The sequence below is a fragment of the Pararhizobium antarcticum genome (assembly GCF_001885585.1).
In the GTDB taxonomy this organism is placed as follows: Bacteria; Pseudomonadota; Alphaproteobacteria; order Rhizobiales; family Rhizobiaceae; genus Pararhizobium; species Pararhizobium antarcticum.
In genome coordinates, this window is the sequence record NZ_LSRP01000084.1 from 1 (window position 1) to 57,649 (window position 57,649).

Below are 57,649 nucleotides of genomic sequence, written 5' to 3' on the forward strand. Positions count from 1 at the left end.
GGCACTGCCCTTGTCCCAGCCGTCGCCCAGTTCATCGGGCGTCACCGCAACCGGCGAAAACGCCGTGGCAACCGGAGACCCGTCGTTGAGAACGCTGTGGGCGAGCATGACCAGCACCGCGCCGCCCGTTTCGGAGCCGGCCTCGGCATCATCGAGGATAACGGCGGCTTCAACGCGGGAGGAAAGCTGCGCGCCGGATGCGACCGCGACCGTGTCGCGGGGGCAATCGAAGAAACCGGCACCACCGCTCCAGGAAAAGGCGCGCGGCAACGGTGAGGCTGCATCATGCTCGTGAAAGCGCAGCGTCGGCTGCGAACCGGTTTCCAGCCCGAGCGCCACCCGCGCGAGGCGCGGTGCCACATGCGCCCAATCGTCGAGCGCCGCCTGCAGCGTGCGGGCGATATGGCCGACTTCGGAGCAACGGGTGAGATCCTTGGAGACGACGACGAGTTTTCCGTCGCGGGTGCTGTCTTTGAGAGTAGCCAGTTTCATCGCTTGCGTGTTCCTCGGGTTCTGATTGACCGGCGGCTCTTCGGCCGCCTGTCGCCATATTGGCACTATTTCGGGCCGGATGTCGCGCCGAATTTGTGCCCCGAAAAGCGACAACAAGCCCACCACCGACGCAGCGTCAGGCGCATGAATGATGCCCTGACCTTGAGTCAGCCAGCATTCTCACGGAGGTCCAGGGCTGCGGCAACGAAAAGAGGAACGTCCCCTCCCGGCGAACCGAAGCTTACCCACCGATCAGAACGAGCCATTCGTCCTCGTCCATCGTCTGCACCCCAAGTTCACGCGCCTTGTCGAGCTTGGAGCCGGCGCCCGGGCCGGCGACAACGATGTCCGTCTTCTTGGAGACCGAGCCTGACACCTTCGCGCCAAGGCTTTCCGCCCTGGCCTTGGCTTCGTCGCGGGTCATCTTTTCGAGCGAGCCGGTGAACACGACGGTCTTGCCGACGACCGGGCTGGAGGAGACCACCGGGCTCTCGGCATCCTGCGGCTGAACCTCGAGCAGAAGTCGGCCGACGACCGCGATATTGCGCGGTTCCTTGTAGAATTCGACGATGGCGCGCGCGACGACCTCGCCGATCCCGTCAATGCCGTTGAGATCGCTCCACGCCTCGCTGCCCAAGTCCCCGGCCGCCTGCATGGCATCCGAAAAAGCGGCATAGCTGCCATAATGACGCGCGAGCAGCTTGGCGGTTGTCTCGCCGCAATGGCGGATGCCGAGCGCATAGATGAAGCGCTGCAGCGACACCTGCCGGCGGCCGTTGATCGCATCATAGAGCTTTTTGACACTGACCTTGCCGAAGCCGTCAATGTTTTCCAGTTTGGTCAGCGCGGAACCTCCCTGCCGCTGCTCGAGCGTAAAAATGTCGGGCGCGGTCTTGATCCAGAGCGTCTCATCCTCCGCTTCGAAGAAGAAATCCACCTGCTTGGCTCCCAAGCCCTCGATGTCGAAGGCGTTGCGCGAGACAAAGTGCTTGAGATGTTCGACGGCCTGTGCCCGGCAGACGAAACCGCCGGTGCAGCGGGTGACGGAATCGAGCTTGCCGGTCTTCTCATTGCGCTCGCGCACCGCATGACTGCCGCAGACCGGGCAAGTCTTCGGGAACGCATAACGCACCGAGCCCAGCGCGCGTTTTTCCATGACCACGTCGAGAACCTGCGGGATGACATCCCCTGCCCGCTGGACAATCACGGTGTCGCCGATGCGGATGTCGTGGTCCGGCGCGCGGATGCGCTCGCCGCCATTGCCAATGCCGTCGATATAGTCGGCATTGTGCAGGGTCGCATTGGTGACGACCACGCCGCCGACGGTGATCGGCGTCAGGCGCGCGACCGGGGTCAGAGCGCCGGTGCGGCCAACCTGGATGTCGATCTTCTCGACAATCGTGAATGCCTGCTCGGCCGGGAACTTGTGCGCCGTTGCCCAGCGCGGCGAGCGCGAGCGGAAACCGAGCCGCGACTGCAGGTCGAGCCGGTCGACCTTGTAGACAACGCCGTCAATGTCGTAATCGAGATCCGGTCGCTCAAGGCCGATCTCGCGGTAATGCGCAATGATCGCCTCGATCGAGGAAAAGCGCTGCATCAGCGGATTGACAGGAAAACCCCAGGCCTCGAACGCCTTGACCATGCCGAGCTGCGTATCGCCAGGCATCTCCGACATCTCGCCCCAGGCATACGCAAAAAACTTCAGTTTTCGGCTGGCCGTCACCGTCGGGTCGAGCTGGCGAAGACTGCCAGCCGCCGTGTTGCGCGGATTGACATAGGTCTGCCGGCCCAAGGCCAGCATCTGCGCGTTGAGGGCGAGGAAATCGCTTTTGCCCATATAGACCTCGCCACGCACCTCGACGACATCGGGAACCCCAGGCGGCAGCGTCTGCGGAATGTCCTTGATCGTGCGGATGTTGGCGGTCACGTTTTCCCCGGTCGTACCATCGCCGCGCGTTGCTGCGCTGACCAGCCTGCCCGCCTCGTAGCGCAGCGACATCGACAGGCCGTCGATCTTCGGCTCGGCGGTAAAGGCAATCGAATTGTCGGGGAGAACGCCCAGGAAGCGATAGACGGAATGCACGAAATCGCGCACGTCCTCGTCGGAAAACGTGTTGTCGAGCGACAGCATCGGTCGGGCATGGGGGATCTGCTGGAAGATTTCGGACGGGGCGGCGCCAACCCTGCGCGAGGGGCTGTCCTCGCGCACCAGCATTGGAAACTCTGCCTCGATGGCCGCGTTGCGCAGTTTCAGGACATCATAGTCGGCATCAGAAATCTCGGGCGCATCCTTGGCGTGATAGAGCGCGTCGTGTTTTGCCAGAGCTGCGGCAAGAAGCGCCAGTTCCTCGGCGGCATCGGCTTCGCTCAGCATTTCAGCGGGTGTCTTTTCGATGGTCATGGCTGCGGTCTCCGGCATGTCCGATCGTTTTAGTGAAAACCACGCCGATGAAAAGACTGAGCACCCATCAAGGTGCGATTAATCCATTCCGTTTATGCTGCGCCCCAACGATCGCCGGACAAGATGTCGGTTCCGGCGAGAAGGAGCGAATTTGATTTCGACCACCGCAACCCTTTCGTCTGTCCAGCGCCAGCCCGCGCAGCGCCTGGCGTCTGAGCCGACAATCGTGGCGGCCAGCAGCGGCGCGACGGCCCCGCAGATTGATGAGCCGACAACGGCACGCCAGAAACAGGCGGACGATGCGCTTGCGGCCCTGCGCAGCATGGTCGAGAACGGCCCCAAGGAACGCAAGGCACAGGCGGAAGAGCGGCTGACGCGGCTGAAGGAGGAAGTCTCGGAACTCGTGCGCTGGGGATTCGCTCCAGGCGTGATCGCCGGTCGCTCGGCACAGTTAGCCAAGGAGCTCGGATCGGCTGCCAGACAGTTTTCCGCCGCCTTGTCGGATGACAAGAAAATGTCTGTCTCTTCTTCTGCCTCTGCCGATGCAGCCGACAGTGCCGCATTGGCGAACAAAGCTGCGACAGAACAGGCTGACCTTCCGCAAGCCTACCGCGACACGTTGCAGGATGGTCGGAATGGGCAAAAAGATCTGTCAGACGATGCTCTCACGATCGGCGATTTCCGCACGGCAGCAGCGCAGCTGAAAATGATGCTCGAATGGGCCGAGCAAGCCCTGGATGAAAACGGCAGCGTCCCGCTTTTCATCGACCAGGGGAAGCGGGCGCTTGATGGCATGGACCAGACCTTTGCGGGTACCGTTGGCATTTCGAGTGTTTATGGCCAGTCGATCCCGCTCAGCCTGATTTTCTAGCCGTTGCCCGCCAGCAGGCGGGTCGCCGCCGCCCGCGCCTCGTCGGTCACCGAAGCGCCGGCCAGCATGCGGGCAATCTCTTCTGTGCGGGCCTTGTCGTCCATGCGGGCGACGCGGGTGGAAATCGTCTCGGATGTCTCCGATGTCGGCCCCTTGGAAATCAGCAGATGGGTCGCCGCCAGCGCCGCAACCTGCGGTGCATGGGTCACCGATAGGACCTGAACCGTTGCTGACAACCGTTTCAGCCGCTGGCCAATGGCATCGGCCACCGCCCCGCCGACGCCGGTATCGATCTCGTCGAAGACAAGCGTCGGCGCCGATCCGCGATCGGCCAGCGCCACCTTGAGCGCCAGAAGAAAACGCGACAGTTCACCGCCGGAAGCAACCTTCATGATCGGTCCCGGCCGTGTGCCGGGGTTGGTCTGGACGTGGAACTCGACAATGTCGATACCATCGGCGCTGGCCGTATCCGGACCGCTCGAAACCTCCGCCATGAAGCGGGCCCGCTCCAGCTTCAACGCCGGCAGTTCCGCCATCACGGCTTGCGACAGGGCGCTCGCGGTGTTGTGGCGTTTGGCAGACAGGCTGGATGCGGCAGCGTCGAAGGCAGCCCGGGTCAGGCCCAGCTGCTGCTGCAGCTGCTTCAGCTTCTCCTCGCCGGCATCGAGATCGGCCAGATCGGAGATCATTCGAACGGCAAGGGCCGGAAGCTCGGTCACCGGAACCGAATATTTGCGCGCAGCGGCACGCAGCGCAAACAGCCGTTCCTCGACGCGCTCGAGCTCCTTCGGATCATATTCGGTCTTGCGCAACGCCGCTTCCACCGCCATCTGCGCGTCGGACAGGTGGTTGAGCGCCGTATCCAGCCGCTCGACGGTCTCCTCGAGCAGGCCGGGTGCCTCGTGGCTCTTGCGCTCGAGACGACGGACGAGCGATGCGATCAGCGGCACGGGAGAGGCGTTTCCGTTGAGGAATTCGCTGGCTTCGTTGATGTCGACGGCAATGCGCTCGGCCTTCATCATGCGCGAGCGGCGTTCGGCAAGCTCGTCTTCCTCGCCATCCTGTGGCGACAGGATTTCCAGCTCTTCGACGGACGAACGCAGGTAATCAGCCTCGCGCGCGGCGGCCTCGACCTTGTCGCGGTGCTTCTTCAGCGTGCGCTCGGCGTCCCGCCAGCTCCGGTAGAGCCCGCCAACCGCAACCGCCTCGTCCGAAAGGCCGCCGAAAGCATCGAGCAAGGTGCGGTGCGCATCGGTGTCGACCAGCGCGCGGTCATCATGCTGGCCGTGGATTTCAACCAGCAACTGGCCGGCCTGACGCATGAGCTGGACGGAAACCGGCTGGTCGTTGACATAGGCGCGGGTGCGACCGTCGGCGGATTGCACACGGCGGAAAATCAGCTCGCCATCGTCGTCAATGCCGTTTTCACGCACCAGAAGGCGGGCGCGATGATCCATCGGCACGTCGAAGACCGCCGTCACCTGGCCCTTGTCAGACCCATGGCGCACCAGCGAGCCATCACCCCGGCCGCCCAAAGCCAGCGACAGGCTGTCAAGCAGAATGGACTTGCCGGCACCGGTTTCCCCGGTCAGCACGGAAAGGCCGGCATCGAAAGAGAGATCAAGCCGTTCGATCAGGACGATATCGCGGATCGAGAGCTGTGCCAGCATGCGTTTCTAATCTCTTGAGGTCAGGCGCCCAGCAGTTTCTTGCCGGCGCGCGAAATCCACGAGCCGCCATTTTCACGCGGCTCCAGACCACCGGTCTGCAGAAGCTTGTAGCTGTCGGCATACCACTGGCTGTCCGGATAGTTGTGCCCCAGCACAGCGGCAGCCGTCTGCGCCTCGCTGACAATGCCCATGGCATAATAAGTCTCGACGAGACGCGCCAGCGCTTCCTCGACCTGGTTGGTGTTCGGATAGGTCTCGACCACGGTGCGGAAGCGCGTGAGCGCCGCCAGATATTCCTTGCGCTCGAGATAATAGCGGCCGACCTGCATTTCCTTGCCGGACAACTGGTCACGGGCAAAGCGTATTTTCGCCTGCGCATCCTCGACATATTCCGAATCGGGATACTTATCGACCACGGCCTGCATCGCCTCGATCGTCTTCAGCGAGGGACGCTGGTCCTGCGTCACGCCGGGGATCTGGCGGGAATAGGCCAGGCCGATGATATATTGCGCATAGGCCGCGTCTTCCGACTGCGGATAGAGATTGAGATAGCGGCTGGCGGCGGTAATTGCCTCGGCATTCTGGCCCTGGCGGTAGCTGACAAAGGCGTTCATCACCAGCGCCTTGCGCGCATATTCGGAGAACGGATGCTGCTTGTCGATCGCATCGAACTTGCGGCCTGCCTCCGTCGTCTTGCCGGCGCTGAGATTGGCGAGACCCTGATTGTAGAGGACCTCTGGCGGATCGGTCTCTGCGGTCAACTTGGTGATGTCGATATCCGGATCGTTCTGGCAACCCGTGATGATCACGCTGGATGTGCAGGCAGCGAGCGTAATCAGGAGAACGCGCGCTGTTTTCTTCATATCGACGGAGCCTGCAAATACCATAAGACAATCCCAAATCGTGCGCCAGTAAAGCGACCGCCGCTTATCAACCGCGTTTTAGAGCAAGATGCAACAAGACCGCAACGTCATGCGGACGGATTAACGCAATTTTGTGGCGGGCAAGTCATGAAAAAGCCGGCCCAAGGACCGGCTTTCTTCATAAAACACTGCACAAACAGGCTTATGCCGACCAGGGCGCGAACTCCGGCGCATGAATGGCAACCACCTCGCGGGCACTGGCCCGCTGGCGCGGCGTGGCCGTTTCGACGACTTCATAGGCACTGCGGTCGCTCAACAGCGCCTTCAGGGCATGCGAATTCATCTTGTGACCGCCGCGATAGGAGCGGTAGCAGCCGATGAAGGGGGCGCCGGCCAGCGCCAGGTCGCCAACCGCATCCAAAGTCTTGTGACGCACGAACTCGTCCTTGGCGTAACGCAGGCCTTCGACATTGATGACCGTGTTGTCATCGGAGATCACGACGGAATTTTCAAGCGACGAGCCCAGCGCATGGCCGGAGGCCCAGAGACGTTCGACATCGCGCATGAAACCGAAGGTGCGGGCCCGCGAAAGCTCTGTCTTGAAGACAGACGGGGTCATGTCGCCTTTCCAGGACTGCCGACCGATCAGCGGGCAGTCGAAATCGATCTCCACTTCAAACCGCATGCCATCATAGGGCACGAATTCCGACCAGGAGGCGCCCGATTCGATACGAACCGGCTTGATGATGCGGATATACCGGCGCTTCACGGCCAGGGCCTTGATGCCGGTCTGCTCGATCGCCTCGATGAACGGAGCCGAACTGCCATCCATGATCGGCATTTCGGCGCCATGCACTTCAATCAGCAGGTTATCCAGGCCAAGCGCGTAGACGGCAGCCATGACATGTTCGATCGTTGCAATCGACGTCGCGGCCGAAAAACCGAGAACCGTGCAGAGATCGGTGTTGCCAACCTGCGATGACACGGCCTTGTACTCGCTGATCACCGTCTCATCGATGACGCGCTGGAAAACAACACCGCTATCGGCATCCGCCGGGTGGAAGGTGATCGACACTTCGGAACCGGAGTGAACGCCCGTCCCGCGCAGGGTTACCGCATGTGCAATCGTGGTCTGAAACCCCAGCAATCCAATTCCAAGTCCCATGCTCATTCACTTTCACCATCGTCGGCATACACTGCCACATTCTTCCGGGTCCGTGACGAGCGGCGCAAAGACAACCCATGCCGGAATCGACCGAAGGTCGTCATCCGCCAAACTCGAACGTCAGCGATGTCTCGAATCGCATGCTGCCCCGTCAGTCCCGAGCCTCAAGATAATTGCAGCGCGCCATCATTCCAAATCACTGTTTCTTTCGCTTTGTTACGCTGCACAATAACTTTGGCAAACCACTGATTTTCTTTTGTAAACATAAAAAAATGCCCGGGTTTTATCCCGGGCATTTCGGCAAGGTGGAAGGTGGGTCGAATATCAGCTCGACTGACGGCGCAGGAACGCCGGGATTTCGAGCTGATCGTCATCCTGGGCGCGCGACGGGGTCACGCGACCATGATCGTCAAGCTGCCCACGGCGCGGCGCATAGAGGCTCGCTTCCGGCGACAGCGGCCGGCGCTGCTGCGAAGCGGCGCTCGGTGCAGCCACGGTCATGTCGGCCGTGACGTTGTGGTCTTCCTCGTCGCGACGCCCAAGCGAGTTGGTGATGCGCTTCAGAAGGCCCATCGGGCCGCGCTCTTCCTGGGGCACGGGGGCAGTCTGGGAGCGATGGTCGGCTTCCGCTTTCACCAGCGGCGGAAAGTCTTCCACCTTTGGCATGCGGACCTGTTCGGCCTGCTGCCGGATCACAGGCGCCATCGGCTCCTGGCGCATCGGTGCGACAGGCTGCGGTGCCTGGGCGACCGGTGCTTCGGCAACACGCTGGACCGGCGCGGCAGCCTGTTCGGCCGGAGCGCTGCCACCGAACAGCTTGCTCTGCGGACGGAAATCGTCCTGCGTCTGCTGAACCGGGGCCGGTGCACCACCGCGCGGCATCGAAAGGAACAATTCGCGTTCCAGTTCGGCCTGACGGATGGCTTCGGCGATAGCGTCGGCCTGCGAGGCCGGCTGCGGTGCTGGCTGCTGGGCAACCGGGGCCGGCTGGACAGCGACTGGCGCCGGTGCCGGCTGCTGAACAGCAACAGTCTGCGGCTGCGACGCCGGAATGGCGATGGACGGACGAATGATCGGCTTTGCTACCGGGCGAAAGCTGGCATTCCTGTCGGCCACCTCCGCGGCTGTGCGGTCGATACCCGTGGCGACGACCGACACGCGGATCAGGCCTTCCAGTTCTTCATCGAAGGTCGCACCCAGGATGATGTTCGCATCCGGATCGACTTCCTCGCGGATGCGGGTTGCCGCTTCGTCGACTTCGAACAGCGTCAGGTCGCGACCGCCGGTGATCGAGATCAGCAGGCCCTGTGCCCCCTTCATCGAGGTTTCGTCGAGCAGCGGGTTGGCAATCGCAGCTTCGGCTGCGGCCATTGCACGGCCCTCGCCCGAGGCTTCGCCGGTGCCCATCATGGCGCGACCCATTTCGCGCATCACGGACCGAACGTCCGCGAAGTCGAGGTTGATCAGGCCTTCCTTGACCATCAGGTCGGTGATGCAGGCAACGCCCGAATAGAGAACCTGGTCGGCCATCGCAAAGGCGTCGGCAAAGGTGGTCTTGTCGTTGGCGATCCGGAACAGGTTCTGGTTCGGGATGACGATCAGGGTATCGACCGACTTCTGCAGTTCGGAAATGCCCATGTCGGCAAGGCGCATGCGGCGCTGGCCTTCGAAGTGGAACGGCTTGGTCACGACGCCAACCGTCAGGATGCCCTTGTTGCGGGCGGCCTGGGCGACGACGGGCGCAGCGCCCGTACCGGTGCCACCACCCATGCCAGCGGTGACGAAGCACATGTGGGTGCCGTTCAGGTGATCGATGATTTCATCGATGCACTCTTCGGCTGCGGCGCGGCCGACTTCCGGCTGCGAACCGGCGCCGAGGCCTTCGGTCACGGCAACACCCATCTGGATGATGCGTTCGGCCTTGGTCATGGTCAGCGCCTGGGCATCCGTGTTGGCGACGACGAAGTCGACGCCCTGGAGGCCTGCGGTAATCATGTTGTTGACAGCGTTGCCGCCGCCGCCGCCGACACCGAAGACGGTGATGCGCGGCTTAAGCTCGGTGATGTCCGGCTTTTGCAAGTTGATCGTCATAGTACCCGTTCCTTCCTGGTTTCTAGCCGCCTTGCCGAGCCGGCCAAATCTTAATAACGCTTCCCTGGACCGCGAAAGTTTCCTGTTCCTTCGCAGCTACAAGATCTAAAAACTTTCCTTCAGCCACTGCCCCACACGGGCGATCCGGCTGTTGTTGCCTGCCAGCGACGAGAGCAGACCGCCCTGTGCCGCATGGGTTTCCATCTCCGCAACCTGCGGATAGATCATCAACCCGACAGCTGTCGAAAAGGCCGGGCCCTTGGCGGCAGCGGGAAGACCCGAGACACCGAGTGGACGGCCGATGCGCACATTGCGCGCCAGGATGCGGCGAGCCGCTTCCGGCAGGCCTGTCAACTGGCTTGCACCGCCGGTGAGCACGATGCGCTTGCCGACGATCGGGCTGAAGCCCGAGCGCTGGATGCGGTCGCGAATGAGTTCGAGGGTTTCCTCGATGCGGGCCCGCACGATACGCGAGACAAGCGCCCGCGGCACATGCGTCGGCTGATCACGGTCGTCCTCGCCGATCGGCGGAACGGAGACAATGTCGCGTTCGTCGGTGCTGTTGGGCAGCGCCGAGCCATGCACGACCTTGAGACGCTCCGCATCCTCGATGCGGGTCGAAAGACCGCGCGCCAGATCGGTCGTCACATGATGGCCACCGAGCGAGACGGCATCGGCGTGGACCAGCTTGCCCTCGGCAAAGACGGAGATCGTCGTGGTGCCGCCGCCCATGTCGATGGCGGCACAGCCGAGTTCGACCTCGTCATCGACCAGCGCTGCAAGGCCACTGGCATAGGGGGTGGCAACAATACCTTCCACCGAAAGATGGGCGCGGTTGATGCAGAGTTCGAGGTTCTTCAAGGCGGCCCGCTCGGCGGTCAGCACATGCATGTCGACGCCAAGTGAATCGCCGAACATGGCCAGCGGATCGCGAATGCCGCGTTCGCCGTCCAGCGAAAAGCCCGTCGGCAGCGAATGCAGGATGACGCGATCCTGGCGCAGGGACTGCTGGCCGGCAGCCGACAGAACCTTCTTGAGATCGGCAGCATCGACTTCCTGGCCACCGAGATCAATCGACGCGGTGTAGATGTCGCTCTGCAGGCGGCCGGCAGAGATATTGACGATCAGGCTGTCGATGGTCAGGCCGGCCATGCGTTCGGCAGCATCGACCGCAAGGCGGATGACGCTTTCGCAGGCATCGAGATCGGCAATCACGCCGTTTTTCATGCCACGCGACTTGTGATGGCCGATGCCGATGACTTCGATCGCGTGGGTGCGGCCCGGCAGGATCTGGCTTTCGCCACGCGGCGTCAGCCGACCGATCATGCAGACGACCTTGGTGGAGCCGATGTCGAGAACCGACACGATGTGCGAGCGCTTGGAATTGAGCGGCTTCAGACGCGGCAGACCGAAATGTGAGGAACCGAAAAGGCTCATATCCGGCTCTCCACGTCGATTTTTTCCTGCTTCTTCAGGGCCTTGGTGCGCGCTTCCAGAACCACCTCGCGGCGCGCGGCCGCTTGCGCGGTGAGCTGGATTGTCGTGCGATCCTCGAGCCTCAGATCAACGGCTGCGATATCGCGCTCCAGAAGCTGATGCCCCTCTTCCATAGTCGAGAGAACCTGCATGGCGCGATCGAGATCATGCTCGGGCAGCTTGATGGTGATGCCGTTGTCGAGCATCAGATCCCAGCGGCGACCGGCGACGCGGACATAAGCCTTGACCCGGGCGCGGATCTCCGGCCAGTCGCTGAAACGCTCGTAGAACTTGGCAGCCGCCGTTTCGGCGTCACGACCGACGAACAAAGGCAGGCTTGAAAACTTGTTGTCGCGCAGCGGCGCAATCACGCTGCCGCTGGCTTCGATGAGCGACAGATCCGTGCCGTGCTGCCAGATGCCGAAGGCCTTGCGCTCCGTCAGGTTGACCTCGATCGTGCCGGGATAGATCTTGCGGACGGCGACGGCCTCGACCCACGGCATTTCGCTGATCAGCTTGCGCGCTTCGCCGATATCGAGCGCCACGAGCGATGTCGCGCCGTCGAGACCGAGCTGCTGCAGGATATCGATTTCCGACGTCTGGTCATTGCCGGAGACTTTCACATCCTCGATGGCAAAACCTGCGGCCGACGTCGTCGCCTGGGCGAAATCCTGCGAGTGACCGCCGATCGACATGCCGTAGAAACCGGTGGCAGAAAGGAAGGCCAGAGCCGCAGCCGAGCCGGCATGCGGTGCAAAATGAATGCGCCCGGTGCCCAGGCTGACGAGAAGGCGGACGGCACGGCGCAGCGGACGCGGCAATACGAACTGCCCGTCGAGATCCGCCATCGCGCGCTCCGAGGATGCGCGCAGCCTTCTGGACTTGTTGCCCCTTAACGCAAACACGACGCGTCCTCCACGATCCACTTGAGGAATTCACCAAACGTATGGCCGGCATGGACGGCCATTTCGGGCACCAGGGAGGTTGGAGTCATTCCGGGCTGGGTGTTCACCTCCAGCCAGACAAGCTCTCCGTCTTCCGAAAAACGGTCGTCATAGCGGAAGTCGGAGCGACTCACGCCGCGGCAGCCGATCGCCTGATGCGCCTTGAGCGAGAGTGTTTGTATTTTTTGGTAAATATTTGGTGAAAGACTTGCCGGAATGACGTGTTTCGACCCACCCTTCACATACTTCGAATCATAATCGTAGAAGGAGTGCCCCTGGGGGATGATCTCGGTCACACCGAGCGGCACATCGCCCATGACGCCACAGGTCAACTCGCGCCCATGGATATAGCGCTCGACCATCACGCGCTGGCCAAAACCCCATTCGCCTGACGTGACGATCTGCGGCGGATGCGACTGGTCTTCCTGGACAATGACGACACCGAAGCTGGAGCCCTCATTCACCGGCTTGATCACGTAAGGCGGTTTCAGGGGGTGCTCGGAGGTGAAATCGAAGCGGCTCATGATGCGCGCCTCAGCCACGGGAATGCCGGCAGCCGCAGCGACGCATTTTGCCTGCGCCTTGTCCATGGCAAGGGCCGAGGCCAGCACGCCGGAATGGGTGTAGGGAATTTCGAGATATTCGAGGACACCCTGGATCGTGCCGTCTTCGCCAAAGGGACCATGCAGCGCATTGAAGGCAACGTCCGGACGCAGGTCGGCGAGCACGGACGCAACATTGCGATCCACGTCGACGCGCGTCACCCGATATCCTTCCGCCTCCAGCGCATCCGCGCAGGCAGCCCCGGAAGACAGGCTGACGGGCCGCTCCGAGGAAAATCCGCCCATCAGGACAGCCACATGCTTGCTCGACATCAAAACCCCCGACAATAGGCCACCCTTACAAATTTCGCTTGCGTCTGGCTGGCCGTCCCGCACCTCGAGTCAGCCGCACCGTCTACAGTCTCCATAGAGCCGTACTATGGTTAATGAACCGTTTACTTTGGTTAACCGCGACAGCAGCTGGCCAAAAAAATCCAGCACGAATCATCGGGCATGGCGAATTACTGCCTTAGAATCAGAGAGTTATTTCCGGTGCAACAGAATACGACGGACGCTGCCGACAAAAACGAAGGTCCCGCGCGGCGTCTGCCGCACGGGACCTCAATGTCTGTCTATGCCTGACGGAACGAATGCCGGGACATCAATCCTTTTCGCCGACCGCCTTCCAGGCGATGGCGCCAAGAGCGGCTCCCGCGATCGGCGCCAGCCAGAACAACCAGAGCTGCTGCAGCGCCCAACCGCCGACGAACAGCGCCTGGCCTGTCGAACGCGCCGGGTTGACCGAGGTGTTGGTGACCGGAATGGAAATCAGGTGGATCAGCGTCAGCGCAAGGCCAATGGCGATCGGCGCGAAACCCGTGGGAACCCGGCCATGCGTCGCTCCAAGGATGATGAACAGGAAAAATGCGGTCAGCAGCACCTCGATCACGAGGGCGGATAGCAATCCGTAGCCACCCGGGGAATGCTCGCCATAACCATTGGCCGCAAAACCGCCGAGCTGGAAATCGGCCTTGCCGCTCGCCACGACATAGAGTGCGGCCGCGGCGGCGATGGCGCCGGCGACCTGGGCAAGCACATAGGGGATGAGGGACGCTAGCGGAAACTTGCCTGCGACGACGAGCCCAACCGAGACAGCCGGATTAAAATGGCCTCCGGACACGCCACCCACAGCATAGGCCATGGTCAGCACCGTCAGCCCGAAGGCAAGCGACACGCCCAGCAGGCCGATGCCGACCTCGGGAAACGCAGCGGCGAGCACAGCACTGCCACACCCGCCAAAAACCAGCCAGAACGTCCCCAGAAATTCAGCTGAAAGTTTATTGCCCATAAAAACCTCCCCAGACTAGCGGAGCCCCCTCCGCACAACCTGCCCAGAATTCGCCACATTCGCGATCGGGTCAAGGTCCGGAGCCATCGATTTTCCGGTGCGGAGGATCACCTTGGGCAGGCTCGGACGGGGGCCTTCGCCGCGCTGCGACCCGCAAAATCTGGCCATCGTCCATGGGTATCGGGTTACGCCCGAGGCGCAATTGCTCTATCAGGCGGGCTTCCGCCTCCCAAGACGGCAAGAACAACTGAAAACACGGATAAAAAAATGACTGACACAATCTCCACGGTGTCGTCGCTTACAGGCCCATCGAAGACGCCCGCGCTGAACTCCCCCGCCCGCGTCCTGTTCGCAAGCCTGGTCGGCACGACCATCGAATTCTTCGATTTCTATGTCTATGCAACGGCCGCCGTTCTGGTGTTCCCGCATATCTTCTTCCCGAACAGCGACCCGACAACAGCCCTGCTCGCGTCCTTCGCCACCTTCTCGATCGCCTTCTTTGCGCGCCCGCTCGGTGCCGTGGTCTTCGGCCATTTCGGCGACCGGGTCGGACGCAAGGCGACACTCGTTGCGGCGCTGCTGACCATGGGCATCTCGACCGTGATCATCGGCCTCCTTCCGTCCTACGAGACGATCGGCGTGCTGGCACCGCTGCTTCTGGCGCTTTGCCGCTTCGGACAGGGCTTCGGGCTTGGCGGCGAATGGGGTGGCGCCGTGCTGCTGGCCACCGAAAATGCACCGGAGGGAAAACGCAGCTGGTACGGCATGTTCCCGCAACTCGGCGCACCCGTTGGCTTGTTTCTGTCCTCCGGTGTCTTCTGGCTTCTGCTGCATTTCATGTCGCAGGAAGCGCTGCTCAGCTGGGGCTGGCGCATTCCCTTTGTCGCGTCCATCCTTTTGATCGCCATTGGTCTTTGGGTTCGCCTGTCGATCACCGAAACCCCGGCCTTCCAGAAGGCGATCGACAGCCATGAGCGCGTCGAGGTGCCGGTTGTCGAACTGTTCCGCAACCACAAGCGCAGCCTGGTGCTGGGCACATTCGTAGCCCTTGCCACCTTCGTTCTGTTCTACATCGGTTCGGCCTATCTTCTGTCCTACAACATCAAGGTGCTGAACATCCCGTTCATCGATGCGCTCGAAATCCAGATCCTCGGATCGGTGCTGTTCGGGATCTTCATCCCGATCGCCGCCAAGCTGGCCGAACGGTTCGGGCGCCGCGAGATCCTGATCGCCGTGACCGTCCTGATCGGCATCTTCTCGTTTTTCCTGCCGGGCCTGATGACATCGGGCGAAAGCGGCATCATCGTCTTTGCCACAATCGCAATGGCGCTGATGGGCATCACCTACGGCCTGATCGGAACGGCGCTCGCCGCCCCTTTCCCGACCCAGGTGCGCTATACGGGATCGTCGATCACCTTCAACTTCGCCGGCATCTTTGGTGCCTCGCTGGCGCCCTATATCGCCACCTGGCTGCAGGTCAATTACGGCATGACTTATGTCGGCTATTATCTCCTGATCGCCACCGTGATCACCCTTGTCTGCATCCTGCTTTCGGGCCGGGAAGACGTCTGAGTTCAAGCGGAATCAGAACAAACGAAAAAGCCGCGAAGTCACTGACTTCGCGGCTTTTTTAATGCTCTTATAAAACGATCAGGCCGTCATCCGGCCAAGAAAGTCCTTGACCTCGTAGCCCGGCATGAAGGTGCCGATGCGCTTGATTTCCCATTCGAGCAGGACGCCGGAATTTTCCATCACACGCTGGCGCACGGTCTCACCGAGATATTCCAGCTCGTAACCGCTCGCCTGGCCTGTATTGATCATGAAGTTGCAATGCATCGGTGACATCTGCGCGCCGCCGATCATCATGCCGCGGCAACCGGCCTCGTCGATCAGCTTCCAGGCGGAGTGTCCCTCCGGGTTCTTGAAGGTCGATCCGCCGGTCTTTTCGCGGATCGGCTGCACGGTCTCGCGATGCTGGCGCACGGCATCCATGTCGGCGCGGATCTTCGCCTTGTCCTCGGGGAAGCCTTCGAAAATGCCATACGTGAAGATCAGGTCCTTCGGCGCGCCGGAGTGGCGATAGCCATAGCCCATGTCTGCATTGGAGAGGACGTGCGCATTGCCCTGCCGGTCGACGGCATGCACCTCGACGACACGATCCTTCGTTTCGCCACCATTGGCCCCGGCATTCATGCGCAGGGCGCCGCCGATTGCGCCGGGAATACCGTAGTAGAAATGGAAACCGCCAATGCCGTGATCGAGCGCCATGGCCGCGATGTTCTTGTCGGGGCAGATGGCGCCTGCCTTGATGCGGTTTTCGCCAACGAGTTCCAGATCGCCAAACCCCTTGGCGGAAAGCCGGATGACAACCCCTGGAATACCGCCATCGCGCACCAGGAGATTGGAGCCCACCCCGGCGACCATCACCGGAACACTTTCCGGCACCAGCTTGAGAAAGGCGCTCAGATCATCGGTGTCATGCGGCTGAAACATCAGTTCGGCAAGCCCGCCCGCACGAAACCAGGTGACGCGATCCATCGGCGCATCCGGTGTCAGGCGGCCGCGAATGTCTTTCACGCCCTCCCCGAGAGAAGCCAGAAGTTTATCGCCGTTTACCTGCTTCATGCTGAATGCCCCGAAATGCCCGCGAGTTCCCTTGGAAGTGCTGCAGCCCAGTGGGTGATGCTGCCAGCCCCCAAGAGAACCACGAAATCGCCAGGCTGCGCAATGGTCGAGATGACAGGGGCGAGAGCCTCCGGTCCTTCGACATAGCGGGCGTCGCGATGACCACCGGCCTTGATGCGCGACACGAGTTCCGCCGAGTTGATGCCTTCGATCGGCTCTTCACCGGCCGAATAGACCGGCGCCAGCAGGATGGTATCGGCCTCGTTGAAGCAGGCGGAAAAATCCTCGAACAGGCTCTCCAGGCGCGTGAAGCGGTGCGGTTGGTGCACGGCGATGACGCGGCCCTGGCAGGCTTCGCGCGCGGCCCGCAGCACGGCCTTGATCTCGACCGGATGATGACCGTAGTCGTCATAGATCCGGACATTGTTCCATTCGCCGGTAAAGGTGAATCGCCGCTTGACGCCGGCAAACGAGGCCAGGCCCTTGGCGATGTCTTCCGGTGAAATGCCGAGGCGCTGGGCAACGGCAATAGCCGCCGTGGCATTCGACACGTTGTGCCGGCCAGGCATCGGCAGGCGCAGGTCCTTCATCGTGATCACCTTCCCGGTCCGGCGGCGGCGGATCTCGACGTCGAAGATCGACGTGGCGCCGTCCATGCGGATGTTGGAAAAGCGGACGTCGGCCTGCGGGTTTTCGCCATAGGTGATGACCTTGCGGTCCTCGATCTTCGATACCATCGTCTGCACCTCGGGATGATCAAGGCACATGACGCCAAAGCCGTAGAACGGCACGTTCTCGACGAACTGGCGGAAGGCGGCGCGCACGGCATCGAATGTACCGTAGTGATCGAGATGTTCCGGATCGATGTTGGTAACGACGGCGATATCGGCTGGAAGCTTCAGGAAGGTGCCGTCGGATTCGTCGGCCTCCACCACCATCCATTCGCCCTCGCCCATGCGCGCATTGGTGCCATAGGCATTGATGATACCGCCATTGATGACGGTCGGATCGAGATTGCCGGCATCCAGCAGTGCGGCAACCATCGAAGTCGTCGTCGTCTTGCCATGCGTACCGCCAATGGCGATGGCATTGCGGAAGCGCATGAGTTCGGCCAGCATTTCGGCGCGACGCACGACGGGGAGAAGTTTTTCGCGCGCGGCGATCAGTTCCGGATTGGTCTTCTTGATCGCGGTGGACACGACCACGACTTCGGCCTCGCCAAGATTGCCGGCCTGATGACCGACAAAAACCGGAATGCCCTTTTCCCGCAGGCGCTGAACATTGGCGCTGTCGGACTGGTCCGATCCCTGCACCTTGTGGCCGAGATTGTGCAGCACCTCGGCAATGCCGCTCATGCCGATGCCGCCTATACCGATAAAGTGGACGAGGCCGATCGTCTGCGGCATTTTCATGAGCGTTTTTCCTTGAAGTCAGCAATTGTCGCGCCGCTGGCAATAGCGTCAACTATGGCAGCAAGCAAGCGCGCCGCATCGGGCTTGCCCGTCTGGCGTGCCTTTTCCGCCATATCCGAGAGCTTGCCGGGATTGCCCATGGCATGGGTGAGGATGGTCGCCAGTTTCTCGGCCGACAACTCCGCCTGAACGATGACCTTGGCGCCGCCGTTTGCAGCCAGCGCTGCGGCATTGGCTGCCTGATCGTGGTCCAGCGCGTAAGGGTAAGGCACGAGAACCGAAGGCCGACCAATGACGGCAAGCTCCGAGACTGTCGACGCGCCCGAGCGGCAGATGACCAGATGCGCCTGCGCAATGCGCTCGGCCATGTCGTTGAAGAACGGTGCGATCTCCGCCTCCAGTTCAAGCCGGCTGGCGCAGCCGCGAACCATTTCCATGTCCTCGGGGCGCGCCTGCTGGGTGAGTTTCAGCCGCTTGCGCAAGCCCTCGTCCAGAAGGCTGATGGCGGTTGGTACGGTTTTGGAAAAATACTGCGCGCCCTGGCTGCCACCGAACACGACAAGCCGAAAGGCCTCGCCCTCGGTCGAGGGCTGATACGGGACCTTGGCGGCTTCAAGCACAGCAGGGCGGACCGGATTGCCTGTTGTCACGGTCTTTGCCGCATAGGGGCCATCGCTCTCTGGCAGAAAGCCACCGGCAATTGCCCTGACACGCCCGGCAAGCGCCTTGTTGGCGCGGCCCATAACGGCATTCTGCTCATGGATCATCGATGGCACGCCCATGCCGGTTGCCGCCAGAAGCGGTGGCACCGTCGGATAGCCGCCGAAACCGACGACGACCTGCGGCTTCAGCCGGGCAATCAGCCGACGGGCGGCGCGAACACCGGTCCACAGTGTCCAGAGCGACCTCGCCACCTTGATCGGGTTCTTCGATCCGATCGTGGCCGAAGGCACGACATGGATCTCGTCGGCCGGGAACTTGCCGGCGTAGCGTTCGGCGCGGCTGTCGGTGACGAGATGCACCGAGTAACCCTGCGCCTTCAATTCATAACCCAGCGCCTCGGCCGGAAACAGATGGCCGCCGGTTCCCCCGGCGGCGAGCAGAATAATACCTTTGGTCATGTCTTACTCCGCGGGAACGCCCATGCCGGACCGGAACAGGCTGCGCTCGACGGCGCGCTTTTCCGGACGATGGCGGGTCAGCGCCAGGATAAAGCCGGCCGTAACGCAGATCGCCACCATGGACGAACCGCCATAGGAGATCAGCGGCAGGGTCATGCCCTTGGCCGGCAGAAGCTGAAGATTGACGCCGACATTGATCATCGACTGGATGCCGATCTGCAGCACCAGACCGGCCACGGCAAAACGGGTGAAATCATTGCGTTCGCGGAAAGCATGGTTGAGGCCACGCATGACGAGGAAGGCGAAGATCAAAACGATCAGCATGCAGAAGACGATGCCGAACTCCTCAGCCGCCACCGAAAAGATGAAGTCGGTATGGCTGTCCGGAATGATGCGCTTGACGATGCCCTCGCCCGGACCCTGACCGAACCAGTCGCCACGGACAATCGCCTGAAGGGCCGTATCCACCTGGAACGTATCGCCCTCCCCGGTCATGAACCGGTCGATGCGGCCGGCCACGTGCGGCAATACGGTATAGGCGACGACGAGGCCGCCGACGGCGGAACCGCCGAGCACGATGATCCACAGCCACGGCATGCCGGCCATGAAGAACATGCCGCCCCAGACGGCAGTCGTCAGAATGGTCTGGCCAAGATCGGGTTGCGCCACGAGCAGTGCCCCGACAATGCCGAACAGCAGGATGGCAAACAGATTACCGGGGATTTCCGGCTGGCGGGCATGCTCGGAAAACAGCCAGGCGCAGACCACGACAAAGGCCGGCTTCATGAATTCCGACGGCTGCACGGAGAGACCGGCAAGCGAGATCCAGCGGCGCGAGCCCTTCACTTCCTGGCCGAAGAACAACGCAAGAACCATCAGGGCGAGCGACACCAGAAGCAGGATCATCGCCGCGCGCCGCACCTGCCGCGGGGTCAGGAAGGATATGCCGATCATCACCGCCAGCGACGGCAGAAGGAACGCCGCGTGCCGCTTGACGAAATGGAAGCTGTCGAGGTTGAGACGCTCGGCAACGGCCGGGCTTGCGGCGAAGGACAGCATGAAGCCGATACCCATCAGAAGAACGAAGGTCGCCAGGAAAAACCTGTCGATCGTCCAGAACCAGTCGGCCACGGGGCCACGCTCGGCACGGCTTACCATTTCTATCGTCCCTTCGTGTGGTGCGAAACGCCGCACCGGATTTGTAAAACGGAGCACCAAAGCCCCGCCTCGACCCGCGGGCCTGTCAGATCAGCATCGCCATGCCGTCGATCGCCGCGACATGCGCGACAAAGGCATCGCCCCTGACCTCGAAATTCTTGTACTGGTCGAAACTTGCGCAAGCCGGGGATAACAAAACGGCCGCCGGCCCGGCCCCTTCATCCGCGGCCGCGTCGACCGCCGCTCTCATCACGGCCTGTTCGAGCGTGCCGGATATTTCATGCGGCACCAGTTCACCGAGCGTCGCGGCAAAGGCCGGCGCGGCCTCGCCGATCAGATAGGCTCTGGCGATCTTCGGGAAGAAGGACGACAACGACGTAACCCCCCCCTCCTTGGCGACGCCACCGGCAATCCAGTAGATGCGCTCGTAGCTCGACAAGGCCGGTGCGGCGGCATCCGCATTGGTCGCCTTGCTGTCATTGACAAAGACCGTGCCCCCCATGCGCCCGACCGGCTGCATGCGGTGCTTGAGGCCGGGAAAGGATTGCAGACCGGCGCGGATGTCGTCCGGCGAGACGCCGACGGTCAGGCAGGCGGCAATGGCGGCGGCAGCGTTCTGTGCATTGTGGCTGCCGCGCAGGGTCTGGATGCCATCGAGATCGGCGAACAGATCGGCAATCCCGCCTTCGGAGCGCATGATCGCAGCGCCCTCGGCAAAGAAGCCCTCGCCCAGCTTGCGGTGGCGGGCAATGCGGATGACGGATTTTCCCGACAGCGCGACACGATCGGCGATCGCTTCGCAAAACGCATCATCGACGCCGACGATCGCGGTGTCGCTGCCCAATACAAGCTGCGCCTTGATGTCGGCATATTGCTGCATGCTGCCATGCCGGTCGAGATGATCCGGCGTCAGGTTGAGCAGGATGCCGGCGGAGGGATCGAGCGAGGGCGCCAGATCGATCTGGTAGGAGGAGCATTCGACGACATAGAAACGATCGGCAGCCGGCGGATCGAGCGTCAGGACGGCCGTGCCGATATTGCCGCCCAGCTGCGTATCGCGTCCGCAGGATTTCAGGGTATGGGCAATCAGCGCCGTGGTCGTCGATTTGCCATTCGTGCCGGTGATCGCAATCAGCGGGCAATCCGGCGCATGGGCGCGGCGTTCCCGCACGAACAGTTCAACGTCGCCGATCACATCGACGCCGGCTGCCTTGGCGAGATCCACCGTCCAGTGCGGTTTCGGATGCGTTAGAGGGACACCCGGAGACAGAACGAAGGCCGAGAAGTCTTTCCAATCAGCATGCCGGAGGTCGCCGGTGCCGATGCCTTCGGCCGCCGCTTTGGCGACGCTGTCGGGATTGTCATCCCAGGCCGTCACGCGTGCGCCGCCGGCCACCAGCGCGCGGGCCGTCGCCAGCCCCGAACCACCGAGACCGAAGAGGGCAACCGCCTTGCCGTCGAATGTTGTGACCGGGATCATTGTCGACTTACCGCAGCTTCAGCGTGGAAAGACCGACCATGGCCAGAATGACGGCAATGATCCAGAAGCGGATAACCACCTGGCTTTCCGTCCAGCCGAGTTTTTCGAAATGGTGGTGGATCGGCGCCATCAGGAACACACGCTTGCCGGTGCGCTTGAACCAGAAGACCTGGATGATGACCGACATGGTCTCCATGACGAACAGGCCGCCAATGATGACCATGACGATTTCGTGCTTGGTGGCAACGGCAATGGTGCCGATCAGGCCGCCCAGCGCCAGCGATCCCGTGTCGCCCATGAAGATGGCGGCGGGCGGCGCATTGAACCAGAGGAAACCAAGGCCCGCACCGATGACAGCCCCGAGGATGACGGCCAGTTCGCCGGTTCCGGGCACGAAATGGATCTGCAGGTAGTTTGCAAACACCGCATTGCCGGCGAGATAGGCGATGACGCCGAAGGAGGCGGCGGCGATCATCACCGGCACGATGGCAAGACCGTCAAGACCGTCCGTGAGGTTCACCGCATTGCCGGCGCCAACGATGACGAAACCGCCGAACAGGATGAAGAAATAGCCGAGATTGAGGGTGAAGTCCTTGAGGAAGGGAAAGGTCAGAGACGAACCGAAGGTCGAGCCGGTGACGCCGGTCGAAAGCGCGGTGCGCATCATGAAGAACACCGCGATGCCGGCGATCAGGAACTCGAAACCGAGCCGCGCCTTGCCGGAAAATCCCTTGTCCGACTGCTTGGTGACTTTCAGATAGTCATCATAGAAGCCGATAGCGCCAAAACCGAGCGTGACGAGCAGTGTCGAGACGACGTAGACGCTCGACAGATCGGCCCAGAGCAAGGCGCTGCCGACGATGCCGGCGAGAATCATCAGGCCGCCCATGGTCGGCGTTCCCGCCTTCTTGAAATGGGTCTGCGGCCCGTCTGCCCGGATCGGCTGGCCGCGTCCCTGGCGCACGCGCAACGACGAGATCATCCGCGGTCCGAAGAGAAACACGATCATCGCGGAGGTAAACAACGCCGCACCGGTCCGGAACGTGATGTAGCGGAACAGGTTGAAGAATTGAAAATGATCCGACAGTTCGACAAGCCAGAGCAGCATAAGGGACCTTTCCCCAAAGGTTTGTTGCGACGTCCCGGCAACAGAATCAACCGGGCCAAGGATAACCGCACGCATTCGAAAGTGTTAGGCCTGCAAAGCCCCCGTCAGAAGTTGCCCCGCGCGCCTAATTCGCCGGCTCCGTGTCGGAAAATGCCGGATATTTGTCAAGCAGATCGGCAACAATCTTGCCGCAGCCCGTGCCCTTGGACGACTTGATCATCACCACGTCGCCCGCAGACACCGCCTCGAGCGCAAAGGCCTGGAGGTGGGCAACGGTCTCGCGATACTCGACATTGCACCCCTCCGTCAGGGCATCGCGCAGGTGCGCCATGTCAGGACCGGCCAGCCAGACATCGGTGATTCCCGCCTCGGTCAGAGGGCCCGAAAGCTTGGCATGCACGTCGGCCGAGAATTCCCCCATTTCCAGCATGTCGCCGAGAATGGCGATCCTGCGGCCGCCCTCCTGCGGTGGCGTGTCGCGCAAAAGTGCGATCGCGGCACGCATCGAGGCCGGGTTGGCATTGTAGCTTTCGTCGATCAGCGTCAGATAGCCGGAACCGATGGCGAGACGATGGCGTTCGCCCCGGCCCTTTTCCGGCTGGAGCGTCGCAAGCGACGCAGCCACGCGCTCGAGATCGGCCCCCACCAGAAAGGCAGCGCCGAGAACAGCAAGCGCGTTTTCGGCGACGTGCCGTCCCGGTGCACCCATCGGAATTTCGAACGTCCGGTTGTCGATGGACGCCCAGAGCACGGCGCCGTCCGGGCCATTGGCGAATTCGACCATGCGAAAATCGGCCTTCGCACTGCTGCCGAAACTGTGGATATGCGAGGCGCCGGCATCGATTGCCGCCTTTTCCAGCTGCTTGAAACTGTCATTGTCGCGATTGAGGATCGCATGACCATTCTCGACCAGGCCATCGAAGATTTCGGCCTTGGCCGCGGCGATTTCCTTCAAATCCCTGAAATTGCCGAGATGGGCAGCCGCGACGCTGGTGACGATCGCCACATGCGGGCGCACCATCTTGACCAGCGGCCGGATCTCGTCCGGATGGTTCATGCCGATCTCGAAGACGCCGTATTCGGTGCTTTCCGGCATGCGGCAGAGTGTCAGCGGCACGCCCCAGTGATTGTTGAACGAGGCGACCGAGGCGTGCACGCTGCCAAGCGGTTCAAGCACGTGGCGCAGCATTTCCTTGGTCGTCGTCTTGCCGACGGATCCCGTGACCGCAATGATCTTGGCGGCGCTGCGATCGCGCGCGGCGCAACCGAGCCGGACCATGGCTTCCAGCACGTCATCGACGACGATCATCGGCGCGATCAGCCGGCCGAGTGCCGGCAGTTTGGCTTCGCTGACGACGAGAAGGCCAGCGCCATTGGCGATCGCCAGGCCGGCATAGTCATGGCCATCGACGCGGTCACCCTTGATGGCGAAGAAGGCGTCGCCCTTGCCCAGAGATCGGCTGTCGATCGCAATGCCGGTTATACCTTGTGGCATGTGTCCGACGGGACGACCGTTCAGGGCCGCGATAAGATCAGCGCTTGTCCAGAGCCAGCTCAAATCAGGCACCTCCCAATGCGTTTCTGAGTTCGATATGATCGGAGAACGGCAAAGTTACGGAGCCGACCGTCTGGCCTTCCTCGTGTCCTTTGCCGGCAACGATCAGCGTATCGCCGGATTGCAGCATCGCGACGGCTTCGTGGATGGCCGCGGCGCGGTCGCCGATTTCGGTTGCGCCGGGGGCCGCCGCCATGATTTCGGCGCGAATGGTGGCTGGAATTTCCGAGCGTGGATTGTCATCGGTGACGATCACCACGTCGGCAAGCCGCGTGGCGATCTCGCCCATGATCGGTCGCTTGCCCTTGTCGCGGTCGCCGCCACAGCCGAAGACGACCACGACGCGACCGGTGGTGAACGGCCGCACGGACGACAGGACGTTTTCCAGCGCGTCCGGCTTGTGGGCATAATCGACATAGGCGAGCGCGCCGTTTTTCGCATGGCCGACCAGTTCCAGCCGACCGGATGCCCCTTGCAATTTCTCCAGCGCCGCCATCGCGGCTGCGGCCGGAACGCCGGTCGACATGGCAAGACCTGCGGCCACCAGTGCATTGGAAATCTGGAAATCGCCGGCCAGTGGAATATGGACCTCGAAAATCTCGCTGCCGACATGCACTTCGGCGATCTGCTTGTGGCGGAAATGCTCGACGCGCTTCAGCGAAAGGTAATCGCCCTTGCGACCGACGGTGCGCACGTCGTGCCCCCCCTTGTGGGCAGCCGCGATCGCCTGCTGCGACCAGGCATCATCGGCAAAGATCACGGCCGGAGAGCCCTTTGGCAGGACGCCGTCGAACAGCCGCATCTTCGCGGCCATGTAATCCTCGATGGTCGGGTGATAATCCATGTGGTCGCGGCCGAGATTGGTAAAACCGGCAGCCGAAAGGCGAACGCCATCCAGGCGGTTCTGGTCGAGACCGTGACTGGAGGCTTCCATGGCGGCATGGGTAACGCCGGCATCGGCAAGATCGGCCAAAAGCCTGTGCAGGGAGACAGGATCGGGTGTCGTCAGGGACCCGTAATCATTGCGGCCCGGCGCGATCACCCCGGTGGTACCGATCATGGCGGCCGGAAAACCGCTCTGCGCCCAGATCTGCCGGGTGAAGGCGGCAACCGATGTCTTCCCGGCCGTCCCGGTGACCGCCACCATCATCTCCGGCTGCCGTCCGAAGATGCGGGCAGCGGCAAGGGCCAGCACGCGCCGTGGGCTCTTGGCGGACAGGATGGGAGCCGACGATAAGCTTGAAATTCCTGATGCGGCAACGATCGCCGCCGCGCCACGGGCCGCAGCATCGTCGATGAAACCCGCACCGTCGGCCTTGCTGCCGGCCAGAGCCACGAACAGCGAACCTGAAACCACCTGCCGGCTGTCGGCTGTTATGGCATCAATCTCGATGGCGCCCGTTTCCAGGGTCAGCTGCGCTGCAATTTCCGGGAAATCATTCCCGATCAGGTCTGTGAGCTTCATGGACGGCACTTTTCAAATCTGTCTCGACACGCCGGACGGCGAATCGTCCGGATTGTCATTGTATGCTCAATAAGACACAAGCAAGGCGGCGCCGTTCGGTCCGAATTTCGGCTTTATGCCCAGAAGCGGTGCTGTACGGGCAATGATCTTTTGCACCATCGGTGCTGCCGTGAAGCCGGAAATGCGCCCGCCGCTCTCGCCCGTCAGGGGCGCATCGATGATCGTGAGCACGATGTAGCGCGGATCATCCATCGGGAAGCCGGCAATGAACGAGTTGAAGTTCAGATCATTGGCATAGCGACCATTGATGACCTTGTCGGCCGTGCCGGTCTTGCCACCAACATGGAACCCAGCGACCTGCGCATTTCGGCCGGACCCGGCAATGCCGTTCCAGTTGAACAGATAGCGCATGTCGGCGCTGGTGCTCTCCTTCATCACCTGGTGCCGGAAGGGCGCTGCCTGCTCCTCGGTTCGCGGCAGGAAGGTCGGATCGAGCAGGTAACCGCCGTTCATCAGCGCCGCACCGGCAACCGCCGTCTGCAACGGTGTGGTCGAGACGCCGTGACCGAACGAGATGGTCACGGAATTGATCTTCTTCCAGGTGCGCGGCTGCGACGGCGTCGCGACCTCCGGCAATTCGGTCTGAATTTTGCTGAGCAGCCCGAGACGCGTCAGGAACTCCTTGTGCCCGTCGATACCGACGAGATCGGCAATCTTGGCCGTGCCGATGTTCGACGAATACTGGAAGATCTCCGGTACCGTCAGGACACGGTGCTTGCCGTGGAAGTCCTTGATCGTAAAGCCGCCCATCCGGATCGGATTGCGCGCGTCGAAACTGTCCTTCAGCGTCATCTTGCCGGAATCGAGGCCCATGGCGAGCGTGAAGCTCTTGAACGTCGAGCCCATCTCGAATGTGCCGTTGCTCATCCGGCTGAACCAGCCTTCCTCATAGACCTTGTCGACGGACCCATCGGGAAGCGTGCGCGACGGCTGGTTGGGATCATAATCCGGTGCCGAGGCCATGGCGAGAACTTCGCCCGTATAGGCATCCAGAATGACAGCGCCGGCGGCCTCAGCCTTGTAGTCCCTCATCGCGTTGACGACGACATCATGGACGATGTTCTGGACGCGCAGGTCGATCGACAGGCGCACGGGCTCGAGCTTTGCATCGCTGGTCATGCCGATGGCGGCAAGATCAGCCAGGCCCTGGCTGTCGATATAGCGCTCCATGCCGGCAATGCCGCGATTGTCGATATTGACGTGGCCGAGGATGTGCGAGGCGGTCGAGCCGCCGGGGTAGAAGCGACGCTTTTCCGGCCGAAAGCCGATGCCGGGAATGCCGAGCGCCAGGATCTGGCTCTGCTGCTTCGGCGTCAGCTGGCGACGCAGCCACTGGAAGCGCGATTTCGAGCGCAACTTGTTGTAGATATCGACCTGATTGAGATTGGGCAGGACGGTCGACAATTGCTCCACCGCCTCGTCGGCATCGACGATCTTGTGCGGCTCTGCATAGAGCGAAACGGTGCGAATGTCCGTGGCCAGGATTTCGCCGTTGCGGTCGAGAATATCCGGGCGCGACGCCATCAGATTGTCGGCGCGTCCGATGCTCGAAACAGCTTCCGGCTGCTCCAGACCGTACTGGATCAGGCGGCCACCGATGATGCAGTAGGCCACCGTGAAACCGGCAATGATGATGCCGACGCGGCTTTTGGCCTGGTTGCTGCTTTTCTTGCGGGTTCCCTCGAAGGACACGCCCCTGACATTGTCACCGGGATGATTGTTGCCGCCTGCGGAAAAATGCGCGCGGCTCTTGATGACCATGATGCGAGAGAGAAAGGACATCAGCGCGCCACCGAACCCGTTGCCATGCCATCCGTATCCGGAGCGGCCTTCTTTTTCTTGTCACCGCCTGCAACCTCGTCTGGCACGGGAACATCGGCCTTCAGCATCGGCAGTTCTTCCGGCTGCGAAAGCTGGGTGGACAAAGTCGGCACCAGCTGCAGATCCTTGCCATAGACGTCGACGAGGCGCTCCAGACGGTTCGGCTGCGTCAGCAGCGCCCAGTCCGCGCGCAGCAGATCGATCGTGTCTTCCTCGAGACGAATCTCCGCGTCGAGCTTGCGCACTTCCTCGAGCTTGTTTTCGGCCCGGTGCTTGATCGTGTAGGTCACCGTCGCGGCCGCGGTCATCACGACGATCAGAACGATGTCAAAACTACGCAACATGTCTCAGGCCCCCATCTTTCCAAGGCTTGCAAGGTTCGGCAAATCAAAGATCGACAGATCATCTGCCTCCGGCGGTACCGCAGTGCGGGCACCGACGCGCATCTTGGCGGACCGGGCACGGGGATTGCGGTCCGCCTCTTCTTCACTTGAAGTCACCATGGCCTTACCAACTGGTGCGAAGGTTGCGGCGCGTTCATGCGCGAGGGGCATGTGGCGCGAGCCCGATGCCTTGCCGGAGCGATCCTGGAAGAATTTCTTGACGATCCGGTCTTCGAGCGAGTGAAACGTGACGACGGTGAGGCGCCCGCCCGGCTTCAGCGACCGCTCGGCGGCAAACAAGGCCTTGGCGAGTTCGCCCAGTTCGTCATTGACGAAGATCCGCAGCGCCTGGAAAACCCGCGTCGCTGGATGGATCTTGTCCTTCATCTTGCGCGGTGTGACGACCTCGATCAGGCCGGCCAGGTCGCGCGTTGTGACGAAAGGCTCTTCCAGGCGCCGCTTCTCGATGGCACGGGCAATACGGCCCGACTGCGGCTCCTCGCCCAGAAAACCGAAAATCCGCGTCAGATCAGAGACTTTGGCGCGATTGACGACATCGGCGGCCGAAACACCGGTCGACGACATGCGCATGTCGAGCGGCCCCTTGCGCTGGAAGGAGAAGCCACGGTCGGCCTCGTCGATCTGCATGGACGAAACGCCGATATCGAGAACGATGCCATCGAGACCGCCCTCGGGCGCATGCGCCGCAAGACCTGAAAACTGCGAATGAACCAGCGTCAGATGACCGCCACGCGCATCGACCATCGCCTGGCCGGCAGCAATAGCAGCCGGATCGCGATCGAGCGCGATGACGTCGGCACCGGCATCGAGCAGGGCCGCGGTGTAACCGCCCGCGCCAAACGTGCCGTCGAGGATGATCTTGCCCGGGCCAGGATCGAGACTGGCCAGAACCTCCTGAAGAAGAACCGGAATGTGACGGATCGGCCCGCCATCGGCATCAGAAAATCCTCCGCCTTGATCCGTCACCATTCCGTTTCTCCATTCTAGACAGGGCGCAGACCTCGCAATCTTTGCCCCTCGCGAGCTGCCGCCTGCATATCCGTGAATGCCTGCGGCGCCCATAACTGAAAATGATCCGCCCGACCGACGAACGTCACGTCCGTGGTGATGCCGGTGAAGTCGCGGATGAAATCCGTGATCATCAGCCGACCTTCCTGATCGAGCTTCATGAAGACCCCGCCCCCGTGAACCAGGAGCGACATCTGATTGGCCTGCGGCGAGAAAGGATCCTCGGCCGCGATCTGCCGTTCGAACCGGCCCAGCAAATCCGGACCGCCGGCGCTGATCGCCGGAAAGACAAAATCCTGAAAGCAGTAAAGCTCCCGAATATCCAGAGATGACAGGACGGCGCGAAACATCGAGGGAACAGAAACCCGCCCCTTTGCATCGATCCGGTTTGTCGCATGTGACAGGAAGCGGTTCATGACGCGATACAGCCGATTCCAACAAAGAGCAGACCTCGAAAACCCTGCCCGTCCCCTTAAAAAAACGCACAGAACAGCATCGCCGGACGAGACGCCCGACCCCATAACCCCCTTGTGGGTCAGCGGTTTTTTGCGATGAGTGAGCCTGAAAAAGCCCTTGTGCAGTGCATGATTGGGATAGCATGGGACCATATGGGCGTCAATGGGAAATGCTTGTTTTGGGCATGCGGCAGAAGCAAATATTGATAGACTGTTAAGTTTAACAAATGGTTACCATTCCACTGACAAGACATTGGAATCAAAGGAAAAAAGATGGGCCAGAACAGCATCCCGGAACATCCGGTATTTCTAAAACGCATGGCTATTCAACGGGATAAAGGCCCTTGAAAAAAGGCCTTTCCAGATCGCCGCTAAAGGGAGAAATTTGCCAGTTGGCCTGTAAGCCGGGTTCTGTATGGCTCCGGCTTTGACACCGGAACGTGGCAGCCATTCATCTGGGACGACGCTTGCGCGCCGCCTCCTGCAACCCACCCGGACGACTGGCCTGAAAACCGGCCGGAGCGCTTGCGCGATCCACATCGTCCCTATTCGGTTTTGCTCCCGGTGGGGTTTGCCTTGCCACCCATGTTGCCATGCGCGCGGTGGGCTCTTACCCCACCCTTTCACCCTGACCTGCCATGAAGGCAGGCGGTTTTCTTTCTGTGGCACTTTCCCTAGGGTCGCCCCCGCCGGACGTTATCCGGCACCGTGTTTTCGTGGAGCCCGGACTTTCCTCCCCCCGCAGCCTTTCGGCCCTAGCGGAGCGCGGCTGCCCGGCCAACTGGCAAGCGGTGCATAGACGACGGTCGGCCAAATGGCCAGAGGCAATCGCCGCAAAATTCCGCCTTCGGCCGCTTAGCGATAGTGAAGGGAAAAATCCGTTCCGTATTCCGGCGCATCGAGGCGGCCATCAAGGAGCAATGCTGCGCCAAGGCGTCCGATCTCGTCCGAACTTTTCGCCGCCGCCCCATTGCCGCCGGTAAGCACACCGATGCGCGTGCCATCGATAAGGCCGATATAGGGATAGCCATGGCGCGTGAAGGTCGTGACGCAGGGCGCGGCATGCAGGGACTTCGGCGCGAAATCGGGCATGAGCGCCCGCAGAACGGCGAGAAGATGGCTGGCGGCGGCCGGATTTCCGCCGCTGCGAAACCAGGCACGAACCTCCGCCTCGCTGCCGAGCACGATGTCGCTCGGGTCGCCGCCGATCTTCAGATAGGCCCTGCCATCCGGATAGCGGATCGGCGGCAGCACATAGTAGCTTTCCGATTGCGCGGATGACGATCCGATCAGTGACGGCATGGTGGCAAAGTCCGCCAGTTGCGCCTCGCCAACTTCGGCAAACAGCACCGTCCGCGCCTTGACCGCGAGATCAAGCGGCCGCGGCAGAAGCTGTTTTGCGAGGGAAAATCCGCCGGTCGCGACCAGCACCCGTCCGGCCCGCAAAATCGTCCCGTCGATGGTGACGACCTCGACCTGTCCAGCGCGCTCGGAGACAGCTGAAACCTCGCTGGCCACGACCATGCCACCGTTTTTCACGAAGATCCTTGTCTGCGCATCCACCAGCGCCCGCGGATTGATATGGCCCGCCCCCCGTGCCTCGAACATCCCTGCGAAGCCTTCAGGGAATTTAAACCACGGAAACCGCGCCATCATCTCCTGGTGAGACAGGAGCGGCGCATCGACCGCCAGCGTGTCGCGCGCAGAAATGACCTGCTCGAGATAATCATAGGGATCGCCGGGTGCCGGCGCGGCGATCAGGCAACCGGCCTCGCTATAAAAAGCAACGCCGCTGCCCGTTTCGATCGCCCCATAACGCGCGATCGAGCGACGGGCGAGCAGCGCCCAGTCGCGATCCATGTCGATCGTTCGGGTGATGCGGCCATTGTCGTAGTGACTGGCGAAAACACCATCATGGGTCGTGCGATCGGCCGGTTCATCCGGCCCGACAAGGGCGACGCGTGCACCGGTCAAAGCCAGATATCGCGCGGCGGCTGCCCCCATCATGCCCTTGCCGACCACAAGGAAATCAAAACTATCCACCATTCCAACCATCCATCTCAATCACGATGGAGGCATACCATGCCAGATCCGTCTTGCCAGCAGCAGCAAAGGCCGGACCATAAAGGCCCGCACGGGACACCCATCCGGCATCCCTTTTGCGGTCGATCACGACGGTCAGTTGAGGATGGTCTGGACCTTGCCGCAATAGCGGCGCGAGACCGGGTTCATACGCTTGGCCCCATGACCGGCATTGTAGCGCAGGATCGTGCCGCAGGTCGCCCCACCCGAAAGCTGGTGGGCGACAGCCAGATATTTCATGCCGAACTTGATGTTGGTTTCAGGGTCGAAAAGTCCCTTCTTCGAGCCGGAATAGCCCATCATGCGGGCGGTCGCCGGCTTGATCTGCATCAGCCCGACTTCGCCGGCACTGCCACGGGCCCGCGGATTGAAATTGCTTTCGACCTTGACGACGGCATGGGCGAGATCGACGGGAACGCCGTATTCCTTGGCATAGGCGACGATGTAGGGCGAATATTGCGTCGCCGGCAGCGCTTTGTCGGCCTTGGCATAGCCCGTGGTGCGCGACACGGCAGGAATGGAAGAGGTTTTGATGGTTCTGTCGATGCCCCCGGCATACGATGTTCCAACCCCGGCAAAAGACATGCAGACGCACGCCGCGACCGCAGCAACAGACGATATTCTCATTTAACTTGAAGTCTCCGCTTTCAGGCATGGGCAGAAGGGGAAGAGCACCCCGCCCTCGCCGTCCGCATCCTGATCTTTCACTGACAGAAGAAGGCGCTTGGGCACCCGTTCTCCTGCGGTTCGATATGGCGGCAAAAGACCTGCGCAACATGGTCATCATGTGGCAATGCAGCATTTTTTCGATTTCAGCAGTGTTGAAGCCCGTTCAAAGACGCGGTTTCAGGACACCTCAGGCACCAAAGGAAGGGAGCATCGACAGCAGGCGATGGAGCGTGTCGATGGTCGACATATCGGCAATGCCATCAACCCGCGCAGGGCGGAAATGCCTCTGGAAAGCCGCCACGTCGCCCTCGGTCTTCTCGCAGAAAAGACCGGTAATTTCAGTGGCATAACCATAGAGCGAGAGCATCGACTGCAGCGCCTGGACCGGTTGGCCTTCATCGCCCCGCTGGAAAAACCGGCCACCCCCGATCACAGTCGGTTCAACCCAATGCCCGATCCCTTGACCGTGCAGACGGTTCCAAGGAAATTTTTCGCCGGGGTCGACCTTGCGAATGGGGGCAACATCACTGTGCGCGAGCACCCTTTCGGGGGCGATCGAACAGCGATCGCCACAGTCCCGACACAATTCGATGACCGCTTTTATCTGTGCGTCGGGAAAATCGGGCAATCCGCCGGGATGGCCGGCATTGACGATCTCTATGCCGATGGAGGCGGAATTGATGTCCGTTTCGCTTTTCCAGATGCTGCGTCCGGCATGCCAGGCGCGACGGGTCTCGGGAACCAACTGGTCGACGCGCCCGTCCTCGTGAACGAAATAATGGCACGACACCTGGCTTTCGTCGCGGCACAGCCAATCGAGCGCGCTTTCAGCCGTCTCCATGCCGGTATAATGCAGGATGATCATGTCAGGGCTTCGCCCGCCAGCCCGTTCGCCGTGATTGGGCGAAGGAACGCAGGCCGCTGGACCATAGTCGCAGGCAAACAGCGTCATGCGGCGCGGCGCTCTTTCTCGATCGCTTCATAGGCAGCGTTCAACGCGGCCATCCGGTCATTGGCGATGGCGTGGAACTCTTCCGGAACGCCGCGGGCAATCAGGCGATCGGGGTGATGTTCCGATACCAGGACACGATATTGCTTGCGGATCGTCGAGAAATCATCCTTCGGCGAGACGCCGAGTATCTTGTAGGGATCGACGCCGGCGATATGAACATGCCGGGCCATGATCCGCTGGAAGTGCGCCTCCTCCATGCGGAAGATTTCGGCGACGCGCATGAGATAGGCCAGTTCCTTTTCATGGATCGCACCATCCGCCTTGGCGATATGGAAGAGACCGTCGACGATATCCTCAAGGATCGGGCAATCCTCTTCGCAGGAGACGCAGAGCGACGCCATCTTCTCGGCATAGGCCTCGTAGCCGGCCACGTCCTGACGGGCGAGATTATAGAGCCGCGCAACATTGTGCGCCTGATCGTCGGGAAACTTGAAGATGTCGCGGAACGCCGATACCTCGGCCTCGGTAACGATGCCGTCAGCCTTGGCCATCTTGGCCGACAGCGCGATCATCGCGACCGAAAAGGCGACCTTGCGCCGGGTTTCCGGGTCGCCCTCGAACAAGGTGCGCACGGCTTCCACCACCCCGGCAAGGGCGTTGCCGGTCGCAGTGATAATCCCGAGGATACTCTCCCAGAACGACATAGGCACGTTCTTTCCTGTTTTTGCTACAGCGCAGCATGACCAGATGCGGCCGGATATTGCAACCCGCACAGCGACCGGGAACGCCCATCGAAGGCCGGCATGACGAAATTGTGATGGCCCTCATTATGCTGATGGCACAATAATCCGATCACCGTCAAGAAGACCGGGACAGGCCGCAATCCTGCATCGGCGGCCATGACCGATAGTCCGCTTGGCAAGCGGGTCGGGCGCCGAAAACTGCAGCAGGCTTCAGTAAAAAGGGAAAAGCAGTGTGCCAACAGCCGCGTGCTCATCCGGATTGCCGCGTGGGAATTTGGTCGTCCCGACCGCACGGTGCGGCTCACCTGCCCCGGTTGTTCTCGATCATCTGCCGCTCTGTCATTTAACTTCCGGGGGACTTGCGCTAGAGAGGCCTCGCTCTATTCTGCCGACATATCCTTGAGGAGACATCATGCCCAAACAGAAAGTCGCAATGCTCACCGCCGGTGGGCTCGCACCCTGCCTGTCCTCCGCGGTCGGCGGGCTGATCGAACGGTACACGGACATCGCGCCTGACATAGAGATGGTCGCCTATCGGTCCGGCTATCAGGGCCTGCTTCTGGCGGATCGGATCCCGATCACGCCGGATATGCGCGAAAAAGCCCATGTCCTGCACCGCCACGGCGGATCGCCGATCGGCAACAGTCGCGTCAAGCTGACCAATGCCGCCGACTGCGTCAAGCGCGGCCTCGTCAAGGAAGGCGAAAACCCGCTGCGGGTCGCAGCCGAAAGGCTTGCCTCAGACGGCATCACCATCCTTCACACGATCGGCGGCGACGACACCAACACGACCGCGGCGGATCTGGCCGCCTATCTCGGTGCCAATGGTTATGACCTGACCGTCGTCGGCCTGCCAAAGACCGTCGACAATGACGTGGTGCCGATCCGCCAGTCGCTCGGCGCCTGGACGGCAGCCGAATATGGCGCGAGGTTCTTCGATCATGTCAGCAACGAGCAGAGTGCCGCCCCGCGCACGCTCGTCGTGCATGAGGTCATGGGCCGCCACTGCGGCTGGCTGACGGCAGCAACCGCACGCTCCTACATCCAGATGACCGAAGACAAGGAATTCGTCGACGGCTTCATGATGAACCAGCAGCTGAAGAGCATTGACGGGCTCTACCTGCCCGAAACTGCCTTCGATCTGCACAAGGAAGCCGAACGGCTGCGTAGCGTGATGGACACGACCGGCTTCGTCACGCTATTCGTCAGCGAGGGTGCCTGCCTCGACGCGATCGTCTCCGAGCGGGAAGCAGCCGGCGAAAGCGTCAAGCGCGACGCCTTCGGCCACGTCAAGATCGACACGATCAATGTCGGCAACTGGTTTACCAAGCAATTTGCCGCGCTTCTCGGCGCCGAACGCTCCATGGTCCAGAAATCCGGCTATTATGCCCGATCGGCACCCGCCAATGCCGATGATCTGCGCCTGATCCAGGGCATGGTCGATCTTGCTGTCGAAAGCGCGCTGAACAAGGTCTCCGGCGTTACCGGCCACGATGTCGACCAGGGCGGCAAGCTGCGCACAATCGAATTCCCGCGCATCAGCGGCGGCAAGCATTTCGACACTTCGGTCAAATGGTTCGGCGAAATGATGGACGTCATCGGCCAGAAATGGGCCGCAGCCCACTGATAGCAGCGACTGACCAAGCTCTATACATGGCACCTTGACGGCTCCGCGTGCCCATGGCTTCCTCGTTCGGAAACCAATGCACGGGGAGCCTTTTTCATGTCCATCGAACACTGGCTCGCCTTCGTGGCCGCCTCGACCGTCATGCTCGCCATTCCCGGCCCGACCATCCTTCTCGTGATCTCCTATGCGCTCGGGCACGGCCGCCGCACGGCAACGGTGGCCGGTGTGGCGCTTGGCGACTTTACCGCGATGACGGCCTCGATGCTGGGCCTCGGCGCACTGCTCGCCACGTCGGCGGCGCTCTTTACCGTGCTCAAATGGGTTGGCGCCGCCTATCTCGTCTGGCTCGGCATCAAACTCTGGCGCATGCCCGTTTCGGGTGGGCCTGTCTCAGATGGACCATCAAAGCATATTGCGGAACCCAGGCAGGATCGACCGACGCGTATCTTCCTGCATACCTATGTGGTGACCGCGCTCAACCCCAAGAGCATCGTGTTCTTCGTGGCTTTCCTGCCGCAGTTTCTTGATCTGACCCGCCCCCTGTTCCTGCAGATGCTGATTTTCGAAACCACCTTTCTGGTGCTGGCAACGGTGAACGCGACCACCTATGCGCTGTTGGCCTCAGCGGCCCGCACGACGATCCGCAAACCGAAGATCCAGACGATCGTCAACCGCACAGGTGGCTCGCTGTTGATCGGCGCGGGCCTTCTGACGGCAAGCCTTCGCCGGGCCACCCCCTGAAAAGACGCTCGATGCTTGCGATTGGAGGGGCAATAGGTTAATGGAGGTTCACGTCCGGCAGCCTCGCGCTGCTGATCTGCGGGGGCTGCGGGGCCTGAAAGCACGGAAGCGACAGCATGGCTAAAATCGGTTTTTCCAATTCAAAACATGCGCTTACCGCGTGTGCTTTGATCACCGCTTCGTTCGCAACGGGGTGCTCGAGCGTCGAACGTACGCCGATGGAACAACTGATGGCGGCGCAGAGTGTCACGCCGCTTGCAAAACCCGGAACTGAACTGACAGCCTATGCCCTGCCGACACCGGACGGCACGCCAACGGCCTCCGTCGCAGCACTTGCTGCCGAGACGGCCATGATGCAGCCGGCCGAAAATGCCGCAAACGGCGTTGCGACCGCGCAGTTGCAGCCGGCAAACGCGGCTGCGACCTCCGCCCTGCCGGTCACGGCCAATGCCATGGTCGAAACCCGTACAACCCCTGTCCCGCAGATGCAGACGACCATGGTTGCCATGGCCGCGATGGATTCGGATTTCGATACCGGTGAACCGGTCGGCTTGGAAACGCTTGTCGCCTCTCGCATGATCGTGCCGGTGGCAAAGCCGGTCAGCGGTGCTGCCGTCGCCTATGCCAATGGCGTGGCCACGCCTGCAGCCTTCGGCGTCACCGAAAAGTTGACAAGCTCGCGCCCGGAACTTGATCGCCTGATCAGCTTCTATGCCAAGCTCAATGGTCTTCCCGAGGCGCTGGTCCACCGCGTCGTCAAACGCGAAAGCACGTATAATCCGCGCGCCTACAGCAAGGGCAACTACGGCCTGATGCAGATCCGCTACAACACGGCCAAGGGGCTCGGTTATGACGGCACGGCCGAAGGCCTGTTCGATGCGGAGACCAACCTGAAATATGCGACGAAATATCTGCGCGGTGCGTGGATGGTGGCCGACAACCAGAACGACAATGCGGTCAAGCTCTACGCCAGCGGCTATTATTACCACGCCAAGCGCAAGGGTCTGCTCGAAGAACTCGGCATGAAATAAACACGCTGAAATTGCTGTATCGGTATCAATCGCAGGCGGTCACTTGACCGCCTCGATTATTTTGGCGTGCAGCCTGCGAACATCATAGCCGCTGCGCGATGGCGTCAGGCCCATGCGCAGGACCGCGAGATTGAGCGATGGCACCATCAGCGCCGTCTGGCCGTCATGCCCCTGCATTCGGAACGCATCCGCCGGCAGGCCGATATCGCCCGGTTCCGCTGCCTTCGCCCGTCCCGCCTCGGTCCACACCTGGCCAGAGCCGTAGCGTTCCCCGGACGCAGCCGTCGGCCTTGCCATGAAGGACACAAAATCCTCCGGCAAAAGCTGACGGTCGTTCCAGCGCCCGCCGCGCAGAAGGAAGAGGCTGAACCGGGCCCAGTCGCGCGCCGTCGCATACATGTAGGATGAACCGACGAAGGTTCCGTGAGCATCGGTCTCGAGAACGGCGCTGGTCATGCCGAGAGGCCGGAAAAGTGCGGCGCGCGGGAAGGTCAGCGCGATCCGCTGGCTGGAAAACGTATTCATCCAGAGCCGCGATAAAAGCGTCGTCGTTCCGCTGGAATAGCTGAAACGTTCGCCGGGCGTCGCGACAAGCGGCTTGCCCGCCGCAAAGGCCGCCATGTCGCTTTCGAGAAACAGCATGCGCGTGACGTCGGCGACGGTGCCGTAATCCTCGTTGAAGTCGAGGCCGCTCTGCATGGCGAGAAGATCCGACAGCGTGATCGTGCTGCGGGCATCACCCCGCCATTCGGCGACCAGATCGGTGGCATCGAGCGCCATTCGGCCATCCCGGATACGCAGCCCGACAAGCGCCGCCGTCACGGACTTCGTCATCGACCAACCGAGAAGCGGCGTTGCCTGCGAAAAGCCGTCGCCATAGGTTTCGGCAATGATGCGCCCGCCCCTGACGACCACCGTCGCCCGCATGCCGGGACCGGTGAGTGCGGGATCCTCGATCAGCGCCTGGACAGCGGCATTCCTGACGATGCCGCCACCGTCGGGCCAGAACACTGCACCATCTGCCGGCGCTGCCCTGCGTCGCTCGCGCTGGATCCCGGGGAAAGCCGCAAACCTGTCGTCACTGAGTGTCGTGCATCCGAGCCCCTCGCGGTAGACCGCATGACCGGGGGCGGCAAAACCGAACATGCGCGCGGTTACCGTCTTGCGGGCCACATCGACACTGACACGCACGAACCGCAAAAGCGGATGACCGGGCGCCTGGACATCCTCGGCCAGAACCGTCTCGGCGTCGCGGCCCGCGATGAACACGTTGGAGCAGACGATCTTGGCAGCATAGCCGTCGCCGACGCGCAACAGCTCCGGCGGCGCAATTACCAGCCAGCCGAAGACCGCCGCAATCGCGGCGGTCGTCAGGCCCAGCAGCCATATCAAAATTTTGCGCATCCGGCAGTCTCCCGCTTCACCCACCGAGGAAAACAGGATTCCATCGCTTTTGGAAGGGTTTATCTCGACACTCGACGTCTCACGCCGACAACGACCCGGTTTGCGCCGGTTCACGCGACAGAATGCCGAGAACGTCCCGCGCCGAAACCGGGCGGGAAATCAGGAAGCCCTGCGCCTCAGAGGCCCCGAGTGCCCGGACGAACTCCAGCTGGCCCTCGGTTTCGATCCCCTCAATGGTCGTTGCGACCTGAAACGTATGGCCGAGTTGCAGGATGATGTCGACCAGATCCGCATCGCGCTGGTTGCCCAGCATGGCATGCGTGAAGGAGCGATCGATCTTCAACTGATCGAGCGGAAAGCGCCGCAGATTGTTGATCGAGGAGAAGCCGATACCGAAATCATCGAGCGCAATCCGCACGCCATAGGCACGCAGGTCGGCCAGGCTCTCGCAGATGATCTGCGGATCGATGGAAAAGATCGATTCGGTGACCTCGATCGTCAGCCGCCCCGGGGCCAGCCCCGCCTCGTCGAGGCACGTCTTTATAAAGTTGACAAAGGCCCTGTCCTTGAACTGGTCACCGGCGACATTGACGGCAACCCCAGTCGGCGCCGGCCAGCGCGCAGCCTCGGTGCAGGCCGTTTTGACCACCCAGTTGCCGATCGGCAGGATGAGGCCGGTCTTCTCTGCAGCGGCAATGAACAGGTCCGGCTGTATGATGCCCTTGACCGGATGGTTCCAGCGGATCAAAGCCTCGAACGAGCGGATCGCCCGGCTTTCTATGCCGACGATCGGCTGGTATTCGAGATAGAACTGCCCCTCCTCCAGCGCGCGGCCGAGATCATGCTCGATCTCGCTTTTGACGAAAGCTTCGACCGCCATTTCCGGCTGGTAGAAGAGGTGGCTGTTGCCCGGTATTTCCTTGGCCTTGTACAGCGCCAGGTCAGCCCTTTTCAGGACGGTCGACATCGACCGGTCGTCGCGCTCGAGAAAAGCGACGCCGACGCTGCAGCCGGTCCAGAACTGGCCGGCAAGCAACTGGAAAGGTTCGGAAAAAATCGAAAGAATGGTTGCACAGATGTCTTCGGCCTTGCCGTTTGATGGCGCGCCGGCAACCAGGATGACAAATTCGTCCCCCCCGAGCCGGTAGATCTTCGCCATTCCGGACAGCGCACGTTTGAGCCGATGGCCAAGCGCCACCAGCAACTGGTCGCCGGCATCATGGCCCATCGTGTCGTTGACGAACTTGAACCGGTCGAGATCAAGCAGCAAGAGCGCGTTTCGCCCGACCACGCCCTGGTCCTCCGAGACCAGCAGGCGGATGTCCCGCTCAAGAGCGAATCGGTTTGGCAACCCCGTCAGCCGATCGAGATGGGCGACCTGCATCAACTGTTCTTCCGTGCGCTGGCGCAAGGCGAGTTCGGACAGGAGCCGGCAACGCGAGCGGCCCCAAGCATAGAACAACGCGCCGCACACCGCGGGCATCAGCAAGACACAGACAGAGGTCGAAGCCATCGTGCCTTCGCCCAGCAGACTGTTTCCATTATCAAAAAATCGATCGATTAGCAGGCAGGCGAAGAGAAAGCCGACCCCGAACAGCAGACCCGCAGCAGCATACCGATGCTCGGATTTTGGAAGAAACGCATTTAACATCATGTTAGCCGCCTTTGAAGGAAGCGTTTATCTAACACGTCCAAACTTAATCAATTCTTATGGGTGAGAAATCATAAAAAACGCCGTCATCAAAGTGTAGCGGTGGCGTTCTAGAAGCGGGCAGCTTCAACGGATGACAGGCTGACATGACCGATCTTGCACCCGATGCCGGCTACGGCAAAAAGAACGAGAAACTCAAGGCGGCGTTGATCCAGCACAAGCCGCTGACGGCCAAGGGGCTGTCGGAACGCCTGTTCGGTCTTCTGTTTTCGGGCCTCGTCTACCCGCAGATCTGGGAGGACCCGGCCGTTGACATGGCGGCAATGCAGATCCGCCCGGAGCACCACATTGTCACCATCGCGTCCGGCGGCTGCAACATGCTCGCCTATCTCTCGGCCCGTCCCGAACGCATCGATGTCGTCGACCTCAACCGCCATCATGTCGCGCTCAACCGGCTGAAGCTGGCGGCGTTCCGCCACCTTCCGGGCCATGCAGACACCGTGCGTTTCCTCGCCCGCCCCGATACCGCGACCAATATCCAGGCCTATGACCTGTTTGTCGCTTCGAAACTGGATGCTGCGACCCGTGACTACTGGAACACCCGTGGCCTGACCGGCAGGCGGCGGATTTCGGTTTTCGGCAGGAATGTCTATCGCACCGGCCTGCTGGGCCGCTTCATCAGCGCTGGCCATCTGCTGGCCCGTCTGCACGGCGTCGATCCGTCCGAACTCGTCAATGCCAGATCCATGCGCGAACAGCGGCAGTTCTTCGACGAGCGCCTCGCCCCGCTGTTCGACCGCCCGTTCATTCGCTGGATCACCAGTCGCAAGAGTTCGCTCTTCGGGCTTGGCATCCCGCCGCAGCAATTCGACGAGCTGGCAAGCCTGAGCGCCGAAAAATCGCTGGCAGGCGTGCTGCGTCAGCGGCTGGAAAAGCTGACCTGTCATTTTCCGATACGTGACAACTATTTCGCCTGGCAGGCCTTTGCCCGCCGTTACCCGCTGCCGCATGAAGGGAGCCTGCCCGTCTACCTGCAGGCACAAAATCACGAGGCGATCCGCAACAATGCCGAGCGCGTCCATATTCATCATGCCAGCTTCACCGAGCTTCTGGCGCGAAAATCCGCAGCCTCTGTCGATCGTTACGTGCTGCTCGACGCCCAGGACTGGATGACCGACCAGCAGTTGAACGCGCTCTGGAGCGAGATCACCCGCAGCGCAGCCGATGACGCCGTGGTCATCTTCCGCACGGCTGCCTTGGCAAGCATCCTGGAGGGGCGCGTTTCGCCGATCCTGCTTGACCAGTGGGACTATGATGCAAAACAGTCTGCAGAGCTCGGCGTGCAGGATCGATCGGCCATCTATGGTGGCTTTCATATCTACAGGAAGAAGGCATGATCGCTGCGCAGTCGACCACTGACAAGGCGCATGCGCAGCGCATGGATCGGATGTATCGCTACCAGCGGCACATCTATGACCTGACGCGCAAATACTACCTGTTCGGACGCGACACGATCATCCGCGAACTCGATGTGCCCATGGGCGGCAGCGTGCTCGAAATCGGCTGTGGCACAGGACGCAACCTCGCGCTGGTTAGAGAATGTTTTGCCGATGCGCGCCTGTTCGGCTTTGATATCTCGGCCGAAATGCTCGCCACCGCAGACGCCAAGCTGAACGCCAGAGGCGACGTGCCAACGCTGCTGCGCATCGCCGACGCCACGGATTTTTCACCGGGCCTGTTCGCGCAGGCGGGATTCGACCGCATCGTGATTTCCTATGCGCTGTCGATGATTCCCGATTGGGAGAAGGCGATCGATTCGGCGATTGCGGCGCTCAATCCCGGCGGCTCCCTGCATATTGCCGATTTCGGACAGCAGGAAGGCTGGCCGGCCGGCTTTCGCCGCGCCCTGCAAAGCTGGCTGCGTCGCTTCGACGTCAGCCCGAGAGAGACACTTTTTGATGTCATGCGCGCAAAATCACGAGGGAATGGCGCCGAAATCGCGCTCCGCTCCCTCGGCCGCGGCTATGCCTGGATCGCGGTTTACCGACGCGCGCCGCTCAATTGACAATTCCCGCTTGAAAATAACGCATTTTTTACGATGATATGGTGAAAAGGAGGTTCGCGCCTCTCGGGTTCACCATTTTTATGGATGTCATCGTGTGAGGCAGGACGTTAGATCGGTTCGGAACGGGTATCATATGCGCCGGCTTCTCCTGGCTCTCCTGCCACTATTGACGCTTATGTCCGCCTGCACGTCGACAGATTACGATCTCCTGAAGACCGCGTCGATCCCGCCCCGCTTCCATGACAAGGATCCGCAGGATTTTGGTGTGCGCACCCCGCATCACCACACCGTGCACGGCATCGACGTCTCGAAATGGAATGGCGATATCGAATGGCCAACGGTGCGCAGTTCCGGCGTGTCCTTTGCCTTTATCAAGGCGACCGAGGGCAAGGACGTGGTCGACAAGCGGTTCCACGAATACTGGCAGGGCGCCCGGGCGGCGGGCCTGCCCTATGCGCCCTACCACTTCTATTATTTCTGCTCGACTGCCGACCAGCAGGCCGACTGGTTCATCGCCAATGTGCCGAAGAGCGCGGTCAGTCTGCCGCCGGTGCTCGACGTCGAATGGAACGGCGAATCCAAGACCTGCAAATATCGCCCCTCGCCGCTGACCGTGCAGTCGGAGATGAAGGTCTTCATGGACCGGCTGGAGAAACACTATGGCAAGCGGCCGATCATCTATACCTCGGTGGATTTCCACCGCGACAATCTCGTTGGCCAGTTCAACGACTACCATTACTGGGTTCGCGCCGTCGCCCAGCACCCGGGCGAAATCTATCCGGAACGCCGCTGGGCCTTCTGGCAATATACCAGCACGGGGACCATTCCGGGCATAACGGGTGATACCGACATCAACGTGTTTGCCGGTTCAGCCAAGAACTGGAAAACCTGGGTCGCCGCAGTTTCGAAATAGGCGTCACGCCAAACCACCCTCGACGATCCGGCGGTCTTCTTCATTCTGCCCCATTGCTCTGGAACAGCAGCGTTCATAGTTTCGGCTCGCCTTCGATGCTGCCGCCTGCAGGCAGGTGTGGTGGCACAAGGCATGACAACAAGGATTTGCGATGACACGCGGCACACGGCGCTCTCTCCTCTCACTGGCACTTTTCACGCTTCTGGCCTCGACAGCCCAGGCCCAGGACACGACCGCGCCTGCCACGCAGGCGACGGCGGCCTGCGGCGGTGATCTCTCCGCATTTCTTGATGGCGTGAAGACAGAAGCACTTGCCAGGGGCATTCCGGCCGAGGCCATCGACCGGGCACTTGCCGGCGCGGCGATCGACCAGAAGGTGCTGAGCCGCGACCGGGCGCAGGGCGTCTTCAAGCAGACGTTTACGGAATTCTCCACACGCACGGTCAGCAAGGCACGCCTCGACATCGGCGCGCGAAAAATGAAGGAATATGCGGCGGTCTTCGATCGGGCGCAGTCGGAATTCGGCGTTCCCGCCGCCGTCATCACCGCCTTCTGGGCGCTCGAAACCGATTTCGGCGCAGTCCAGGGGGATTTCAACACTCGCAATGCGCTGGTGACGCTCGCCCATGACTGTCGCAGGCCGGAACTTTTCCGCCCGCAACTGATAGCAGCGATCGAAATGGTCCAGCACGGCGATCTCGATCCGGCCACCACGACCGGCGCCTGGGCCGGCGAAATCGGCCAGGTCCAGATGCTGCCCGAAGACATCATCGCCTTCGGCGTGGATGGCGATGGCGACGGCCATGTGAAGCTCAAGGACAGTTCGCCGGACGCGATCCTGACAGCTGCGAAATTCATCCAGAGCCTCGGTTTCAAGGCCGGCGAACCCTGGATCCAGGAAGTCTCGGTACCCGATACCCTGCCCTGGGAGAAAACCGGCCTGCAGCCTGGCATGACCGCCGGCGACTGGTTCGCGCTTGGCGTCACCCCGCGCGACGGCAACACCGCCTTCCCGCAGCTTGCGGCATCCGTGGTGATCCCGCAGGGCCACAAAGGCGTGGCCTTCATGACCTATCCGAACTTCAACATCTATCTCGAATGGAACCAGTCGTTCATCTATACGACGTCCGCCGCCTATTTCGCCACGCGCCTGAACGGCGCTCCGCCCTATGATGCCGGCAATCCGGAAACAGGCCTTGGCGACGACGAGATGAAGGCGCTCCAGACCCGGTTGCAGACCCTCGGCCACGATGTCGGCAAGATCGACGGCATCCTCGGCTCCGGCACGCGCGCCGCCCTCCAGAAGGAACAGCAGCGGCTCGGCATGCCGGCCGATGGCTGGGCGACACAGGCCGTACTCAACGCGCTCTAGGTCTCACGATGACGCGCTGTCTTTTCCGGCCTTGACCCGTCGCCGGTGGTGGCGGGCGAGCCGGAAGGCGCGATAACGAAGCCGGAGCGACCAGCGCGCACCGGCCAGCGCCCGCCCCTGTTTCGAAACTTCCTGCAGTTCCCGCGCATAGGCCACCGCGAAAGCCTGCCGGTAGCTGTACAGATGCTCCGCGGTGATGTTTTCAAGCCTGTGCATCAGGCTGACCCAGAGCGGCGACACCAGAAGCGACACTGCCGTGACGGCGATCGCCACGCGGTAGATATCGAGATCGAGCGCGCCGGCGCTGAGACCGGCCGCGGCCAGCACAAACGAAAATTCACCGATCTGCGCCATCGACAGGCCGGCGACCAGAGCGACCTGCGGCGAGGACCCCGTCCGGCGCAGGAGGAAGATGTTCAAAACGGTCTTGGCGGCAATCACGATGATGGCCGCACTGAGCACCGTCCAAAAATTTTCGCCGACAAAAGTCAGGTCGATCAGGAGACCGATCGACAGAAAGAAGACGACCAAAAGAATACTTTGAATGGGCTCGATGACGGGAATGATGCGGCTTCGCAAAGTCGAATTTCCAAGCACGATACCGGCCAGGAAGGCGCCATAGGCCGGCGACATGCCGGCAAGGCCGGAGAGTGCCGCCGCCGTAAAACAGAGCCCGAGCGCGCCAAGCGCCAGGATTTCGACCTTGTCCTCGATATCCTCGCTGAACGGGATGCGCAGCTTTCCATGACGCCCAAACCACCAGACAAGCCCCCCCAGCAGGGCGATGGCGACGACCATCTTGACGAGCATCGCGCTGATATTGAGTTCGTCTCCCCCGAGGCTGGACACGAGAATCAGCATCGGGACCACGGCGATATCCTGCGCTATCAACACACCGACCGCAATCCGGCCCGTCTCGCTGCGCAGTTCCCCCATGTCATCGAGCATCTTCATGGCGACGACGGTCGAGGACATGGCGATGACAAAACCGAGAATCAGCCCCTCCGCCAGCGTGGCACCTGTGATCAGCGCGATCAGGGCCGCCGCCGCGAGCGCCGCAAGGATCTGCCCGCCGGCCACAATCAGCGACTGACGCAAGCTGAGCACGAACGCCTTGATCGACAGTTCCATGCCGATGAAAAACAGGAGCACGACGACGCCCATTTCCGCCAGAAGCGTGACATTGCCGCTGCTGGCGATGAGGCCGAAACCGGTCGGGCCGAGGGCAATGCCGGCGAGGATGAACCCGACCAGCGGCGGCTGGCGCAGCCGCAGAAAGCCCAGTCCGAGAATGGCTGCGACAGCGATGACGATGGCGATCGCAACGAGCCCCTGGCCGTCATGGGCAACATCCGCAGCGGTATGGGAAATCAAGGGCTCCAGCAGACTTTCCTTCGGATGGGTTCAGCAGTCGTCACGAATCGGGTGGATCGGACGGCGCGAACATCCTACCCCTGCGGCATGATCCGAATGCGGCGGGATAGGTCAAGGCACATGCAGGCAAAATCAGAAGGCACGACCATCAAGATGACGATCGCAACCTGGGGGCTGCTGGCACTGTTGGGGCTGATCTGGGGCGGATCATTCTTCTTCGCACGGGTCGCCATTCCCTATGTGCCGCCGTTCACGCTGGTGTTCCTGCGCGTTGCGCTGGCAGCGCTCGCCCTGCATCTCTATGTCTTCGGGCGCTACGACCTCTACCGCGAATTGCAGGCGCGATGGCGGCAGTTCCTGTTGCTCGGCCTTCTCAACAACGCCATTCCCCACACCTTCATCTTCCTCGGACAGACGGAGATCGGCGCCGGGCTTGCAGCCATACTCAATGCGACGACGCCGGTCTGGACGGTGCTGATCGCCAATACGCTGACGCAGGACGAAAAACTGAGTGCGGCCAAGATCGCCGGCTGCCTGCTGGGCCTTGCCGGCACCATCGTGCTGATCGGCCCCAGCGCCCTGCCGGGTCTTTTCGACCATGGCGCCGGCAGCATTCCGCTCTGGGCACTGGCCTTCCCCGTGATTGCCGCAATCGCCTATGGCTTTGCCGGAACCTACGGCAAACGGTTTCGCGGGCTGGCAGCACCGGTGACGGCGGCGGGGCAGCTCACGGCTTCGACGGTGATCATGTTGCCTGTAGCGCTTGTCGCGGACACGCCGTGGCTCCTGCCAATGCCGCCGCTATCAGCCATACTCGCGGTGCTTGCCCTGGCGCTGATCTCCACCGCCTATGGCTATATTCTCTACTTCCGGATCATGGCGGTGGCTGGCGCGACCAACACGTCGCTTGTGACGCTGCTCGTTCCTCCCAGCGCCATCCTTCTCGGCCTGTTCTTCCTGGGGGAAACGCTGGAGCCAACAGATATTTCCGGAATGCTGCTTATCGCCGTCGGCCTTCTGGTCCTGGACGGGCGAATCCTTGCAGGCTGGCGCCGAAAAGGGCTTCGCTAGAGAATCAGTGCCAAGGAGACAGGTCGAGTTTTGTGTCTTTCCGGTCACATCACGCGCTATTTCACTCGGTCATATTAACAAGCCTTCAGCGATTGTGAAAAAAATGTGGCAAGATGAAAATGATTTCCATTCATGGGCTTAAGCCTGTGCATAACCTCTTCAGCGCCTTGGTTTTTGCGGTGCAGCACAATTTTTCCTTTCGTGCGTGGCTTTTTGGCCCTATCTTTTTAACGTTAGCGGCAAGGAGGGTCAGTTATGGGACTTACACATTCGTTGAATGTCCTCATGATCAGTGCAGCGTTCGTGTTCGTGGCGACAATGCTTTTCATTTAATGGCAGGAACGAGCAGTCCAGACGGTGAATTCGAACTTTAATACCGCACAGAAATTGCAGCATCATCAAAAGGCGAAACGCTCAAACGAGCGGCAAAAGCCTGTAAGCTGCCAGGAGAATGAAAAAGCCCATGACACCGAAAGGTATCATGGGCTTTTCCTTGGGAATGTCACACAATCTCAGGCCGCCGCACCGGCCGCGGCATTGTCGCGCGCTGCTGATGCCTGGCGCTCGAACCCGACAAGATCGCACACCGCTTCAATCAGAGGCGAGCGGTTCATCGTGTAAAGGTGGAAATCGCGCAGGCCCCGGCGCGCGAGATCGACGATCTGCTCGGCTGCGATATGCGTCGCCTCCTTGATGCGCTCCTCCGGCATCTCGTCGAGATGGATGAGCCGCGTGATCACGGCATCCGGAACGCGGGCCCCGCAGAGGCCGGCAAACTTGCGCACCTGCGCCAGATTGTTGATCGGCAGGATGCCGGGAACGACCGGTATGGTGATCCCAGCGCGGCGAACGCGCTCGAGATACCGCTCGAAATCGTCATTGTCGAAGAAGAACTGCGTCAGCGCCCGGGTCGCGCCATTGTCGACCTTGCGTTTCAAGGTGTCGATGTCGGCGGCGACATCCGGGCTTTCGGGATGTTTTTCCGGATAGGCGGAGACGGAAATCTCGAAATCGCCTGCGGCACGAATGCCGGCGACCAGTGCGGCCGCATTTTCGTAGCCGCCCGGAAACGGCGTATAGGCCGAGCCGATGCCGCCCTGCGGATCCCCGCGCAAGGCGACGAAATGGCGAACGCCACACGCAGCAAAATCGGCAACGACGGCATCGACCTCGGACTTTGTCGCCCCGACGCAGGTCAGATGTGCGGCCGTGTTTGCAAGTCCGGTCTCGCGGATCATCCGGCGCACGGTAGTCAGCGATCGCGCCTTGGTCGACCCGCCGGCACCATAGGTCACCGTTACGAAGGCCGGCGAAAAGACCGCGAGTTCGGCGACCGTCTTGAACAGCTGGGTCTCCATCTCGTCGGTCTTCGGCGGAAAATACTCATAGGAGAGCGTCAGGTTGCCGCGTTCGGCGGGGTAGAGTGTGTGGATCGGCATGTCATATCCTCCCGGCCTGGGCGAAAATTGGGGGCTTGGCGGAACCGCCGGCGATCACCGCCTGGCGCGTGTCGCGGGCCAGCCACAGCGTCACCGTCAAACGGCCGCTTGCGGTGGCTTCCGGCGAAAGGTCGACAATCTCCTCCAGCACCAGACCGGCCCGTTCAAGCCAGTCCTTCATGGTCTGCCGTGAGAAGCCGAGCCGGACATGGGCGTGATCGTCGCGCAGATATTCCAGCGTGTGCGGCGCCAGATCGATGATCACCAGCCGCCCGCCGGGCGACAGCATGCGGGACGCTTCCCGGATCGCAGCATCCGGCTGCTCCAGGAAATGCAGCACCTGGTGGATCGTCACCAGATCGAATTCCTGGCCATCGAGCGGCAGATTGAAGATGTCGCCGTGACGGATCGACGCCTTTGTGATGCCGGAACGATCGAGATTGGCGCGCGCGACCGCGAGCATGTCGCGGCTGGCATCGACGCCAACGCCCCGGCGGTAGATCGGCTCGAACAATTGCAGGATACGGCCGGTACCGGTGCCAAGATCCAGCAGGCCATCGACAGGCTGGCTGCCAACCAGCGTTTTCAGCGCTGCCTCGACATCCGCGTCACTGACATGCAGCTGGCGAAGCGCATCCCATTCTGCGGCATTGCGGCTGAAATAGGCTTGGGCCTTTTCCGAGCGCGCCTGCTTCAGCGCAGAAAGGCGCTCGCCGTCCCTTTGCAGAACAGCATCGCCATCTGTCGCAAAGGACAGAAGCTTGCGCACGAGTGCCACGCCGTCACCCTCGCCGCGCAGGCGGAAATAGGCCCAGGCGCCCTCCTGATAGCGATCGATCAGCGAGACTTCACCGAGAAGTTTCAGATGACGGGAAATGCGCGGTTGGGACTGGCCGAGAATTTCGGTAAGATCGGTGACCGTCAGGTCGCCAGCCGCCAGAAGAGCCAGAAGCCGCATGCGCGTCGGCTCGCCTGCCGCCTTCAGCACATCGACCAACTCTTCAAGACCAAGACCGCCCGCGTCCGCCATGCAAAACCCCATCAACACATAAAGATATGTTTATGTGATTTGCGGACGTCATGCAAGCGTCAAATCGCGACACGACGCGGTCACGGGCTTTTCCCATGAAAAAAGCGGCCCGAAAGCCGCTTTCTCCGATCCCTTTAAGGGCCGATCAGCGCGTCAGACGCTTGAAGCTGACACGGCTCGGATTGACCGATTCGGCGCCGAGGCGACGGATCTTGTCCTTTTCGTAGTCCTCGAAGTTGCCTTCGAACCATTCGACGTGGCTGTCGCCTTCGAAGGCCAGGATATGGGTCGCCAGCCGGTCGAGGAACATACGGTCATGGCTGATGATGACAGCGCAGCCGGCAAAGTTTTCAAGCGCGATTTCCAGCGCGGCCAGCGTTTCAGTATCCAGGTCGTTGGTCGGTTCGTCGAGCAGCAGCACGTTGCCGCCCGCCTTCAGCATCTTGGCCAGATGCACGCGGTTGCGCTGGCCGCCGGAGAGATTGCCGACCTTCTGCTGCTGGTCGCCGCCCTTGAAGTTGAAGGCGCCGCAATAGGCGCGGCTGTTCATGTCGAACTTGCCGAGCTTGATGATTTCGGCACCGCCGGAAATTTCCTCCCAGACGGTTTTGTCGCCGTCCAGCGCATCGCGGCTCTGGTCGACGTAACCGAGATGCACGGAATCGCCGATCCGGAATGCGCCCGTGTCAGGCGTTTCCTGGCCAGTGATCATGCGGAACAGCGTCGTCTTGCCGGCACCGTTCGGGCCGATGACGCCGACAATGCCGCCCGGCGGAAGTTTCAGCGTCAGCCCGTCGATCAGCAGACGGTCGCCGTAACCCTTGGTGATGTTGTCCATCTCGATGACCACCTGGCCAAGACGCTCGCCGACCGGGATGATGATCTGGGCATCGCCCGGACGCATCTTGTCGGCTGCTTCCACCAGCTCGTCATAGGCCTTGATGCGGGCCTTCGACTTCGACTGGCGTGCCTTCGGGCTGGAGGCGATCCATTCCTGCTCGCGGCTGATCGCCTTCTGGCGCGAGGCGTCCTCGCGGTTTTCCTGCTTCATGCGCTTGGCCTTGGCCAACAGATAGGCAGAGTAGTTGCCTTCATAGGGAATGCTGCGGCCACGATCGAGCTCGAGAATCCAGCCGGTGACATTGTCGAGGAAGTAGCGATCGTGGGTGATCATCATCACGGCGCCAGCATATTGGCGCAGGTGATTTTCGAGCCAGGCGATCGTTTCCGCGTCCAGATGGTTGGTCGGTTCGTCGAGAAGCAGAAGGTCGGGCTTCGACAGCAGAAGCTTGCAGAGCGCGATACGGCGGCGCTCACCACCCGAAAGGCTGGTCACATCGGAATCGCCGGGAGGGCAACGCAGCGCCTCCATGGCCATCTCCACCTGGCTCTCGAGGTCCCACAGGTTCTGTCCGTCGATGATGTCCTGGAGTTTCGCGCCTTCCTCGGCGGTCTCGTCGGAATAGTTCATCATCAGTTCGTTGTAACGCTCGAGCACGGCCGTCTTGTCGGCAACGCCTTCCATGACGTTTTCGAGCGCCGTCTTGCTCGCATCGAGATGCGGCTCCTGCGCCAGATAACCGACGGTCGCACCTTCGGCGACCCAGGCCTCGCCGGTATATTCCTTGTCGAGCCCCGCCATGATGCGCAGGACCGTCGACTTGCCGGCCCCGTTCGGGCCGAGAATACCGATCTTGGCATCCGGGTAGAAGGACAGGTTGACGTTGTCGAGAACCTTCTTCGCGCCGTAGGACTTGTTCAGCCCGGACATGTGATAGATGAATTGACGTGCCATAGAGAGACTGCTCCGACGGAATGGGATTTTGCCCGCTATGTAGGCGAATTATCCCGCCGGAGCAATCCGCAAACCGGCCTTTGCCGGTTCAATCACTGAATGCCGGCCGCATCCACCACGCCCCTGGCACATTTGAAATCGGTTGTGCCGGCCGCCTGAATGAGCGCGGCCAGATCCGCACCGCGCGCCAGCGGACCCGAAAGGCCGATGGTCAGACCGGTGATCACGCTGCGTTCGCCGTCTTTCTGGCAGCGCATGCGCACCCGCTCGCCAGCGCCCCTGCCGAACCCGGCATCAAAAGCCTGCTTGATCTCGGTCTCCGTCACCGTTTCCCCCAGCTTTCCCGCAAACAGCGCGCCGACCGGAGACGCATTCAGCCGATCAAGAAAGGCAAGCTGCAGAGCGAAATAGTCCTGCGCCGTACCGGACTGGCAGGTGCCGCTGCGCAGCCATTGGTGGCGATCCAGGCCCGACTGGCTGCCGGGCATGGCGATCAGCAGCCGATCGGCTGTTTCCGGCGCGACGGCCAGTAGCGGCAGGTCGAGCCAGTTGCCTTTGCGCGCGCGCGCCTTGGTCTCGGCAGCAACGCCGCAATAGCTTTTCTTCACGGGCCAGAGCCCGTGCAGTGAAAAATGGGTGGCATCAAACCGGTCGGCGGTCTGGCCCGCACATTCCTTGCGGCTCGGCCGCGTCTCGCAAAAACCCGGCTGCCAGCTGACGGCCAGAATATACTCCGTCTTGCCCCTTGGCGTCTGTTTCGCATCTTCAGCCGCCTTCGCCGCCGTCACACTGAAACCACAAAGGACCAGGCCCACCAACCCGGAGATCAGCGCCCGCATTCTTCCAGAACTCGATGTCATGCTCGCCTCCCATAAAGAACAAACCATGAATATTAACCAACATATGCGGGAAAATTGCAACCGTGAATCGTACTTGTGCCAAACTTTTTGTGACCTGATGCAAAACCATCATCAGCAGCTGATTGCCTTTGCCCTGTAAATCACGTTCATAACGGCAGGCGACGATGAGGGAGGCGGCGATGGTCATGGAGATGCGGCAGGTGGCGAGCCCGACCGGCGCGATGCTTGCACTCTACAGTCTTGCTGCGTCGGCTCCCGCGCGTGGCATCGTGCTCATCAGCCACGGGCTGGCCGAACATGCGGCGCGCTACGACCGCTTCGCGATCTTCCTGGCGACCCGCGGTTTCCACGTCTACGCCCACGATCATCGCGGGCATGGCCTGACGACAGCGCCGGATGCGCCGCTCGGCCGTTTTGCGGCCCGTGACGGCGTTGACACCGTCGTTCGCGACGTGTGCGCGATCCGCGATCTGGCGGCGAAAGAACATCCGGGCCTGCCGATCGTGCTGTTCGGCCATTCCATGGGCGGACTGATCGCGCTGAACACGGTCGAGGCCGAGCCGTCGCTTTTTGACGCAGTGGCCGTCTGGAATTCCAATTTCAACCCCGGTCTTGCCGGGCGCTGCGGCCAGGCGATCCTTGCCATCGAAAAGATGCTGAAAGGCTCCGACGTGCCGAGCGGCCTGTTGCCGCAATTGACCTTCGCCGCCTGGGGCAAGTCGATCCCCGGCGGCAAGACGCCGTTCGACTGGCTGTCGCACGATGAAGCGGAGGTGGCGAAATATGTCGGCGATCCGCTCTGCGGCTTCGATGCCAGCGTCTCGCTGTGGATCGACCTGTTCAAAATGGCCTATGCCGGGGCTAGTCCTGCGCAACTGGCGCTCCTGGCGCCATCCCTGCCCGTCCACCTCGTCGGCGGCGGCGAGGATCCCGCCACCAACCGGGCCCGCGAAACCGCATGGCTCGCAAGGCGCATGGAAACATCCGGCCTGCGGGACGTAACCACGCGCATCTATCCCGCCATGCGCCACGAAACCCTGAACGATATCGGGCGCGAGGCGGCGATGGCCGACTTCGCCGACTGGTGCGACCAGGTTTGCCCGCAGCAGCAGGCTGCAAAGGGTTAGACGGCGCAGGCATGACGAACATTTCCGCAAAAATCAGCCCCGTGGCGCGGGACAACGACGTTTCCTTCGGACTGATCTTGATGGTGATCGCGGTGCTGATCTCGCCGGTGATCGATATTTTCGCCAAGCTGGCGATCGCCACCATACCCTCAGCCGAAATCACCGCCGTGCGTTTCCTGCTGCAGGTGGTCTTCATCCTGCCGATCGTTGCCGTGCGCGGAACGTTGCTGGATCTCACCTGGAAAAAGACCGGCCTGCACGCCTTGCGCGGCGCGCTCCTGGTTATCACCATGCTGTCCTTCATCACGACGCTGAAGGTCATGGAGGTCGCCGATGCGATCGCCATCTTCTTCGTCGAACCGATCATCCTCACCATCCTCGGCAGCATCTTCCTCAAGGAAACCATCGGCTGGCGCCGCTATACCGCCTGCGCCGTCGGCTTTTTCGGTGCCATGCTGGTGATCCAGCCAAGCATGCAGGAGGTCGGGCTGATCGCACTGCTGCCGGTTGTCTCCGCCGCCAGCCTTGCCGTTTTCCTGCTTGTCACCCGCATGGTCGCCCAGCATGAGGATCCCTGGTCGATGCAGCTTCATGCCGGCATCTGGGGCGCCCTGTTCTGTGGCGTCCTGCTCTGGTTCGGCAGCGGCAGCGGCTCGGAAATCTTCGACCCGGTGATACCGGACGGGCGCGCAAGCCTTTTTCTTCTGGGCGTCGGCGTCACCGCCACGATCGCCGGCGTGCTTGGCGTCTACGCCTATCGTGCCGCACCGGCCTCGACGCTGGCGCCGCTGCAATATCTCGAAATCGTCTCGGCGACGATCTTCGGCTGGTGGGTGTTCGGTGACCTGCCCGATGCGCTGAAATGGCTCGGCATCGCGATCATCATCGCGTCGGGCCTCTACGTCATCTGGCGGGAGCGCCAGGTGCAAAAAAGCGCCAGCATTGCGCCGGTCCTGCCGGCAATCTGAAACAAAAAAACGGAATGCTTTGGGAGGAGCGGACATGAAGACGGGCGGAGAACGGATTGTCGAGGCGCTGAAGGCCAATGGCGTGAAGCGCATTGCCTGCGTGCCGGGCGAAAGTTATCTGGCGGTGCTCGATGCGCTCTATGACACGGATATCGACGTTGTCGTCTGCCGGCAGGAAGGTGGCGCGGCGATGATGGCGGATGCCTGGGGGCGATTAACCGGGGAGCCCGGCATCTGCATGGTAACCCGCGGCCCCGGCGCGATGAACGCTTGCGCCGGCCTGCATGTGTCCCGCCAGGACTCGATCCCGATGATCCTGTTCATCGGCCAGGTTCAGCGTGATGCGCGCGAACGTGAGGCGTTTCAGGAGGTGGAATACCGCCGCGCCTTCACCGAGGTCGCCAAATGGGTCGGCGAGATCGACGACCCCGCCCGCATCCCCGAATTCGTCACGCGGGCCTTTGCCATCGCGACATCCGGCAGACCGGGGCCTGTGGTCTTGACCCTGCCCGAGGACATGCTGCGCCAGCTATCGGAGGCGCCGGCGGCCAAGGCCTATTTGCCAGTCGAAAGCCATCCGGGTCGCAGCCAGATCCGGGCGCTGGAAGCCCTGCTTGCCGGGGCCGAGCGCCCGATCGCCATCCTTGGCGGCACGCGCTGGACAAAAGATGCCGTTGCGGCGTTTCAAACCTTTGCCGAACGCTGGCATCTGCCGGTTGGCTGCTCGTTCCGGCGCCAGATGCTGTTTGATCATCTGCATCCGAATTATGCCGGCGATGTCGGCATCGGCATCAATCCGGCGCTGGCCGCCGAAATCCGCAGCGCCGATCTGGTGCTCCTGATCGGCGGCCGCTTTTCCGAAATGCCGTCTTCCGGCTACACGCTGCTCGACGTGCCCTATCCGCGCCAGACGCTGGTGCATGTCTATCCGGATCCCGGCGAACTTGGGCGGGTCTACCGGCCGGATCTTGCGATCGCCGCCAGTCCGCGCGATTTCGTGGCCGCACTCGAAGAGCATGCACCCGCCGAACCGGTGACCTGGCAGGCACGGACAGCGGCCATGCACGCGGCCTATCTCGCCTGGTCGACGCCGCCCCTCACCGGCCCCGGCCATGTCCAGATGGGGCCGATCATGACCTGGATCGAAGCGAACACGCGCGCGGATACGATTTTTACGAATGGCGCCGGAAATTACGCGACCTGGCTGCACCGTTTCCACCGCTTCCGGCAGTTTGCCACGCAAGCCGCCCCGACCTCCGGCTCCATGGGCTACGGCCTGCCGGCCGCGGTTGCCGCCAAACGGCTTTTTCCGGACCGCGAGGTGGTCTGCTTTGCCGGAGACGGCTGCTTCCTGATGCACGGACAGGAGTTTGCCACAGCCGTGCGCTATGGCTTGCCGATCGTTGTGCTGGTCATCAACAACGGCATGTACGGAACGATCCGCATGCACCAGGAGCGTGACTATCCGGGCCGGGTCAGCGCCACGGATCTGACCAATCCGGATTTTGCCGATCTTGCCCGCGCCTATGGCGGCCATGGCGAGACCGTCGCTCACACAACGGAATTCGCCGCCGCCTTCGAGCGGGCGCGATCCAGCGGCAAGCCTGCAATCATCGAGATCCGGCTCGATCCGGAAGCGATCACGCCGGCGCGGACGCTGACGCAGATCCGAAACGGCTGAGCGCCCCCTCAAAATGCCTTCGGGCGAGCGGCGTTCGGGCTAGCTGCGAATATGCTGGCTCTGCTGGTAGATGGCCGTCGAGCGGGCACCCGAGCGGCAGAAACCCAGCATCGGCCGCGGGAATTCGTCCAGCGCATCGACCATTTGCTTGACCGCATCGCCGGTCACGCCCATCGGGCCGACGGGGATATGGCGAATGTCGAGGCCGAGTTCGGCGGCGCGGGCAGCCACATCGGCAAACATCGGCTGGTCCGGAGATTCATGGTCCGGACGGTGGCAGACGAGCGACTTGAAGCCCATGGCCTTGATCTGGTCGAGTTCCTCGACCTCGATCTGTCCGGTGACCGAATATTCATCGTTGATCTGGCGGATGTCCATAGCGAGGCCTTCCCGAAAAATGAACCGAAATGCAGAGGCCTTTGTTTAGGCCCCAAGATCACCGGGCGTCAATCCTTGCCATCGAACACGTTGGTCGAGCGGCACAATCAGCCGACCCGGAAGGCCAGCGCATAGTCGATTGTCTCGCCGGGATGCAGCAGCGGCAATTCTCCGGCCTCGGCAAGCGCGGTCCGGGATGCGATCCGGTGCGAGACCGGTTCTATGCTGACGACATCGGCAGTGCCGCGCTGGCAACGCCAGATCTGCAGGAAGGGAAGCGTATCGACGCGGAACCGCACCTGCAACGACCGCCCCCCCAGCGCTTCGAACGGACCAAGGGCCAGCCGTGCCCAGCCATCGACGGCGGTCTCGGCCGCCGGCAGGCACAGATGGGCGCTGTCGCCCTCCCCGAACAGAAAGTGTTCTGAGCCATCCGCCATCATCGCGCCGGAAATCAACGTGCTCTCTCCGCAAAGCCAGCCGCCAATGTTCATGTGATACATCAGCATCGGCGCAAAAGCAGTCTCGCCTGTGTTCGTGACACGATCCGAAAGCGTGATTTCGGACGCATCGTCGCTGATCGCCCAGTGGCGCGAAACAAGCGCCGTCCCGCCATCGGCGAGGTCGACGCTGGTTTCGGCAAAGCAGCCTGGGCGATCGTCGGCGCCGGTCATTTCGGTACGCCCCACAGGCGTACCGCAAAGCGAGCCGTGCAGCGGATAAAGCCGTCCCTCCGGACCACCCGCGATCGGTTCCGGATGGCGAACATGATCGGGGCCGCAGGTAAAGAAAAACCCCTGGAGCGCATGGTCGATCCGCAGGTCGCCGTCGGAAGGGATGGCGATGCCCGGCGCGAGATCCGTGCCGTCGACGACAAAAGCGCCAATGTCGAGCGCCGATTGCCGGTCGAGAAGGATCTGGAATCCGTCGGCATCGTCCCGGCTCGAAATGCTGATCGACATGCCGCAATCTCCGTCCGCTCGGCCGTTTTGGCCATTCTTTCGCTGGAATCAGCGAAATCCTGTCACACGCTATCCCAAAGAATTCGGCGCATCACCTCCTTGAAAGGTCCAAGGCACCGAATTAGATGCGTTTTATCGGTTTGTTCATCATGAATTCAGAACTTTCATATTACCGTCCA

General features: G+C 61.7%; 48 protein-coding genes, 1 other RNA gene and 1 pseudogene. 13 read left to right on the top strand and 37 right to left on the bottom strand.

Features of this window, described 5'->3' with window-relative positions:
- A pseudogene (locus tag AX760_RS27710) lies at positions 1-492 on the bottom strand (fumarylacetoacetate hydrolase family protein); the annotation flags it as partial.
- A gap of 241 nt (positions 493-733) precedes the next feature.
- Positions 734-2,893, bottom strand: a complete 2,160-nt coding sequence (ligA, locus tag AX760_RS11640; RefSeq protein WP_071833057.1) for an NAD-dependent DNA ligase LigA — start codon at positions 2,891-2,893, stop codon at positions 734-736.
- A 151-nt stretch (positions 2,894-3,044) separates the two neighbouring features.
- Between ligA and AX760_RS11645 the strand changes: the two genes are divergently transcribed.
- Positions 3,045-3,764, top strand: coding sequence for a hypothetical protein (locus AX760_RS11645; protein ID WP_071833058.1), 720 nt, complete (start codon positions 3,045-3,047; stop codon positions 3,762-3,764).
- On the opposite strand, the gene recN is transcribed toward AX760_RS11645, so the two are convergent.
- The 8 genes from recN to aqpZ all read right to left on the bottom strand — a co-directional run bounded on the left by recN (position 3,761) and on the right by aqpZ (position 13,863).
- Complete coding sequence (gene recN / locus AX760_RS11650) at positions 3,761-5,434, bottom strand: DNA repair protein RecN (RefSeq protein ID WP_071833059.1); 1,674 nt, start codon at positions 5,432-5,434, stop codon at positions 3,761-3,763. The two genes, AX760_RS11645 and recN, sit on opposite strands and share 4 nt — an antisense overlap.
- 20 nt (positions 5,435-5,454) lie before the next feature.
- Positions 5,455-6,321 (bottom strand): outer membrane protein assembly factor BamD, encoded by an 867-nt coding sequence (locus AX760_RS11655; protein WP_071833060.1) that lies wholly within the window; start codon positions 6,319-6,321, stop codon positions 5,455-5,457.
- Positions 6,322-6,499: 178 nt separating this feature from the next.
- On the bottom strand, positions 6,500-7,462 hold the full coding sequence (gene lpxC / locus AX760_RS11660; protein WP_071833102.1) for a UDP-3-O-acyl-N-acetylglucosamine deacetylase: 963 nt from the start codon (positions 7,460-7,462) through the stop codon (positions 6,500-6,502).
- Positions 7,463-7,786: 324 nt separating this feature from the next.
- Positions 7,787-9,553, bottom strand: coding sequence for a cell division protein FtsZ (ftsZ, locus tag AX760_RS11665; protein WP_071833061.1), 1,767 nt, complete (start codon positions 9,551-9,553; stop codon positions 7,787-7,789).
- A 105-nt stretch (positions 9,554-9,658) separates the two neighbouring features.
- Positions 9,659-10,990, bottom strand: coding sequence for a cell division protein FtsA (gene ftsA / locus AX760_RS11670; RefSeq protein ID WP_071833062.1), 1,332 nt, complete (start codon positions 10,988-10,990; stop codon positions 9,659-9,661).
- Positions 10,987-11,934, bottom strand: a complete 948-nt coding sequence (locus AX760_RS11675; RefSeq protein ID WP_071833063.1) for a cell division protein FtsQ/DivIB — start codon at positions 11,932-11,934, stop codon at positions 10,987-10,989. Before AX760_RS11675 ends, ftsA begins: the two co-directional genes overlap by 4 nt.
- On the bottom strand, positions 11,922-12,848 hold the full coding sequence (locus AX760_RS11680) for a D-alanine--D-alanine ligase (RefSeq protein WP_071833064.1): 927 nt from the start codon (positions 12,846-12,848) through the stop codon (positions 11,922-11,924). Before AX760_RS11680 ends, AX760_RS11675 begins: the two co-directional genes overlap by 13 nt.
- Positions 12,849-13,176: 328 nt before the next feature.
- Positions 13,177-13,863, bottom strand: coding sequence for an aquaporin Z (gene aqpZ / locus AX760_RS11685; protein WP_071833065.1), 687 nt, complete (start codon positions 13,861-13,863; stop codon positions 13,177-13,179).
- Between the two features lie 267 nt (positions 13,864-14,130).
- Here aqpZ and AX760_RS11690 point away from each other — a divergent pair, with 267 nt between their 5' ends.
- A complete protein-coding gene (locus AX760_RS11690) occupies positions 14,131-15,435 on the top strand; it encodes an MFS transporter (protein WP_071833066.1) in 1,305 nt (434 codons plus the stop codon).
- Between the two features lie 78 nt (positions 15,436-15,513).
- Here AX760_RS11690 and murB read toward each other — a convergent pair whose 3' ends face one another.
- The 17 genes from murB to AX760_RS11775 all read right to left on the bottom strand — a co-directional run bounded on the left by murB (position 15,514) and on the right by AX760_RS11775 (position 33,942).
- Positions 15,514-16,488, bottom strand: a complete 975-nt coding sequence (gene murB, locus AX760_RS11695) for a UDP-N-acetylmuramate dehydrogenase (protein WP_071833067.1) — start codon at positions 16,486-16,488, stop codon at positions 15,514-15,516.
- Positions 16,485-17,900 carry a UDP-N-acetylmuramate--L-alanine ligase gene (gene murC, locus AX760_RS11700; protein ID WP_071833068.1) on the bottom strand — a complete coding sequence of 472 codons (1,416 nt, stop codon included), beginning with the start codon at positions 17,898-17,900 and terminating at the stop codon, positions 16,485-16,487. The genes murB and murC overlap by 4 nt, the downstream gene beginning before the upstream one ends.
- Positions 17,897-19,021, bottom strand: a complete 1,125-nt coding sequence (murG, locus tag AX760_RS11705) for an undecaprenyldiphospho-muramoylpentapeptide beta-N-acetylglucosaminyltransferase (protein WP_071833069.1) — start codon at positions 19,019-19,021, stop codon at positions 17,897-17,899. The genes murC and murG overlap by 4 nt, the downstream gene beginning before the upstream one ends.
- Before the next feature lie 3 nt (positions 19,022-19,024).
- Complete coding sequence (ftsW, locus tag AX760_RS11710) at positions 19,025-20,179, bottom strand: putative lipid II flippase FtsW (protein ID WP_071833070.1); 1,155 nt, start codon at positions 20,177-20,179, stop codon at positions 19,025-19,027.
- Between the two features lie 85 nt (positions 20,180-20,264).
- On the bottom strand, positions 20,265-21,659 hold the full coding sequence (gene murD / locus AX760_RS11715; RefSeq protein WP_071833071.1) for a UDP-N-acetylmuramoyl-L-alanine--D-glutamate ligase: 1,395 nt from the start codon (positions 21,657-21,659) through the stop codon (positions 20,265-20,267).
- 7 nt (positions 21,660-21,666) lie between these two features.
- On the bottom strand, positions 21,667-22,767 hold the full coding sequence (mraY, locus tag AX760_RS11720) for a phospho-N-acetylmuramoyl-pentapeptide-transferase (protein ID WP_071833072.1): 1,101 nt from the start codon (positions 22,765-22,767) through the stop codon (positions 21,667-21,669).
- Between the two features lie 124 nt (positions 22,768-22,891).
- Positions 22,892-24,325 (bottom strand): UDP-N-acetylmuramoylalanyl-D-glutamyl-2,6-diaminopimelate--D-alanyl-D-alanine ligase, encoded by a 1,434-nt coding sequence (locus tag AX760_RS11725; RefSeq protein ID WP_071833073.1) that lies wholly within the window; start codon positions 24,323-24,325, stop codon positions 22,892-22,894.
- A 1-nt stretch (position 24,326) separates the two neighbouring features.
- Positions 24,327-25,787, bottom strand: coding sequence for a UDP-N-acetylmuramoyl-L-alanyl-D-glutamate--2,6-diaminopimelate ligase (locus AX760_RS11730; protein ID WP_071833074.1), 1,461 nt, complete (start codon positions 25,785-25,787; stop codon positions 24,327-24,329).
- Positions 25,788-25,853: 66 nt separating this feature from the next.
- A complete protein-coding gene (locus AX760_RS11735) occupies positions 25,854-27,629 on the bottom strand; it encodes a peptidoglycan D,D-transpeptidase FtsI family protein (protein WP_071833075.1) in 1,776 nt (591 codons plus the stop codon).
- A complete protein-coding gene (ftsL, locus tag AX760_RS11740; RefSeq protein WP_071833076.1) occupies positions 27,629-28,012 on the bottom strand; it encodes a cell division protein FtsL in 384 nt (127 codons plus the stop codon). The genes AX760_RS11735 and ftsL overlap by 1 nt, the downstream gene beginning before the upstream one ends.
- Positions 28,013-28,015: 3 nt before the next feature.
- The gene (gene rsmH, locus AX760_RS11745; protein ID WP_071833077.1) at positions 28,016-29,041 is read right to left on the bottom strand and encodes a 16S rRNA (cytosine(1402)-N(4))-methyltransferase RsmH; all 1,026 of its coding nucleotides are present in this window, start codon (positions 29,039-29,041) and stop codon (positions 28,016-28,018) included.
- Positions 29,042-29,055: 14 nt separating this feature from the next.
- Positions 29,056-29,496 (bottom strand): division/cell wall cluster transcriptional repressor MraZ, encoded by a 441-nt coding sequence (gene mraZ / locus AX760_RS11750; RefSeq protein WP_071833078.1) that lies wholly within the window; start codon positions 29,494-29,496, stop codon positions 29,056-29,058.
- Positions 29,497-29,919: 423 nt separating this feature from the next.
- An RNA gene (gene rnpB / locus AX760_RS11755) (RNase P RNA component class A) lies at positions 29,920-30,320 on the bottom strand.
- Between the two features lie 70 nt (positions 30,321-30,390).
- Positions 30,391-31,581, bottom strand: a complete 1,191-nt coding sequence (locus AX760_RS11760; RefSeq protein ID WP_071833079.1) for an NAD(P)/FAD-dependent oxidoreductase — start codon at positions 31,579-31,581, stop codon at positions 30,391-30,393.
- 132 nt (positions 31,582-31,713) lie between these two features.
- Complete coding sequence (locus AX760_RS11765) at positions 31,714-32,244, bottom strand: lytic transglycosylase domain-containing protein (protein WP_071833080.1); 531 nt, start codon at positions 32,242-32,244, stop codon at positions 31,714-31,716.
- Between the two features lie 229 nt (positions 32,245-32,473).
- Positions 32,474-33,238, bottom strand: coding sequence for an N-acetylmuramoyl-L-alanine amidase (locus AX760_RS11770; protein ID WP_071833081.1), 765 nt, complete (start codon positions 33,236-33,238; stop codon positions 32,474-32,476).
- The gene (locus tag AX760_RS11775) at positions 33,235-33,942 is read right to left on the bottom strand and encodes a J domain-containing protein (protein WP_071833082.1); all 708 of its coding nucleotides are present in this window, start codon (positions 33,940-33,942) and stop codon (positions 33,235-33,237) included. The genes AX760_RS11770 and AX760_RS11775 overlap by 4 nt, the downstream gene beginning before the upstream one ends.
- A gap of 451 nt (positions 33,943-34,393) precedes the next feature.
- On the opposite strand from AX760_RS11775, the gene AX760_RS11780 reads away from it, so the two are divergent.
- From AX760_RS11780 to AX760_RS11790, 3 genes are all read left to right on the top strand, one after another.
- Positions 34,394-35,608 (top strand): pyrophosphate--fructose-6-phosphate 1-phosphotransferase, encoded by a 1,215-nt coding sequence (locus tag AX760_RS11780; protein ID WP_071833083.1) that lies wholly within the window; start codon positions 34,394-34,396, stop codon positions 35,606-35,608.
- Positions 35,609-35,704: 96 nt separating this feature from the next.
- A complete protein-coding gene (locus AX760_RS11785) occupies positions 35,705-36,349 on the top strand; it encodes a LysE family translocator (RefSeq protein ID WP_071833084.1) in 645 nt (214 codons plus the stop codon).
- A gap of 116 nt (positions 36,350-36,465) precedes the next feature.
- Positions 36,466-37,380 (top strand): lytic transglycosylase domain-containing protein, encoded by a 915-nt coding sequence (locus AX760_RS11790; protein WP_071833085.1) that lies wholly within the window; start codon positions 36,466-36,468, stop codon positions 37,378-37,380.
- Positions 37,381-37,419: 39 nt separating this feature from the next.
- Here the strand turns inward: AX760_RS11790 and AX760_RS11795 are convergent, their stop codons facing one another.
- Both AX760_RS11795 and AX760_RS11800 read right to left on the bottom strand, forming a co-directional pair.
- Positions 37,420-38,784, bottom strand: a complete 1,365-nt coding sequence (locus tag AX760_RS11795) for a serine hydrolase domain-containing protein (protein WP_071833086.1) — start codon at positions 38,782-38,784, stop codon at positions 37,420-37,422.
- A 79-nt stretch (positions 38,785-38,863) separates the two neighbouring features.
- Positions 38,864-40,297 (bottom strand): putative bifunctional diguanylate cyclase/phosphodiesterase, encoded by a 1,434-nt coding sequence (locus tag AX760_RS11800; RefSeq protein WP_175552053.1) that lies wholly within the window; start codon positions 40,295-40,297, stop codon positions 38,864-38,866.
- Between the two features lie 284 nt (positions 40,298-40,581).
- Here AX760_RS11800 and AX760_RS11805 point away from each other — a divergent pair, with 284 nt between their 5' ends.
- From AX760_RS11805 to AX760_RS11820, 4 genes are all read left to right on the top strand, one after another.
- Positions 40,582-41,832: a BtaA family protein gene (locus AX760_RS11805; protein ID WP_071833088.1), complete on the top strand. Its 1,251-nt coding sequence runs from the start codon at positions 40,582-40,584 to the stop codon at positions 41,830-41,832.
- A complete protein-coding gene (locus AX760_RS11810; protein WP_071833089.1) occupies positions 41,829-42,500 on the top strand; it encodes a class I SAM-dependent methyltransferase in 672 nt (223 codons plus the stop codon). The genes AX760_RS11805 and AX760_RS11810 overlap by 4 nt, the downstream gene beginning before the upstream one ends.
- Positions 42,501-42,633: 133 nt before the next feature.
- Positions 42,634-43,413 carry a glycoside hydrolase family 25 protein gene (locus tag AX760_RS11815; RefSeq protein WP_071833090.1) on the top strand — a complete coding sequence of 260 codons (780 nt, stop codon included), beginning with the start codon at positions 42,634-42,636 and terminating at the stop codon, positions 43,411-43,413.
- Positions 43,414-43,564: 151 nt separating this feature from the next.
- On the top strand, positions 43,565-44,785 hold the full coding sequence (locus AX760_RS11820; RefSeq protein WP_071833091.1) for a lytic murein transglycosylase: 1,221 nt from the start codon (positions 43,565-43,567) through the stop codon (positions 44,783-44,785).
- Between the two features lie 3 nt (positions 44,786-44,788).
- On the opposite strand, the gene AX760_RS11825 is transcribed toward AX760_RS11820, so the two are convergent.
- A complete protein-coding gene (locus tag AX760_RS11825) occupies positions 44,789-46,159 on the bottom strand; it encodes a cation:proton antiporter (protein ID WP_245295001.1) in 1,371 nt (456 codons plus the stop codon).
- A gap of 120 nt (positions 46,160-46,279) precedes the next feature.
- Between AX760_RS11825 and AX760_RS11830 the strand changes: the two genes are divergently transcribed.
- The gene (locus AX760_RS11830) at positions 46,280-47,230 is read left to right on the top strand and encodes a DMT family transporter (RefSeq protein WP_071833092.1); all 951 of its coding nucleotides are present in this window, start codon (positions 46,280-46,282) and stop codon (positions 47,228-47,230) included.
- Positions 47,231-47,742: 512 nt separating this feature from the next.
- Here the strand turns inward: AX760_RS11830 and metF are convergent.
- The 5 genes from metF to AX760_RS27205 form a co-directional block, all read right to left on the bottom strand.
- Positions 47,743-48,669: a methylenetetrahydrofolate reductase [NAD(P)H] gene (gene metF, locus AX760_RS11835; RefSeq protein WP_071833093.1), complete on the bottom strand. Its 927-nt coding sequence runs from the start codon at positions 48,667-48,669 to the stop codon at positions 47,743-47,745.
- Between the two features lies 1 nt (position 48,670).
- On the bottom strand, positions 48,671-49,699 hold the full coding sequence (locus tag AX760_RS11840) for an ArsR/SmtB family transcription factor (protein WP_071833094.1): 1,029 nt from the start codon (positions 49,697-49,699) through the stop codon (positions 48,671-48,673).
- A gap of 145 nt (positions 49,700-49,844) precedes the next feature.
- Positions 49,845-51,494, bottom strand: a complete 1,650-nt coding sequence (gene ettA / locus AX760_RS11845) for an energy-dependent translational throttle protein EttA (protein ID WP_071833095.1) — start codon at positions 51,492-51,494, stop codon at positions 49,845-49,847.
- A gap of 92 nt (positions 51,495-51,586) precedes the next feature.
- Positions 51,587-52,354, bottom strand: a complete 768-nt coding sequence (locus AX760_RS11850; RefSeq protein ID WP_425348845.1) for a ribonuclease T2 — start codon at positions 52,352-52,354, stop codon at positions 51,587-51,589.
- Positions 52,260-52,541 carry a hypothetical protein gene (locus tag AX760_RS27205; RefSeq protein ID WP_175552054.1) on the bottom strand — a complete coding sequence of 94 codons (282 nt, stop codon included), beginning with the start codon at positions 52,539-52,541 and terminating at the stop codon, positions 52,260-52,262. Before AX760_RS27205 ends, AX760_RS11850 begins: the two co-directional genes overlap by 95 nt.
- Here AX760_RS27205 and AX760_RS11855 point away from each other — a divergent pair.
- Genes AX760_RS11855 through AX760_RS11865 form a run of 3 tightly spaced genes read left to right on the top strand, consistent with a single transcriptional unit; the run spans position 52,534 to position 56,130 of the window.
- Positions 52,534-53,481 (top strand): alpha/beta fold hydrolase, encoded by a 948-nt coding sequence (locus AX760_RS11855; RefSeq protein WP_071833097.1) that lies wholly within the window; start codon positions 52,534-52,536, stop codon positions 53,479-53,481. The genes AX760_RS27205 and AX760_RS11855 overlap by 8 nt on opposite strands.
- 11 nt (positions 53,482-53,492) lie before the next feature.
- Positions 53,493-54,449, top strand: a complete 957-nt coding sequence (locus tag AX760_RS11860) for a DMT family transporter (protein WP_071833098.1) — start codon at positions 53,493-53,495, stop codon at positions 54,447-54,449.
- A 34-nt stretch (positions 54,450-54,483) separates the two neighbouring features.
- A complete protein-coding gene (locus AX760_RS11865) occupies positions 54,484-56,130 on the top strand; it encodes a thiamine pyrophosphate-binding protein (RefSeq protein ID WP_071833099.1) in 1,647 nt (548 codons plus the stop codon).
- Positions 56,131-56,169: 39 nt separating this feature from the next.
- Here the strand turns inward: AX760_RS11865 and AX760_RS11870 are convergent, their stop codons facing one another.
- Both AX760_RS11870 and AX760_RS11875 read right to left on the bottom strand, forming a co-directional pair.
- Positions 56,170-56,508, bottom strand: coding sequence for a protein tyrosine phosphatase family protein (locus AX760_RS11870; protein WP_071833100.1), 339 nt, complete (start codon positions 56,506-56,508; stop codon positions 56,170-56,172).
- A 107-nt stretch (positions 56,509-56,615) separates the two neighbouring features.
- Positions 56,616-57,470 carry a DUF4432 family protein gene (locus tag AX760_RS11875; protein ID WP_071833101.1) on the bottom strand — a complete coding sequence of 285 codons (855 nt, stop codon included), beginning with the start codon at positions 57,468-57,470 and terminating at the stop codon, positions 56,616-56,618.
- Between the last annotated feature and the right edge of the window lie 179 nt (positions 57,471-57,649).

Bases quoted from the DNA above. Each gene is read 5' to 3' on its own strand.
- murG (WP_071833069.1), bottom strand. From the start codon at position 19,021: ATGACCAAAGGTATTATTCTGCTCGCCGCCGGGGGAACCGGCGGCCAT.
- AX760_RS11855 (WP_071833097.1), top strand. From the start codon at position 52,534: ATGGTCATGGAGATGCGGCAGGTGGCGAGCCCGACCGGCGCGATGCTT.
- AX760_RS11810 (WP_071833089.1), top strand. From the start codon at position 41,829: ATGATCGCTGCGCAGTCGACCACTGACAAGGCGCATGCGCAGCGCATG.
- AX760_RS11805 (WP_071833088.1), top strand. From the start codon at position 40,582: ATGACCGATCTTGCACCCGATGCCGGCTACGGCAAAAAGAACGAGAAA.
- AX760_RS11815 (WP_071833090.1), top strand. From the start codon at position 42,634: ATGCGCCGGCTTCTCCTGGCTCTCCTGCCACTATTGACGCTTATGTCC.
- murC (WP_071833068.1), bottom strand. From the start codon at position 17,900: ATGAAAATGCCGCAGACGATCGGCCTCGTCCACTTTATCGGTATAGGC.
- AX760_RS11870 (WP_071833100.1), bottom strand. From the start codon at position 56,508: ATGGACATCCGCCAGATCAACGATGAATATTCGGTCACCGGACAGATC.
- rsmH (WP_071833077.1), bottom strand. From the start codon at position 29,041: ATGGTGACGGATCAAGGCGGAGGATTTTCTGATGCCGATGGCGGGCCG.
- AX760_RS11865 (WP_071833099.1), top strand. From the start codon at position 54,484: ATGAAGACGGGCGGAGAACGGATTGTCGAGGCGCTGAAGGCCAATGGC.
- ftsW (WP_071833070.1), bottom strand. From the start codon at position 20,179: ATGGTAAGCCGTGCCGAGCGTGGCCCCGTGGCCGACTGGTTCTGGACG.
- AX760_RS11840 (WP_071833094.1), bottom strand. From the start codon at position 49,699: ATGGCGGACGCGGGCGGTCTTGGTCTTGAAGAGTTGGTCGATGTGCTG.
- AX760_RS11800 (WP_175552053.1), bottom strand. From the start codon at position 40,297: ATGGCTTCGACCTCTGTCTGTGTCTTGCTGATGCCCGCGGTGTGCGGC.
- ftsZ (WP_071833061.1), bottom strand. From the start codon at position 9,553: ATGACGATCAACTTGCAAAAGCCGGACATCACCGAGCTTAAGCCGCGC.
- AX760_RS11690 (WP_071833066.1), top strand. From the start codon at position 14,131: ATGACTGACACAATCTCCACGGTGTCGTCGCTTACAGGCCCATCGAAG.
- AX760_RS11735 (WP_071833075.1), bottom strand. From the start codon at position 27,629: ATGTCCTTTCTCTCTCGCATCATGGTCATCAAGAGCCGCGCGCATTTT.
- AX760_RS11760 (WP_071833079.1), bottom strand. From the start codon at position 31,581: ATGGTGGATAGTTTTGATTTCCTTGTGGTCGGCAAGGGCATGATGGGG.
- AX760_RS11730 (WP_071833074.1), bottom strand. From the start codon at position 25,787: ATGAAGCTCACAGACCTGATCGGGAATGATTTCCCGGAAATTGCAGCG.
- ligA (WP_071833057.1), bottom strand. From the start codon at position 2,893: ATGACCATCGAAAAGACACCCGCTGAAATGCTGAGCGAAGCCGATGCC.
- recN (WP_071833059.1), bottom strand. From the start codon at position 5,434: ATGCTGGCACAGCTCTCGATCCGCGATATCGTCCTGATCGAACGGCTT.
- AX760_RS11770 (WP_071833081.1), bottom strand. From the start codon at position 33,238: ATGACGCTGTTTGCCTGCGACTATGGTCCAGCGGCCTGCGTTCCTTCG.
- AX760_RS11820 (WP_071833091.1), top strand. From the start codon at position 43,565: ATGACACGCGGCACACGGCGCTCTCTCCTCTCACTGGCACTTTTCACG.
- AX760_RS11655 (WP_071833060.1), bottom strand. From the start codon at position 6,321: ATGGTATTTGCAGGCTCCGTCGATATGAAGAAAACAGCGCGCGTTCTC.
- AX760_RS11795 (WP_071833086.1), bottom strand. From the start codon at position 38,784: ATGCGCAAAATTTTGATATGGCTGCTGGGCCTGACGACCGCCGCGATT.
- aqpZ (WP_071833065.1), bottom strand. From the start codon at position 13,863: ATGGGCAATAAACTTTCAGCTGAATTTCTGGGGACGTTCTGGCTGGTT.
- AX760_RS11875 (WP_071833101.1), bottom strand. From the start codon at position 57,470: ATGTCGATCAGCATTTCGAGCCGGGACGATGCCGACGGATTCCAGATC.
- murB (WP_071833067.1), bottom strand. From the start codon at position 16,488: ATGAAGCAGGTAAACGGCGATAAACTTCTGGCTTCTCTCGGGGAGGGC.
- AX760_RS11780 (WP_071833083.1), top strand. From the start codon at position 34,394: ATGCCCAAACAGAAAGTCGCAATGCTCACCGCCGGTGGGCTCGCACCC.
- ettA (WP_071833095.1), bottom strand. From the start codon at position 51,494: ATGGCACGTCAATTCATCTATCACATGTCCGGGCTGAACAAGTCCTAC.
- AX760_RS11830 (WP_071833092.1), top strand. From the start codon at position 46,280: ATGCAGGCAAAATCAGAAGGCACGACCATCAAGATGACGATCGCAACC.
- AX760_RS11775 (WP_071833082.1), bottom strand. From the start codon at position 33,942: ATGTCGTTCTGGGAGAGTATCCTCGGGATTATCACTGCGACCGGCAAC.
- AX760_RS11850 (WP_425348845.1), bottom strand. From the start codon at position 52,354: ATGACATCGAGTTCTGGAAGAATGCGGGCGCTGATCTCCGGGTTGGTG.
- AX760_RS27205 (WP_175552054.1), bottom strand. From the start codon at position 52,541: ATGACCATCGCCGCCTCCCTCATCGTCGCCTGCCGTTATGAACGTGAT.
- AX760_RS11765 (WP_071833080.1), bottom strand. From the start codon at position 32,244: ATGAGAATATCGTCTGTTGCTGCGGTCGCGGCGTGCGTCTGCATGTCT.
- AX760_RS11860 (WP_071833098.1), top strand. From the start codon at position 53,493: ATGACGAACATTTCCGCAAAAATCAGCCCCGTGGCGCGGGACAACGAC.
- mraY (WP_071833072.1), bottom strand. From the start codon at position 22,767: ATGCTGCTCTGGCTTGTCGAACTGTCGGATCATTTTCAATTCTTCAAC.
- AX760_RS11790 (WP_071833085.1), top strand. From the start codon at position 36,466: ATGGCTAAAATCGGTTTTTCCAATTCAAAACATGCGCTTACCGCGTGT.
- lpxC (WP_071833102.1), bottom strand. From the start codon at position 7,462: ATGGGACTTGGAATTGGATTGCTGGGGTTTCAGACCACGATTGCACAT.
- AX760_RS11785 (WP_071833084.1), top strand. From the start codon at position 35,705: ATGTCCATCGAACACTGGCTCGCCTTCGTGGCCGCCTCGACCGTCATG.
- ftsL (WP_071833076.1), bottom strand. From the start codon at position 28,012: ATGTTGCGTAGTTTTGACATCGTTCTGATCGTCGTGATGACCGCGGCC.
- mraZ (WP_071833078.1), bottom strand. From the start codon at position 29,496: ATGAACCGCTTCCTGTCACATGCGACAAACCGGATCGATGCAAAGGGG.
- murD (WP_071833071.1), bottom strand. From the start codon at position 21,659: ATGATCCCGGTCACAACATTCGACGGCAAGGCGGTTGCCCTCTTCGGT.
- ftsA (WP_071833062.1), bottom strand. From the start codon at position 10,990: ATGAGCCTTTTCGGTTCCTCACATTTCGGTCTGCCGCGTCTGAAGCCG.
- metF (WP_071833093.1), bottom strand. From the start codon at position 48,669: ATGCCGATCCACACACTCTACCCCGCCGAACGCGGCAACCTGACGCTC.
- AX760_RS11680 (WP_071833064.1), bottom strand. From the start codon at position 12,848: ATGTCGAGCAAGCATGTGGCTGTCCTGATGGGCGGATTTTCCTCGGAG.